A 57,671-nucleotide genomic window follows, 5' to 3' on the forward strand; every position below is an offset into this window, starting at 1 on the left:
ATAATCATTGCCGTAGATGCCGGCGATGGCGGAACGGAACGCATCCACCGCGTGCGTGGCCGGCAGGAACGGATGCACGTTCTGGAAGAACTCCGGCAGCATGGCCACCGGGAACGCGCCGCCCGCACCGGTGATCTGCATCACCATGATCAGCACGCACAACGCCTTGCCCGGATTGCCGAACGACACGACCAGCGTGTACACGATGAACGCGAACACCAGCGACGTGGTCCAGCCGGTCAGCATGAACAGCATCGGATGCTCGCACTGGATCCGCAGATACGCCAGCTCGCCAAGACAGGTGACGGTGCTCTGCAGCAGCGCCACGAACGCGAACACGCCGAACCTGCCCAGATACAGCTCATGCGGGCGCGGCCGGTCAAGCGTATCCATCCGCTCACGCGACACCTGCGTGAGAATGGCCAGCGACATGAGCAGCGCGCCGAGCCACATGGACAGCGCCGTATACATCGGCGCCATGGCCGAACCGAAGTTCTCCACCGTGAACACAGCATGACGGTTCACTCCCGTGGGAGACACCATCGACGCGGCCAGCGCCGCCGGATCGTCGCCAAGCGCCGTCTTCACGGCCTGCATGTCATCGCTGTCCAACGCCTTCTGAATCTTGTCGTGCAGCGTCGTCATCTTGTCGGCCGAATCGCGCAGCGTCTGCGCGGCGGCCGTGATCTTGCCATGCGCGGCGGTCATGTTCGACGCGATCGAATCAGCCGAACCAGACAGGTCGTCCACCGTGGACTGCAGTCGCGTGGCCGCCTCGGTGCCGTCGCTGTACGCCGAGGACACCGACGCGGCCATGCCGTCCAGCTTCTTCTTCAGTCCGGAATCGAAGTTACGGCTCGCCTGATCCATGGCGGCGCTCGCGGCCTGCGCCTTGGCCTTGGCGTCGGCGCGCGCCTGATCGGCGTTCGCCATGCCCTTGTCCACGTTGTCGGCGGTGCCGTTGAGTGCATCACGCACGGACTGCTGCTTGGCGATCGAATCGTCCAGATCGGCGAGCGTGCGCTCCAGCGCCTGCTTGCCGGCGTCGGTCTGCGGTTCGAGGGCGGCCAGATTGCCGCGTAACGTCTGATACGAACTGATCTGCCCGTCGAGCTTGCCGGCGAGCGCGCGCAGCTGCTTGGACGTGTCCGTGCCCTGCGTGCCGATGGCGGCCATGGCGTTGTCGATGTCGGTGGCGGCGGTCGTGTAGCTGTCCGCGCTCTGACCGAGTGCGTCGGATACGCTCTGCGCCGACGAGTTGAGCGCGTCCGAAACGCTGGCCACGCCCTGCTTCGCCTGATCGGTGGCGGTCTGCGCGGCCTTGGCGCTGTCCGATGCCTTGCCCACCAGGTCGGACGACGAGTCGATCAGCGACTGTGCCGAGGCGATGACATCTCCGTACTGGTCGAGGTTGTCGGCGGTGGCGTTGAGTCGTCCGGCGGTCTGCGCGATGTTCGTGTTGAGGTTGCCCACGAGCGTGGTGGCTGAGTCGCTGTCGAGTGCGTCCACGAGTTCGGAGGCGATGGTCAGTCCCACCGTGGAGATCGTGGTGTCGAACACCTCGTTGACCTGCGCCTGCACGGCGTCGGCGCCCTGACTGGTCACCTTGGGGGCGAGCGGGTTCTTCTTCTCGTTCGAATAGTAGGTGAGGCTGGCGTGTTTCACGTCGGGGGAGAACACGGTCATCATGTCGCGGCTGAACGATTTGGGGATCACCACGGCCGCATAGTATTCGCCCGACTTGGTGCCTTCGATGGCCTCCTCGCGGCTGGTGAACACCCAGTCGAGCTGGTCGTTGGCGCGCAGTGCGGAGATCACGTTTTCGCCCACGTTCACCTTCACGGGCACCAGGTCGCTGCGGTAGCCTTCGTCGTCGTTCGCCACGGCGAACTTGAGATTGCCGGTGCTGCCGAACGGATCCCAGTTGGCCGACACGTTGAACCATGCGAACAGCGAGGGGATGGCCACCAGTCCGATCACCATGGTGACGGCGGTGATGTTGCCGAACAGTCGGCGCAGATCGCCGACGATGATGCGGCCGATGTTCTTCAGGGAGCGTATGGGCGAGTAGGCGGGTTTGGCGGGGCCTCGCCTGCCGCGGGTCGTGCGGTCCGTGCCGGTCGTGCGGTCCGTGCCGGTCGTGCGGGTCGCGCCGGTCGTGCGGTTTCGGGTCATCGTCAGTTCTCCTTGGAAGCGGTATGGGCACCGGCATGGGCGCCGGCGTGCGCGCTGAACGCGCCGAGGTCGGGAAGGCCGAGCGGTTTCTTGTGCAGGCGCTGCTCGCGGTAGATGTTGCGCAGCGCGTCGTCGTCCATGTCGCCGAGCGCCTTCTGCCGCTGGATGCTGTCGTTGATGAATTCGATGGCCATCAGGAAGCCGATGATCAGCACGATCCAGATGATCCACGCCATCAGGATGGCGATCTTCTCGTTCGTGGACAGCGAGAAGACGGTCAGGCAGACGGGCAGGATCACGCCGGCGATCAGCGCGCCGAGCTTGAGGCGGGGGTATGCGCGCTCGAATCGTGCGGCCCTGCGCAGGATTCCGGCGCGGAACTCCGCCGAATCGCTCAGCGCGCGCATCACCTGATTGAGCGAGTAGCGGTTGCGCACGGCGATGGGCTTGTCGCCGTTCAGCAGGTCGGTCTCCCTGAGCTGGTGCGCGAGCAGCGTGTTGAGATTGTTCAGGTACGGGCGCACGGCCATGCCGATGAGGAACGCGACGGCCGCGAACAGCGCCAGCACGCCGAGATTGCTCCAGTACTGGTGGTCGTAGAATCCGCCGATGGTTTCACGGATCGCGTTGTTGCCGTACGTGATCGGCAGCCACGGGTAGATGCGCTGGAATTCGCTTGGCATCATTTCGATCGGATACATGCCGGACGATCCGGGTATCTGCAGCACGGTGAGCACCACGCACAGTCCGCGGCCCACATGGGCGAGTGACACGCACAGCGAGTAGATGATCGCGCTGTACACCAACGCGATGAGTATCGACGTGCCGACGTAGGCGAGCGGGTCCACCGTCTGGATGCCGATGACAAGATTGCCGACCGTGGTCACGACGGCCTGCAGGCAGGCGATCAGCCCCAGCAGCATCCAGCGGCCCATGTACTTCTGGTTCGCCTTCAGTCCGCGGATGCCCTCGTCGTCCACCTCCAGGTGGAAGAGCATGGCGAGTGAGAACGCGCCGATCCATAGGGACAGGTTGGTGAACATCGGCGCCACGGCGGAACCGTACGAGTTGAGCGGGTAGATGGTCTTCGTCGTCAGCGTGGTGGGGGAGGCGACGAACTTCGCCACGTCCTCGTCCGAGGCGCCGAACATGCTTTTGATCCGGCCGGTCGCGTCGGCGGCGGAGACCGCGTCGAGATCGGTGCCGATGGTCTTCAGCGAATCCTTGGTGCTGCCGAGCGCATCCTTGGTGGTGGTCAGTGCCTTCGCCGTCTTGTCGAGTGTGGTCTGCAATTGGTCGAGCGCCACGGTGGCCTCGTCGATGGCGGGGCTCACGCCGGCGAGCGCTCCGGAAAGCGTGGTGGCGCTGGCGGAGAACGATCCGATCGCGCTGTTGAGCCCGGTGGAGGCGTTGCCGTTGATGGCGTTCTGCGTGTTCTGCAGCGAGGTGAGCGTGTTCTGCGTGGCGGTGTTGACGCTGTTCGACGCGTTGGCGATGGCGGTGGCGCTGTTGCCCGCGTTGGTGGAGGCGGTGCCGATGGCGTCGAGTGCGCTCTGGCTGTCCTTGTTGCGCTGTTCGAGTTCGCCGATGAGCTGTTTGCCGGCGTCGGTCTGCGCGAATTCCGAGGCCTTGAGGGTTTCGATGATGTCGCGGTTCGTGTCCACGGCGGTCTGCGCGGTGCTCACCGCGGAGTCGAGGCGCTGTTGGGCGCCGAGCATGGTGCCGCTGGCCTGGCCGATGAAGGTGTTCGCGGTCTGTGCGCCTTGGGAGAGTGACTGCGACGCGTTGGCGGATGCGGCGGCGAGTCCGGTGTTGAGCGTGGTCAGACCGTTCTGCGCGTCGGAGAGCGAGGCGATGCCATTGTCGAGCGTGGTGCGCGCGTTGGCGGCCTTGGCGTCGATGGCGTTGAGTCCTGCTTTGGCCTGCTGCACCTTGGCGCTGCCTTGGTTCACCGAGTCGATGAGTTCGGTGATCTGCTGTTGCGCGTCGTCCACGCCGGCGCTGGCCTTGCTGATGCCCTCGGAGGCTTTGTCATGGGCTTCGCCGGCGTGCGCGTCCACCTGATCGGCGGCGTTCGACAGCGTGGAGACGGCCACGCGGCTCACCGTGGAAACGAACTGGCTGTTGATCTGCCGTTCGAGCGTGGTGGCGCCGGTGTCGGTGACTCGGGGTGCGGTGGCGTTGATCTTCTCGTTGACGTAGTACTCGAGCTTCGGCTGTGTGAAGTCACCGCTGGTGATGGTGAGCAGGTCGGTGGAGAAGTCCTTGGGGATGATGATGGCCGCGTAGCTGGTGCCGCTGCGCACCTCGTCGAGTGCCTGATCGCGGTCCATGAACGTCCAGCCGAGCTGGTGGTTGCTCTTGAGCGACGTCTCCACCTGATCACCGATGTCGATGCGGCCGGTGGCGTCGCTGGTCGCGCCGCGGTCCTCGTTCACCACGGCCACGCGCAGATTGCCGGTGTTGTCGTACGGATTCCAGAACGCGGCCACGTTGAACCACGAATACAGGGCGGGGATCACGCACAGGCCGGCCACGGTGACCACGGCCATGGGGATGGCGATGATGCGCCTGATGTCTCTGACCAGTACTTGGAATGCTTGCTTCATGCCGTCCTCATGCTGTTCTCGAAAATGGGTTGGCGGTGTCGGCCGGCGCGGGTCTGGTCGACGATGTTCTTAACATCTGTTAGTTTTACTACAGTTATATGTTATACTACAACTGTAGTCTAACAAACAAGCGTGTATGATGACACGATGTCGTCGAGATGGGCATGACGTTGCGGAGATAACGCGATCTCATTGCGATGACGTGATGTCGTTGATCAGAGGAAAGCGAGAACAAGCATGACGGAACATCGTCGTTCGTCGGAGAATGGCGGAACCGAGGACCGTCGAGTACGTCGCACCCGTGCCCGGCTGACCGAGGCGCTGCTCGAGCTCATGAAGGACAAGCCCATCGACCGCATCACCGTGACCGAGCTGACCGAGCGCGCCGACGTGAACCGCGTGACCTTCTACTCGCACTACGGCAACGTGCGCGCCCTGCTCGACACCGTCATGGACGATGCGATGCGCTCCTGCCGGCACCTGATCGACGTTCATGCCGAACGAATCATTGCCGGGGACTATCTGCCGTTCGCCATCGACATCCTCACGTACTTCGACGAGCATGAGGACGAATTCTCCGTAATCGCGTCATCCGAGGGCGGTGCCCTGTTCAATCGGCTCTCAGATGACATTCGGGACGTGTGCAACCGGGTGATCGATCCGGTCTCGTTGGCGATCGGCGACGGCGGGACGATGGGGGAGTCCGAGCGCCGCCGTGCCGAGGCGATCCGCGACTACCAGTTCGACTACATCATGGGCGGCATCATGAACGTGGCGCGTAACTGGTTCGCCGGCGGGCGCAAGGAGTCGATCGCGTTCATGGCGTCGATCATCGCCTCCACCACCCACGCCGCCGGTCCCGAATCCCTGCGCCGAAACCTTCCCCTCGCCCAGACGAGGGTGGGCGAGGGCGAGGCTTAGCGGCGCGCCCTCCCTCTGTCGTGGCTTCGCCCCGACATCTCCCTCCCGCGGAGGGAGAACGCCCGTATCTTTGTGCTCCCTCCGGGGGAGGGAGCTGGCGGCCGTAGGCCGTCTGAGGGAGGGCCTTGCGGGGCTTGTGGGGGTAAGTGATCTTTGCGCTCGTGTTCCCTCCCTCTGTCGTGGCTTCGCCCCGACATCTCCCTCCCTAGGAGGGAGCACGAAGGAGTGAGATTCTCTCTCCCCGTAAGAGGGGAGAACGAAGGAGTGTCGGTGCTATGGTCGAAACCATGGCAGACATGAACGATGCGCGGGCCGCGCTCAGGCAATACTTCGGCTACGACGGGTTCCGCCCCGGCCAGGAGCCGCTGATCGACGCGATCCTGCAGGGCCGTGACGCGCTCGGCGTCATGCCCACCGGCGCCGGCAAGTCCATCTGCTATCAGATCCCCGCCGTCCTCATGCACGGCGTCACCATCGTCATCTCCCCACTCGTCTCGCTCATGGCCGACCAGGTCGCCGGCCTTGAGGGCAACGGCATCCACGCCGTCTGCGTCAACTCTACACAGACCCCCGAGGAACAGTCGCTCGCGCTCGCCGAAGCCCGGTCCGGCCGCTGCAAGGTCATGTACGTGGCCCCCGAACGACTCGACACCCAACGATTCGTCGAATTCGCGTCTTCACTCGACATCGCACTTGTCGCCATCGACGAGGCGCACTGCGTATCTCAATGGGGTCAGGACTTCCGCCCCGCCTATCTCGGCATCGGAGACTTCCTGAACCGGCTGCCCGACCGTCCCGTCGTCGCCGCGTTCACCGCCACCGCCACCGAACGCGTGCGCCGCGACATCGTGAACCTCGTGGGCCTTCACGACCCGCAGATCAGCGTCACCGGATTTGATCGCACCAACCTGTACTTCGACGTGATCAAGGCCGTGCCCACCGTCAAACGTCAGTGGATCGAACGCTACGTGACCGCCCGCCCCGACGAATCCGGCATCATCTACTGCGCCACCCGCAAGGAAACCGAATCGCTCGCCGCCGACCTGCGCGCACACGGGGTGAAGGCCGTCTGCTACCACGCCGGTATGCCGCCCGAGGAGCGTCACGCCGCCCAGCGTGCGTTCGTCAACGACGAGGCGCCCGTGGTGGTGGCCACCAACGCGTTCGGCATGGGCATCGACAAGTCCAACGTGCGCTACGTGATCCACCACAACATGCCCGACAGCATCGAGGCCTACTATCAGGAGGCCGGCCGCGCCGGACGAGACGGACTCGCCTCGCGCTGCACGCTCCTGTGGAGCGACGGCGACATCGCCACCCGACGCCGGTTCATCGAAATGGAGAACGGCAACGAACGACTCACCGACGAGGAGGCGCAGGCCGTGCGCAACCGCCGTCGCGTGCTGCTCGACGGCATGATCGGTTACTGCCGCACCACCAGCTGCCTGCACCAGTACATCACGTCGTACTTCGGCGAAACCGGTACGGTAAAGTGCTCCGGCTGCTCCAACTGCGACGGCGAATTCGAGACGATCGACGTGACCGACATCGCGCGCGCCGTGAGCCGATGCGTGCACGACGTGAATCAGCGTCTCGGTGCCGGCAAGATCGTGCAGGTGCTGCGCGGATCCGACGCTCAGGAGATGCACGACTGGCGGCATCTGGACTCCGTGCCGACCTACGGCATGCTGCGCGACGTGCCCGCCGCGCGCGTCCGCGACGTGATCTCGCAGATGACGTCCGACGGCTATCTGGCTGTGGCCGAAGGCAAGTACGCGGTGGTGGTCTTCGGGCCGCGTGCGGCCGAAACCGTGGCGCCGGACTTCACCATGACGATCAAGCAGGTGAGCCGTCCGGTTGCCGAAAACGACGGCGGCGACGGCGCGACGTATGGCGGCTCCGGAAACGGTTCGGGTGCCGCGGGCTCAAGACGTTCGCGCGGCTCGGTGCCCGCCGAACTCGACGGGGAGGACGCCGATCTGTTCGTACGGCTGCGCGAGCTGCGCACGGAGATCGCGCGAGCGGCCGGCGTGCCGCCGTACATCGTGTTCGGCGACAAGACGCTACGCGACATGTGCGTGCGCCGTCCGCACACCGACGACGATTTCCTCGAGGTCAACGGCGTGGGCCAGAAGAAGCTCGACCAGTACGGCGAGCGCTTCCTCGCCGTGATCCGCGATTTCGAAGAAGGGGAGTGAGAGCACCCAATATCTTCGTTCTCTCTCCCAGGGAGGGAGCTGGCGGCCGTAGGCCGTCTGAGGGAGGGGTTCGGGGGCTTTCTGCTTTCGTTCCCTCCCTCTGTCGTGGCGTTCGCCCCGACATCTCCCTCCCAAGGAGGGAGAACCCCCAAAAAATGTCTTCGTGCTCCCTCCTGGGGAGGGAGCTGGCCGGCGTAGCCGGACTGAGGGAGGGGTTCGGGGGCTATCCGCTCGTGTTCCCTCCCTCTGTCGCGGCTTCGCCCCGACATCTCCCTCCCCGGGAGGGAGAACGAAGGGAGTACGCTATTCGACGTGGGTCAGGATGAAGGAGACTGTATGACCGGAAACGACAAGCGCAGCGTGCGCGTGGCCACGATGGACGATTTCGACGCGATCCGCGCGATGTATGCGCGTGCCCGCGAGCTCATGGCGGCGAACGGCAATCCCACGCAGTGGGCCGATCGGTTCCCGCTCGATTCCACGGTGCGCAACGACATCGAGGAGGGGCGTGCCCGTCTGCTGGTCGATCATGCGGGGGCTGACGGTGCTGATACGGTCGCTGGACACGGTGCGATCGACGGCGAGGATATATACGCCGGAACCGATGCGCCCGCCGGAGCCGAGCGTATCCTCGCCGTGTTCGTGCTGTGCCCCGGCCCGGACCCGTCGTATGCGACGATCGACGGCGCGTGGCTGGATGACGACGACTACATGGCCGTGCATCGCGTAGCCGCCTCCGGTCTCGGCCCGCACGCCGGCCGCGACTGCCTGGACTGGGCCGTCGCGCACTACGGCAATGTGCGCATGGACACGCATCGCAACAATCGCGCCATGCAGCACGTGATGGAATCCAGCGGATTCACCCGCTGCGGCGTGATCGAACTTGTGAACCGTGAGGGCGACGCCGAACGCTTGGCCTACCAGCGTCACGATCGCTGACGGGTCGTGCATCTGCCGGGCCGGCCGTGAACCCCGTGGAACTATAGCCGTCGATAACCGACATGCATGACGGGGTGGTTGACTTGGCGGCCTTGGCGGACCACAGTAGGGGATGGGTTTCGTATATTCCATCGGTATTCCGCCCATCGGGAATAGAAAAAGGAGTCATCATGGCAGACGAGAAGTCCGAGAAGCCGGTCGTCGAAAGCTTCCAGTTGGACCACACCAAGGTCAAGGCGCCGTACGTGCGCTACATCGACACGGAGACCGGCCCCCACGGCGATGTGATCTCCAACTACGACCTGCGTCTGGTGCAGCCGAACGAGAACGCCATCCCGACTGGCGGCCTGCACACCATTGAACACACCATCGCCGTGCTGCTGCGTGAACGCATTCCGGGCTACATCGACTGCTCGCCGTTCGGCTGCCGTACCGGCTTCCATCTGCTCACGTGGGGCGAGCACTCCACCGAGGACGTGGCGAAGGCGCTCAAGGAGTCGCTCGAGTTCATCGCCTACAAGGCCACGTGGGACGATGTGCCGGCCACCACGATCGAAAGCTGCGGCAACTACCGCGACCACAGCCTGTTCACGGCCAAGGAATGGTGCAAGGACATCCTGGCCAAGGGCATCAGCTCCGACCCGTTCGAGCGCAAGATCGTCTGAGCCTGTCTGAGCCGTCTGAGTGCCGGAATCACCGGCCGAAATAGTCGAAATCCGCGATTCGCAGCGTCAAACGGAAGTCTTCCACCATCGGAAACTTCCGAAAGGCGCTGTGAATCGCGGATTTTTCGTTGTGGGACCGCCTTGTGGCGTCTACCGCGTGGCGATGACGGTGCTGACCTCGTCGACGATGTCGTGCATGCCCTTGCGGGCGCGTTCGGCGTCGCCCTTCCACACGGCGTCGGCCACGGCGTCGTGCGCGTCGAGGGCGCTCGCCGACGGGCGGCTCGGATACATGTTGATCTCCACGCGTCCGCGCAGGATGGTCGCCACGATCGGCGCGAGCGAGGCGAACAGCTCGTTGCCGCTGTTGCGTAGCAGCATGGAGTGGAATTCGATGTCGAGTTCGTGGAACGGCTCGAGGTCGCCGGCCTCGCCGTGTCTGCGCATCTCCATGGCGAGCACGGGCATCTTGGCGCGCACGTCGAGCGATGCGCGGGTGGCGGCTCCTGCCGCGGCCGCCGGTTCGATGGCGAGTCGCAGCTCGGTGAGCGACATGAGCTCCCGTTTGCGCTGGCTGGAGTGCAGTTTCCACTGGATCACCTGCGGGTTGAGCGCGGCCCATGTGGCGGGATCCTGTGCCACGAGTCCCACGCGTCGGCGGATCGTCACCGCGTCGGCGGCCTCGAGGTAGCGTGCGGCGTCGCGCGCCACGGTGCGGGATACGCCGAACCGGTTCTGGATGTCCTCCAATGTGATGTTGCCGTTCACGGGCCAGTGCCCGTCGAGGATGTCGAGGGCCAGCCGGTCGGCGATCGGCAGATGCATGAGCTTGGCGTCGGTGGCTGCGGGGCCGGTCGATGATCCATGCGATGGGGATCGCAGTGCCGTCGGTTGTGCTGTTGGCGCGGCTGGTGATTTCGACGTATCTGTCATAGGAAAAAGACTACCAATTCCGCGTATGGAATGCGATTCCATCGTGGCGATCGCGATTTTTTCATAAAAGTACTCTTTTTGAATTGACAAAGATTATTTAATGTGACTATAGTAATCATTAACAACGGCGCATCGATCAGGCAAAGGAGCAGACAATGAACGTGCATGTGGTGGTCATGGGAGTCGCGGGATGCGGCAAATCCACCGTGGCCGAGGCCATTCGTGACCGACTTGGCTACGTGATGGCCGAAGGCGACGATTTTCACCCGCAGGCCAACGTCGACAAGATGGCGGCCGGCATTCCTCTGACCGACGAGGATCGCTGGCCGTGGCTCGGGCTCATCAACCGGTGGATGCGCGACCATGACGCGAAGGGCGAATCCACCGTCGTCTCCTGCTCGGCGCTCAAGCGGTCCTATCGCGACGTGCTGCGCGAAGGGGTCCCCGTGTTCTTCGTGCATATGGCCGGTAGCGAATCGCTGATCGGCGAACGCATCGCGGCGCGCAAAGGGCACTTCATGCCGCCGGCGCTGCTGCCCAGCCAGTTCGCCGCGCTCGAACCGCTGCAGCCGGACGAACCTGGCATCGCGCTCTCCGTTGAGGGGGATATGGAAGAGATGATCGAACGGGCCGTAGCCGCGGTGAAGGCGCACGCCGCCAAGGAGGAGCGTGCGCTCGCTGAATAGCGGACCGGATCGGCGTGGCGCATCCCCGACGTATTTCAACCCGTTCTCATGCCAGTCATTTCATGGCAATTCTGAAATCCGCAGACGGCACAGCCAATACAGACGACGTAAATAACACAAGCAACACAAAACAACACAGAAAGAAGGACATCATGCAAATCGGAATGATCGGACTCGGCCGCATGGGCGGCAACATGGTCAAGCGCCTGCGTGGCGGCGGTCACACCGTCGTCGGCTTCGACATGAACCCGGACTCCGCCCGCGACGTCAGCAGCCTCGAGGAGCTGGTCGCCGCGCTCGACGCCCCGCGCGTCGTATGGGTCATGGTCCCGGCCGGCAAGCCCACCGAATCCACCATCGAAAGCCTCAAGGGCCTGCTCGAACCGGGCGATGTGGTGATCGACGGCGGCAACTCCAAATACACCGAGGACCGCGAGCATGCCGCGTCGCTCGCCGAAAAGGGCATCCGCTTCCTCGACTGCGGCGTCTCCGGCGGCGTGTGGGGTGCCGAACGCGGCTATGCGCTCATGCTCGGCGGCGAGCGCGAGACCTTCGAATACGTGCGCCCGCTGCTTGAAACGCTCAAGCCGGAAGGCGAGCACGGTCTGGTTCTCGCCGGCCCGGTGGGCGGCGGCCACTTCGCCAAGATGGTGCACAACGGCATCGAATACGGCATGATGCAGGCGTTCGGCGAGGGCTTCGCCACCATGATGAAGAGCGAGTACATCGACGACCCGGCCAAGACCATGGACTCGTGGCGCGAGGGCTCCGTGGTGGCTTCCTGGCTGCTCGACCTGTTCGACAACGCCACCGAGCATGATCCCGAACTGCAGGACGTGCCGGCCGTGGCGAACGAGTCCGGCGAGGCCCGTTGGATGATCGAGGCCGCGCTCGAGCTCGGCGTGCCCACCCCGGCTACCGCTGCCGCCCTGTGGCAGCGTCAGACCTCGCGCGGCGGCGCCGACGACATCCTGCGCGTGGTCACCGCCATGCGCGCCCAGTTCGGCGGCCACGTCACCAAGGTCGACGAGATCGCCACCTGGTGACGCATCGCTGACACGTCGCCGGTGCGACGCTACCGGATCGGTGGCGGGACCGTCGCCGCGCTTGCGGACTTACCCTTCCCTTCCTTCCTCCGGCCCGTACCCACAAGGTGCGGGCCGTTTACGTTGTGATGCGCATCCGAAACGGAACGTACTCGTATCGGGCTCCACGATTACGTTCCGTTTGCGTCGTGCGGCGGAACGTACTCGTGCCGGACTCTACGATTACGTTGCGTCATCGTCGTATGTCGGAACGTAACCGAGGCTGTGCGCTCGGTTACGTTCCGTATGGGATGGGAGAAGGAACGTACCCGGGGGACGAGGCGATCGTGTTTCGGTAGAGACGGAGTGATCGTGCTTCGGCGGGGCGGGGGATGCACTTGGCAACGATATAGATCAGACGTCTGATGTCATGATAGACTGGGTTGGTCACAGTCGGACCGTGCGCGCACGCTCCGACGATTGCCAGATGCTACGAGGATTCAACGATGAATCACGCAACGGTGAACCAAGGAGGAATGATGATCCAGCCCACCTTCGTGGTCGGCGCGTACGCGTCGCTTCCACAGAACAGGGACGATCAGCGAAAGTACTACGATCTGCTCGGCGACCAACCGTGGGTCGACGCCACCGAGATCCCATACCCCGGCAACATCGCCGACCCTGCCGACCGCGACTGGCTCGCCGACGCGCTGCCCACCCTCTGGTGTCGCAACGTGATCACCGCCATCCCCGGCACCATGCAGACCCTCGGCCGCAACCCGAACTTCGGCCTCGCCAGTCCCGACGACGCCGGCCGCCATGCCGCACTTGACTTCTTCGACTCCATCCGCGAGGCCATATCCGCCATGGCCGACCGTCGCGGCGCCAACGACGTGGCCTTCGTGGAACTCCACTCCGCGCCCACCGGGCATGCCGATGCCGACGCCATGCGTCGCTCCCTCGACGAACTGACGGGACGGGACTGGTTCGGCACGCGACTGGTGATCGAACACTGCGACCGCTTCATCGACGGCCAGAAGCCGGAAAAGGGCTTCCTGCCGATCGAATCCGAAATCGACATCTGCCGTCAGACCGGCGTGGGCCTCACCGTGAACTGGGGACGCAGCTGCGTGGAGGGCCGCGACGCCGGACTGTCGCTCGAACATGTCGCCGCCGCGGCCCAGGCCGGCGTGCTCACCGGACTCATGTTCTCCGGCGCCGGCCCCGAGGCCACGCAGTACGGATACGAGTGGATCGACGGCCACCTGCCCATGAACCCCGACGAGCCCACGTCGCTGATGGATGCCGAGCGCATGCGCGCATGCATGGGCGTGGCGATGGACTGCGAATCGCTGGAGTACGTTGGCGCCAAGGTGTGCGTGCCGGCCGACAGCAGTCTGAGCGAGCGGGTGGGCTACCTCGAGCGCATCCACCACGCTGTGATGGCGCGATGAACGGGGGAGTCATGACACGCATGCATGACGATCGAACCGGTGTTGGCGGGCAGGCCGCCGACCGACGATACCTGGCCTTCGACATCGGCGGCACTAAGATCGCGTCCGGCGTGGTGTCGCTGCCGCCCGCCGACTCGCTCGCGACGCCCCTGGTCGAGGACGTGACGGAGATTCCCACGCTCGCCGACCGTGGCGGCGACGACGTGCGCGAACGACTGGTGGAATTCGCCGCGCGACGTCTGGAACAATGCGTGGCGGCCGGGGTCGACATCGCCGGAGTGGGCATCGGCTCGGCTGGCGTGGTCGACTCCGAGACGGGCGTGATCCTCTCCGCCACCGATCTGATGCCCGGATGGGCCGGACAGCACATCGCCGCGGCGGTGGGCGAGGCCACCGGACTGCCCGTGCACATGGTCGGCGACGTCGGCGCGCACGGGCTTGGCGAGGCGACATACGGCGCCGGCCGGGAATATCCGACCATGCTGTCGGTGGGCGTTGGCACCGGCATCGGCGGCGCCTACATAGATCACGGGCGACTGGTCACCGGCGCGCACGGCGTGGCCGGGCACGTGGGGCACATGCCGCACGGTCTGGGCGCGGGCATGCGATGCTCGTGCGGCACGACCAGTGGGCACATCGAACCCGTGGCGTCCGGCACCGGCATCGCCGACCTGTTCGAGGCACGACGGCCCGACAGCGTGCCCCCGGCCGCGAATGCCGCCGAAATCTCCCGACGCGCGGCGGCGGGGGAGGAGTATGCGATCGAGATCCTGTCGACGAGCGCTCGCGCCCTCGGCGAATGCCTGGCCGGCATGGGCAATCTCATCGACCCGGCCGTGATCGTGCTGTCCGGATCGGTGGTCAACGCCGGCGAGGTGTGGTGGAAGGCCCTGCGCGAGGGATTTGCCGACGGCGCGCTGCCGCGCGTGCGCGCCACACCGCTGCTGCGCGGCCAGCTCGGCGGATCGGCTCCGCTGATCGGCGCCGCCGTGGGCTTCGTTACGGCCCAATGACATCAACCATGCAAAGGAGCATCATATGAATCCGATCATCGAACAGATCAAGGGCGGACTGGTCGTCAGCTGCCAGGCGTACCCCGGCGAGCCGCTGCGCCACCCCGAAACGATGGCGCAGATGGCCATGGCCGCGGAGATCGGCGGCGCGGTCGCCATCCGATGCCAGGGGCTGGCCGACATCGCCGCGATCAAGGGACAGGTGAAGGTGCCGGTCATCGGCATCTGGAAGGAGGGCGACGAAGGCGTGTACATCACGCCCACGCTGCGTCACGCCCGCTGCTGCGCCGCAGCCGGCGCCGACATCGTGGCCATCGACGCCACGCGCAGGCCTCGTCCGGATGGACTGACCTACGCGCAGACCGTGGAGGCGCTGCACCGGGACGGCGTGACCGTGATGGCCGACTGCGGCAGCTTCGCCGACGCGCAGCAGGCCGTGGACGCCGGCACCGACATCATCTCCACCACGCTGTCCGGTTACACCGGCGAGCGTGAGAAGACCGACGGACCGGACTTCGAGCTGCTGGAACAGATGATCGCCGCGTTCCCTGACGTGCCGGTACTGTGCGAGGGGCGCATCCACACGCCCGACCAGCTGGCCGCGGTGATGGAGCGCGGAGCGTGGGCGGCGGTCGTCGGCACGGCGATCACGCATCCGACGAGTATTACCCGTTGGTTCAAGGCGCGATTGAACGGCTGAGTACAGCCGGTAAGCGGGGTGGGCCCTCCCTCAGTCCGCCCTGCGGGCGGCCAGCTCCCTCCCCGGGAGGGAGCACGAAAGATATGCGCGTGCTTCCCGCGGCAGGGGCGCGCGCTTTTTTCTTTGTGCTCCCTCCTGGGGAGGGAGCTGTCGGGCGCAGTCTGACTGAGGGAGGGACCACGCTCCAGCCACTTTCCGTATATGTCCATCCATCTCACCGTCAAGACATCAGACGTCTTACGACACTCCCAAATTGCGATAAGACATCAGACGTCTTATGATTAAACCCAAGTTCGAGGCACACCGAAGCGTCTCGCACTTTCAAGGAAGTAGGAAATCAAAGGAGAGAACTACGATGTCGTTCTTCAAAAACCGACTGATCAAGGCAACCGCCCTGGTCGTCGCCGGCGCCATGACGCTCAGTCTCGGCGCATGTGGCGGAGGCGGAGACTCCGCCAAGACCGCGGCCACCGGCACCTCCGTGGCCGACACCATCACCGCCCAGGTGGCATACGCCAGCCGCGACTTCGCCCCGTCCACCACGTCCAGCGCCCTCGCCATGGCCGGCAACTGGCACGTGACCGAGCCGCTCTACGCGCTCAACTACTCGGACTTCTCCGTCTACAACGCCCTGGCCAAGGGTGAGCCGGAGCAGGTGTCCGACACCGAATACGTGGTCACCCTGCGCGACGGCGCCAAGTTCTCCGACGGCACCGCCGTCACCCCCGAGGACGTGGTCAGCTCCTGGAAGCGCACCACCGCCGAAGGCAGCCTCTACGTCTCCATGCTGGACTTCATCCAGAACGTCGAGGCCAAGGGCGACAACCAGGTGACCTTCACGCTCAAGCAGGCCTTCCCGATGTTCAAGCAGCGTCTGGCCCTCATCCAGATCGTGCCGACCTCCATGAGCGACGCCGACCTCAAGGCCCAGCCCGTCGGCTCCGGCCCGTGGAAGTACACCGAGATCACCGACCAGCAGGTCAAGTTCGACAAGAACGACAACTACAACGGCGACCACCCGGCCCAGACCAAGCACATGGTGTGGAACGTGGCAGTGGACGACACCTCCCGCGTCACCGCCATGCAGGCCGGCAAGACCGACATCATGGAAATGGTGCCCGCCAACGCGTTCAAGACCCTCGAATCCTCCGGATCCGAGCTCGAGACCGTGCAGGGCTTCAACCAGCCGTTCCTGATGTTCAACACCAAGAAGGCCCCGTTCGACAAGGCCGAGGTCCGTCAGGCCGTGTTCTACGCCATCGACACGCAGAAGCTCATCGACAACCAGATGAACGGCCAGGCCACCGCCGCCACCAGCTTCCTGCCGGAGAACTTCCCCAACTACCACAAGGCCAGCACCGTCTACAAGAAGGACCTGAACAAGGCCAAGAAGCTGCTCAAGGAAGCCGGCGTGACCGGTGAGATCAACTTCACCCTGTACACCACCGACCAGTCCTGGATCACCCAGCTGGCCCCGCAGATCAAGAACGATCTGGCCGAGATCGGCATGAACGTGGACATCCAGTCCATGGCCTCCTCCGCCCTCTACCCGAACGTGACCGACAAGGCCGACGCCGACTACTCGATGGTCCTCGCCCCCGGCGACCCGTCCGTGTTCGGCAACGACCCCGACCTGCTCATGAACTGGTGGTACGGCGACAACGCCTGGACCAAGACCCGCACCTTCTGGAAGGACTCCGACGGCTACAACCAGCTCCATGAGCTGATGAACAAGGCCATCTCCGCCACCAGCGAGAAGGAACGCCAGGAGTACTGGAACCAGTGCTTCGACCTGCTCAGCGAGCAGGTGCCGCTCTACCCGCTGTTCCACCGCAAGACAACCACCGCGGTCAAGAAGGGCGTGTTCGAGAAGTTCCAGCCCATCGGATCCACCGGCATCAACCTGGTGGAGGCCAAGCTCAGCAAGTAGCAGACGTCCGGCCCGTGGAACGGATCGCGAACGATTCCACATCCACACAGGCGACCCGTTCCGCGGGCCGGGCCCTCATCCGACAACTCACCCATCCGATCAGACCGATCATTCGAGCGTCCGATCAGTCCGAATGACCGCACGATCACCCGATCGCCGAATCGCCCATGACGTCGACCGACGATCACAACCGCATCGACCGCACGCCGAAAGAAGGCGACGGACGGCCGACGCAACCGATCCGACGAAGGCACGGGAGCCTTCCGACAGGGATCATCCTTTTTCTTTCCTTTCGCACACGGACCCGGCGACAGCCATGCCGTTTTCCGGAAAACACACGCCGGAAACGACCCGCGCATGACCGCCGCCGGCCCGCCACGCCCGGCCGGAACGCCCGGCCGACCCCATTCATGTTCACCATTCGTTGGGAGACACAGACGTGAATAACCTCTTACGACTTCTCGGCAGGCGACTGATCGCCCTGCCGTTCATGGCATTCGGAGTGACGCTGCTCGTCTACTTCCTCATGTCGTTCTCGCAGTACGATCCCGCGGTCGCCGCGCTCGGCGAAAACGCCACCCCCGAGGCGCTCGCCGCCTACCGTCACGAAATGGGCTTCGACCGCCCCTGGTGGGAGCAGTTCTTCTCCTACCTCGGCGGCCTGCTGCACGGCGATCTCGGCGTGTACGGCGTCAACAAGGACTCCGTGGGCGCCCGCATCGCCGACGCGTTCCCGATCACGCTGCAGCTGACGTTCATCGGCCTGCTCATCGCCGTGGTCCTCGCCGTGATCTTCGGCGTGCTCGCCGCCCTCTACCGCGACACCTGGGTCGACCAGGCCATCCGCGTCGTGTCCATCATCGCCATCGCCACCCCGTCGTTCTGGCTCGGCGTGCTGCTCATCTACCTGCTGCAGATCCAGCTGTCCTGGCTGCCCGGCGCCGGCGAACTGCCCGCGTTCACGCAGGACCCGACCGGCTACCTCGCCCGCATGGCCATGCCCAGCTTCGCGCTCGGCCTGCCCGTCGCCGGCTCGCTGACCCGCATCATCCGCACGTCCATGGTCGAGGAGCTCGACAAGGACTACGTGCGCACCGCCATCGGCGCCGGCGTGCCCAAGCGTGTGGTCGTGGCCCGCAACGTGTTCCGCAACGCGCTGATCACCCCGGTCACCGTGCTCGGCATGAAGATCGGCTACCTCATGGGCGGCGCCATCGTCATCGAGGTCATCTTCTCCCTGCCTGGCATGGGCACGGCCATGTTCGACGGCATCAACAACAACCAGCCGATGCTGGTGCAGGGCGTGGTGCTCGTCGTGGCGCTCGCGTTCATGGTGGTCAACGTGATCGTCGACCTGCTGTACGTGCTCATCAACCCGCGAATCAGGACGGTGTGACATGTTCGGAAGCAACAACGCAACCAAGGAATTCAGCAAACCCGGCACCAAGGTGAAGGTGCGCCGCTGGTCGAGCATGACCATCGGCACCCGCATCTCCGTGATCGTGATCGCCGTGCTGGCCCTGGCCGCCATTCTGGCGCCCGTCGTCACCCCGCACGACCCCACCGAGATCACCATGAGCTACGATTCGCCGAGCGGCGACCACTGGTTCGGCACCGACAACCTCGGCCGTGACGTGTTTTCCCGCGTGATCTACGGCGCCCGCTACTCGCTGGTCATCGGCCTGACGTCGATCGCGTTCGCCCTCGTCGTGGGCGCGATCATCGGCGCGATCGCCGCCGTCTCGCGCACGTGGATCTCCGAGATCATCATGCGACTGATCGACGTGGTCATGTCCGTGCCGACGATCGCCCTGGCGGCCGTGTTCGTGTCGATCCTCGGCCAGTCCATGATCGGCATCATCATCTCCATCGGCGTGCTCTACGTGCCGCAGATCGCACGAATCGTGCGAGCGAACATCATCAGCGAATACGGCAAGGACTACGTGCGTGCCGTGATCGTCTCCGGCGCACGTGCCCCGTGGATCCTGTTCAAGCACGTGACGCGCAACATCGCCGCCCCCGTCATGGTGTTCACCACGCTGTCGGTGGCCGACGCGATCGTGTTCGAGGCCTCGCTGAGCTTCATCAACGCCGGCATCCCCGAGCCCACGCCCACGTGGGGCAACATCCTGTCGTCCGCCAAGGCCGGCGTGCTGTACGGCTACTGGTGGCAGGCCATGTTCCCCGGTCTGGCGATCATGATCACCGTGCTGTGCCTCAACATCCTGTCCGAAGGCATCACCGACGCCATGGTGGCCGCCCCGACCGCGCCGATCAAGCAGACCGCCGACGAGGCCGAGCTCAAGCGCAAGGAAGACCAGCTGCTCATCGACCCGGTGGCCGCCTACAAGGCCCAGCACGACAGCCTGGAGCTGCGACTTGCCCAGCTGCGCGAGGCCGAGCTCAAGCGCAAGGACCGCTTCATCCCGCTCTCGCAGGAGAAGCCCGTCATCGAGGTCAAGGACCTGTGCATCAAGTTCCCGCGTCACGGCGACGTGAACGTGGTGGACCACCTGTCGTTCTCCGTACGCCCCGGCGAGACCATGGGCCTGGTCGGCGAGTCCGGCTGCGGCAAGTCCATCACCTCGCTGGCCATCATGGGACTGCTGGACCCCAAGGCCCAGATCAGCGGCGAGATCCTGTTCGACGGCAAGAACCTCGTGGGCATGGATCCCAAGGAGCACAACGCCCTGCGCGGCCACGAGATCGCCATGGTCTACCAGGACGCGCTCTCCAGCCTCAACCCGTCCATGCTCATCAAGGCACAGATGAAGCAGCTCACCTCCCGCGGCGGCACCCGCAGCGCCGAGGAACTGCTCGAACTCGTGGGCCTGGATCCCAAGCGCACGCTGGAATCCTACCCGCACGAGCTTTCCGGCGGCCAGCGCCAGCGCGTGCTCATCGCCATGGCCCTGACCCGCGACCCGAAGCTCATCATCGCCGACGAGCCCACCACCGCGCTCGACGTGACCGTGCAGAAGCAGGTGATCGACCTGCTCAACGAGCTGCGCGAGAAGCTCGGCTTCGCCATGATCTTCGTCTCGCACGACCTGGCGCTCGTGGCCAAGGTTGCCCACTCCGTGACCGTCATGTACGCCGGCCAGGTGGTCGAGCAGGCCTCCATCAAGGAGATCCTCACCGACCCCCGCCACGAGTACACGCGCGGCCTGCTCGGATCCGTCACCTCCATCGAGGCCGGCCAGGGACGCCTCCATCAGGTGCCCGGCACCGTGCCGAGCCCCGCCGACTTCCCCAAGGGCAACCGCTTCGCACCGCGCTCCTCTCGCCCCGACCACGGTCTCAACGAGAAGCCCGTGATGAAGGTCGTGCCCGGCACCCAGCACTACGTGGCCTGCCAGCCCGACGATCCCGAGCCGGGGCCGGCGCCCGACTTCACCTACGACTGGTTCGCGCCAACCCCAGAAGTGGCGGCCCGTGAGGCGGCCGAGGCGCTGAAAGGAGCACAGCGATGAGCGAGACGAACAGCAAGCGCATCGACGGCGTGCATGCCGATGACAAGACCACGCCCATCATCGAGCTCAAGGACATCGAGGTCGTGTTCACCACCCGTGCTGGCTCGCTCTTCCACCCCAAGAAGATCACCGCCGTCAACAAGGTGAACCTCCGGCTCATGCCCGGCCGCACGGTCGGCATCGTGGGCGAGTCCGGCTGCGGCAAGTCCACCACCGCGAACGTGATGTGCGGACTGCAGAGCGTGACCGGCGGCAAGGTGTTCTTCAAGGGCCAGGACGTCACCCGCCGCACCGCCAAGGAGCGCATGGACATCGGCCGCGTGGTCTCCGTGGTCTTCCAGGACCCGGCCACCGCGCTCAACGCCCGCATGAGCGTGCAGGACCAGCTCATGGACCCGCTGATCGTGCACAGCCTCGGCGACGATGCGGCCCGCCGCAAGCGCGCCTACGAGCTGATCGACATGGTGGGCCTGCCCAAGTCCGCGCTCAACGCCCTGCCCGGACAGCTCTCCGGCGGCCAGCGACAGCGTGTGGCCATCGCCCGCGCCCTGTCGCTCAACCCGGACGCGATCATCGCCGACGAGCCCACCTCCGCGCTCGACGTGTCGGTGCGCGCGCAGATCCTCAACCTGCTGAGCGACCTCAAGAAATCGCTCGGACTGTCGATGGTGTTCATCAGTCACGACATTCAGACTGTGCGATACGTGTCCGACGAGATCGTGGTGATGAACCACGGCACCATCGTCGAGCACGGCGAGGCGCACGACGTGCTCAACAACCCGCAGGATCCGTACACGCAGATGCTGCTCGGCGCCGCGCCGTCGCTGCTGCACCCCACCCCCGACGAGTGCATCTGAGCGGACGGTCCCTCGTCCGCCGCGCCGGCATCGCCGGCGAGCATCACCATCCAATCACCTTTCCACCAATACACACCAAAAGGAAACCAACCATCATGACCACCACATTCCGCGGCGTCATCCCGCCCGTCGTCACTCCGCTCACCGCCGACCGCGAGCTCGACCGCGCCAGCTTCAAGCGTTCGATCGACCGACTGATCGACGCCGGCGTCAACGGACTGTTCTTCCTCGGCTCCTCCGGCGAAGTCGCGTTCAGCACCGACGAACGTCGCCGCGAGATCATCGAGGCCGCCATCGAGTTCGTGGCCGGACGCGTGCCCGTGCTCGTCGGCTGCATCGACACCGAGACCAACCGCGTGATCGAACACGCCAAGGTCGCCAAGGAACTGGGCGCCGACGCCATCGTCGCCACCGCGCCGTTCTACGCGCTCGGCGGCCTGCCGGAGATCGAGAACCACTTCCGTCTGATTCACGAGGCCGTGGACCTGCCGCTGTTCGCCTACGACATCCCCGTGTGCGTGCACGTCAAACTGCCCGGCGACCTGCTCGTGCGCCTCGGCCTCGACGGCGTTCTCGCCGGCGTGAAGGACTCGTCGAACGACGACGTGGCCTTCCGCTTCCTCGTGGACGACAACAACAAGGCCGGCCACCCGCTCACCCTGCTCACCGGACAGGAGGTCGTGGTCGACGGCGCGTACATGGCCGGCGCCGACGGCAGCGTGCCGGGCCTGGGCAACGTGGAATGCACCGGATACGTGCGCATGTGGCAGGCGTACGAGGCCGGCGACTGGGCCACCGTGCGCGCCGAACAGGACAAGCTCGCCGCACTCATGCGCATCGTCACCGTCACATCCGGAGTCTCCGGATTCGGCGCCGGCGTGGGTGCGTTCAAGACCGCCATGGCGCTGCTCGGCGTGTTCGACACCAACCAAATGCCCAACCCGGTGCAGGCGCTGCAGGGCGAGAACGTGGAGGCCGTGGCCGCCGTGCTGCGCGAATGCGGACTCGAACCCGTGCACACCCCCGAGGAAGTCACCAACTCCACTCACTGAAGCTTCAAAGGAACCCGCGAAAGGAACACCCATGGCGGAAGTCATCATCGTCAAGAACCAGGATGAGGCCGGCGCGCTGTACGCCAAGTCCGTGGCCGATCTCATCGAACGCAAGCCGTTCGCCGTGCTCGGTCTAGCCACCGGATCCACGCCGCTGGTCGCCTACGAGCATCTGGCGCTCGAGGTGCGCGACCGCGGCCTCGACGTCTCCCACGTGCGCGGCTTCGCGCTCGACGAGTACGCCGGCCTGCCGGTCGAACACCCCGAATCCTACCGCAGCGTGATCACGCGCACCGTGGTGGAGCCGCTCGGCCTCGACCCGAAGCACGTGCACGTGCCCAACGGCGCGCTCGAGACCATCGCCACCGCCGGCGCCGACTACGATCGCGCCATCGAGGAGGCCGGCGGCATCGACGTGCAGATCCTCGGCGTGGGCACCGACGGCCACATCGGATTCAACGAGCCCGGCAGCTCGCTGGCGTCCGGCACGCGCATCAAGACGCTCACCCAGCAGACCCGCGTCGACAACGCCCGCTTCTTCGACGGCGACATGAACCAGGTACCCACGCACTGCATCACGCAGGGCATCGGCACGATCATGAAGGCCCGTCATCTGGTGCTGCTCGCGTTCGGCGAGAACAAGGCCGACGCCGTGGCCGCCAGCGTGGAGGGCGGCGTCTCGGCCATGTGTCCGGCATCCGCGCTGCAGTTGCACCCGCACGCCACGTTCATCGTGGACGAGGCGGCGGCCAGCAAGCTCAAGCTCGCCGACTACTACCGCTGGGTCTACGCGAACAAGCCCGCCTGGCAGGGCATCTGACCGGTCGGGGGAGTCCCACGGAACCTGCCATAGCCGCGTGACTCCTCTCGACCGCATGCCGGAGGCGGATCGGGTTTTCCCGGTCCGCCTCCGGCGTACGCGCCTTCATCCATGTCGCGTATACCGCCCCCATCGCCGAGCGCCCCCGTCGAAGCCCACCATCCAGCGTCGTATGGTTCCGCTTTCGGTCGTTAAAGCGGTTCGATGTGAGTGCGGTGTTATAAAATAAACACCTGTGGTTGTCGTTGACGATATCCCGGTGCAGTTTGGAGGGGCACGACTCCAATTACGTAGTCGAACTTGAACCACATGTTCATGTCGACGCTGCTGTGACCGCACACGTTCTGGAAAGGAACACAGAGATGTCATCCACGCCTTCGGCCAGTGATTTCGTGGCCGCCGTACCGTCGTTGGCCTACCTGGACCGTTCGCCGATCGACACGGACACCCCCCAGCAGCCCAGCCGCTGCGATATCACCATGGACGCGATCAAGTCGTACATCATCAATCACAAGCTCGTGCCGGGCGACAGCCTGCCCACCGAAACCGAACTGTGCCAGGCCGTCAAGGCGTCACGATCCTCCGTACGCGAGGCCGTGCGCAAGCTCGAGGCCCTGCACATCGTCAAGGTGGTTCACGGCCGGGGCACGTTCGTGGGCGACCTGTCGCTGGAACCGCTCGTCGAGACGCTGGCCTTCCGTGCCATGGTCAAGGCCACCAGCAAACAGGACTTCAGCGAACTGCGCAACGTGGTGCAGGTCCGCCGTTCGCTCGACAAAGGCGTGGCCGAATCGATCGTCGCCGCGCTGAAGGGCACCGAACAGCCCGAACTCATGGAGATCACCGACCGCATGGTCGAACGCGCCGAACATGGCGACAGCTTCCTCGACGAGGACATCGCATTCCACTCCCGACTGCTCGCCTACGCGAACAACACCGTGCTCACCCAGCTGTCCGACAGCCTGTGGATGGTGCACATGGCCGTGCTGCCCAGCCTCGGACTGCAGGTGTCCGCACAGCTCAAGGACAGTGCCGAAGCACATCGCGCGATGCTCGACGCCGCGCTCGCCGGAGACGCCGACGCCTACCGCAGGGCCGTGGACGACCACTACCGTCCCATCGACGCCATCCTCGCCGCCGCGCTGGATCGCTAGATATACGTAGGCTCCCCTCAGCGAGGGGAGCCATTGTATTTGAGGCGTAAGCCGAACTATTCCTTCGCCTCGGCCTCCTTGACCGCGGTTTCGGCCTTGACCTCGGCGGCCTCGGTGGCGGCGGCAACGGCCACGTCATTCTTGCCCTGCTGCTTGGCGACGGCCTCATTGATGGCCTTGCGGGCCTTCTTCTGCGCCTCCTGGCCGAGCTTGGAGTTCTTACGGCTGAAGCCGAAGTACACGGCCAGGCCGATGGCCATCCAGATGGCGAAACGCAGCCAGGTCTCCCAGTTCAGACCGGCGATGAACACCAGGCAGAAGATGATGGACAGGATCGGCGTGAACGGCACGCCGGGCGCCTTGAATCCACGGTGTGCGTTCGGCTGGGTTTTGCGCATCCACAGCACGCCGGCCGACACGATCATGAACGCGGACAGCGTACCGATGTTCACCAGCTCGAACAGGATGTTGATGTTGATGAAGCCGCCGGCGATGGCGGTGAGAATGCCGAAGAACCAGGTGCCCTTGAACGGGGTCAGGTACTTCTTGTGCACCTCGCCGAACAGCTTGGGGAACAGGCCGTCGCGGGCCATGGCGTAGCAGATGCGGGACTGGCCGTACAGCTGCACCAGCATCACGGTGGTCATGCCCACGAGCGCGCCGATGTTCACGATCACGGCCAGCCAGTTCAGGCCGGTCGCCAGGATCACGCCGGCCACCGGGGCGTCGATGAACTTCGCGAACTCCTTGTAGGGCACCACGCCGGTCATCACCAGCGTCATGATGATGTAGATCACCGTGGAGACGGCCAGCGACAGCAGGATGCCGCGCGGCAGCGTCTTGTTCGGATTCACGGTCTCCTCGGCGGAGGAGGACACGGCGTCGAATCCGATGAAGCTGAAGAACACGATCGACGCGGCCGGAATGATGCCGTACGGCTGCGTCGAACCGGGCTGGAACGTGTAGATGCCGTACGGGGAGAACGGCTTCCAGTTCGCCGGGTTCACGTACCAGACGGTGCAGATGACGAACAGCACGATGATGGCGAGCTTGATCATCACCATGATGTCGTTGGCGCGCTTGGTCTGGTTGATGCCGATCGACAGCACCCACGTGATGATCAGCACGATCACGAAGCCCGGCAGGTTGAAGTACGTGGTCACGCCCGGCGTGGTGCCGTACGCGGCGGTCAGCTCAACGGGCAGATGCAGGCCGAAGCCCTCGAGCAGCTTGTTGAAGTAGCCCGCCCAGCCGGCTGACACCGTGGCCGCCTGCAGTGCGTATTCGAGGATCAGGTTCCATCCGATGACGAACGCCACGAGTTCGCCGAACGCCAGATAGGCGTAGGAGTATGCGGAACCGGAAACAGGGGCCATGGAAGCGAACTCCGCATAGCACAGACCGGCGAAGCCGCAGCAGATGGCGGCCAGCAGGAACGACACCGCCAGAGCGGGGCCGGCGGTGAGTGCGCCCTTGCCGGTGAGCACGAAGATGCCGGTGCCGATGATCGCACCGATGCCCAGCATCGTCAGATCGAAGGTTTTCATCGTACGTTTCAACGGGGTGGACTCGGCGACGATGCTCGCCACGTCCTTTTTGCGCAGAAGGCTGCTGCTCATGATTCCCTCTCGTATTCGACAGTTCACAATTACGAAACTCTCACATCATACGGGGAGAACATGAGCGTTTATGTTTCGGATGCCTGAAAACAGAGAAAAATCCCAAATTATAGGACGAAAAACACTGATCTTCACCATAACGACACGCCGAAGCCCATTTATAGCGTGTTCAAAATTCCCTGTGCGGTCGCGTTCCATGGCTCCCCTCAGTCCGCTTCGCGGCCAGCTCCCCTCAAAGAGGGGAGCCGAGAGTAGAAGATAGTATGGAAACGGCTTCCGGAGTCGATTCAGAATCGACGGGCCGGACCCGGACGAGGAGGAATCATGGGATTGCTGGACATGTTCTCACGCGGCAGGCAGATCGACACGCGCGCACGATCGCTGTCGTTCGTGCTGAACGATACAGGAGCCACATACGAGGACGGCCGCATCGGTCTCGAACCCACCACGCTGACCATCTCCGAAAAACGCGTCGCCGTGATCGGCCTCAACGGTGCCGGCAAATCCACGCTGCTCAAACTCATCGACGGGGCGATGAAGCCCACGGCCGGCACCGTAAGCGTGGTCCGCCACGTGCTCGACGACGACGGCAATCCCGAACCCGGTCAGGACACCGCCTACAATCCCTCACGCAAATCCGACGCCAAGGCGCTCAAGGATCTGATCGGCATCGTGCGTCGCGAGGAGATCCCCAACAGCTACTACATGGCGGACAACATCTCGGACGCCGTGGCCGCCCCGCTCAAGAAGCGCAAACTGCCCGAAGCCTACTGCAACGAGACTATCGGCATGCTGTTCGCCCACTTCGGCCTGACCGCCTACGCCCGGCAGAAGGCCGACGCGCTCGACAGCGAGAAGCGCCACCTGCTCGCCATCGTCAGCGCGCTCGCCATCAATCCGGCCGCCATCGTGGCCGACGAGCCGACCAAGGGACTCGACGAACACGCCACCCGCAACGTGGCGCGAGCCCTATTCGGCTACGACAAGCAGGTCGTGTTCGCCACGCACGACCTGAGCCTGGTGACCGACCCCATCTACGCGATCGACCGCGTGCTGCTGCTCGACGAACACCGCGTGGCCTTCGACGGCGCTCCCGCCGAGGCCGTCGATCATTACAACGAACTGATCCGCAAGCGCTACGAGGCGATGAAAGCAGGAAAGTAGGCAATCCGCATTCGATCTCCGCATTCGAACGGAACGAATGTCAAGAAAATCGAAGGAAAATGACACGCGCCGCCCGTCCGTCGCATAGCCGGGCCACAATAGGGCACATGACATTGAGTGCAGCGCCCGAATGGGCTTTCTCATCGGAAACCGGACGAAACAACTATGCGCGGGCATGCGAACAGTATCCGGCGCAGTGCATCGTCGATCTCAAGGCATTGCGTGACAACATGCGCCATCTGGTCGACGTGGTCGGCGGACCGGAATCCAAGACCGCGGTGATGGGCGTGGTCAAGGCCGACGCCTACGGACACGGACTGATCCCCGCCGCGCTCGCCGCGCTCGCCGGCGGCGCCACATGGCTCGGCACCGCGCAGTCGCACGAGGCGCTGCTGCTGCGCCAGGCCGGCATTGGACCGGACCGCTGCCATATTCTCACGTGGGTGTACAACGGCCGCAACGTGCCGTTCGACAAGCTCATCGAAAACGACATCGACATCTCCATCGGTTCCAAGGCCGGCATCGAAGCCGCCGCCGAGGCCGCGCGCAAGGTGGGCAAGACCGCACGCGTGCACGTGAAGGTCGACTCCGGATTCGGCCGCAACGGCTTCACCGAGGAGACGTTCGACGCGGCGCTCAAGCGCTTCGTGGAGCTCTCGCACGAGGGCGTGTTCCACATCGTGGGCCAGTGGAGCCACCTCGCCGTGGCCGACTCGCCCGACGTTCCCGAATTCGTGGCGTCCACCGACCGTCAGATCGAGCATTTCAACGCGTTCACCGCACGCATGGAAAAGGCCGGCATCGCCCCCGAGATCCGTCACCTCGCCAACACGGCGGCCACGCTCGACCGTCCCGAGATCCACTTCGAGCTCACCCGTCCGGGCATCGGCCTGTACGGCTACGAGCCCGACCCGGCCATGGGCACCCCCTCCACGTGGGATCTCAAGCCCGCCATGACGCTGCAGGCGCAGCTCGGCACCGTCAAGCACGTTGAGGCCGGCCACGGCATCTCCTACGGCCGCACCTACCTGACCCCCGACGACACGTCCACCGCCATCGTGCCGATCGGCTACGCGGACGGCATCCACCGCTCCGCCTCCGGATTCGACATGCAGGGCGCCAAGCACGTGCAGAAGACCGGCGGTCCGGTGCGCGTGATGACGAACGAGGGCCCCAAGGTCTACCACGTGTCCGGCCGCGTGTGCATGGACCAGTTCATGATCGACCTGCACGGCAAGTGCGAGGACCTCAACGTGCACGAGGGCGACACCGTGGTGCTGTTCGGCCCCGGACGCGGTGAGGATCACGCCGAGCCGACCGCCGACGACTGGGCCCGCGCCGCCGGTACGATCAGCTACGAGATCTTCACCTGCCTGCGCAACCGCATTCCGCGCCTCTACCTGCACGCGGCCGAGGTGCTGCCGCCCGAGGATCTGGCCAAGCTCGACCCGGCGTCGCTGCTGTAGGACTCGGCATGGGCATCGGGGGAGTGGACGACCTTACGAAAGCGTGTGCCGCCCGGACTTTTGACGACGGCTACACCGCGTTCGACCGGGAACGCTGGGCGGTCGAGCCGCCGAAGACCAGCACGCGCACCGCGTTCCAGCGCGATCGCGCCCGCGTCATCCACTCCTCGGCGTTCCGCCGTCTCGGCGCGAAAACCCAAGTGCTGGTGGCCGGCAGCGACGACTTCGCCCGCACCCGGCTCACCCACACGCTTGAGGTGGCGCAGATCGGCCGTCAGATCGCCGAATCCCTAGGCTCCAACCCCGACGTGGTCGACTGCGCCTGCCTGGCGCACGATCTGGGCCATCCGCCGTTCGGCCACAACGGCGAGCGCGCGCTGGCCTCGCTGGCCGGCGGCATCGGCGGGTTCGAGGGCAACGCGCAGACCCTGCGTCTGCTCACCCGGCTTGAACCGAAGTTCTTCTTGCCGGATGGCCGCTCCGCCGGGGTGAATCTGACCCGCACGTCACTCGATGCCGCAGTGAAATACCCGTGGACGGCGGCCGACGCACCCCTGCGCGCGGACGGCACGCGCAGCCCGAAGTTCTGCGTGTACCCGGACGATCTGCCGATGTTCCAATGGCTCAAACGGGACAATCCCCACTGCGTGAAACCGACGACGACGGCGAAGCCGGTGGAATGCCAGATCATGGATCTGTCCGACGACATCGCGTACAGCGTGCACGACGTGGAGGACGGCATCGTCTGCGGTTCGATCAATCCCACACTGCTGCACGACGGTCACGTGATCGACGCGATCGTGGAATCCGCGCGGCAGTGGTACGGCGAGACGTGGGACGGCGACGGGCTGGTCCGCGCGTTCGACCGTCTTCGTGCGGCGGGCATGCTGCCCGAACGATTCGACGGTTCACGCCGATCGCTGGCCGTGCTCAAGAACCTCACCAGCGCGCAGATCGGCCGGTTCGCCGACTCGGTGGAGCGCGCCACGCGCGAACGGCATGGCAGCGGTCCGCTCACGCGGTATCACGCGTCGCTGGTCATTCCCGAAGAGACGGCGTACGAGATCACGGCGCTCAAGGGCGTGGCCGTGCACTTCGTGATGGCGCCGCACGAGAACGACGCCATGCATCGGCGGCAACGGCGGATCATCGAGGAACTGGTCGATGCGCTGATGGACGGCACGACCACCGCGGACGGCGGTCGCAGCCCGTCGCCGCTGCTCGAACCCGTGTTCCTCGACGACTGGCGCCGCGCGTCCGACGACAATGAACGACTGCGCGTGGCCATCGACCAGGTGGCCAGCCTCACCGACACCTCCGCCATGACCCTGCACCGTCGGCTGCACGGGATGGAACGCGGGTAGACTGGAGCGTTATGCCGGGATTGATTCTGAAAGAAGACATTGAGAAAGTACGCGCCGCAGCCGACCTGTACGACATCGTCTCCGCCGACGTCACATTGAAGCCGTCGGGTTCCGGCACCTACATGGGCCTGTGCCCGTTCCATGACGAGAAGACGCCAAGCTTCTCCGTACGCCCCGGACTCGGCGCATGGCACTGCTTCGGCTGCGGTCTCGGCGGCGACGTGTTCAAATACGTGGAACAGTCCGAAAACGTCGGATTCGCCGACGCCGTGGAGATCCTCGCCGACAAATACCACATCGAACTGCGCTACGACTCCAACCAGCCGCAGCAGCGTCAAGGCTCCAAACGTTCCCGACTGCTCGAGGCCAACGAGGTCGCGCAGAAGTTCTTCGTCTCCCAGATCATGAGCAAGGAGGCGCTCGCCGCGCGCAAGCTGCTCGCCGGCCGCAACTTCTCACAGGCCGACTGCGAACGCTTCGGCTGCGGGTACGCGCCGCAGGGCTGGGACAATCTGGTCCGTCATCTCGCGTCGAAGGGCTTCACACAGCAGGAGATGCTCGACGCCGGTCTCGCCCGTCAGGGTCAGCGCGGCGTGTACGACTATTTTCGCGGCCGCGTGACGTGGCCGATCCGCGACGCCACCGGCCGTACGCTCGGCTTCGGCGCGCGCAAGCTGTTCGACGACGACACGATCCAGGCGAAGTACATCAATACGCCCGACACCACGCTCTATCACAAGAACCAGGTGCTGTACGGCCTTGATCTGGCCAAGGCGAACATCGTGAAGAAGCGTCAGGTGGTGATCGTCGAGGGGTACACCGACGTGATGGCCTGCCATCTGGCCGGCGTGGACACGGCCGTCGCCACGTGCGGTACGGCGTTCGGCAACGAGCATGCGAAGATCGTGCGCCGTCTGATCTCCGACGACAAGCTCGGCGCGTTGCAGCTGATCGGTCCGGGCAAGAACCATACGTCGCGCGTGGTGTTCACGTTCGACGGCGACGCGGCCGGGCAGAAGGCCGCGCTGCATGCGTTCGGCCTCGATGGCGCGTTCCTGTCGCAGACGTTCGTGGCCGTGGCCGACAACAATCTCGACCCGTGCGATCTGCGCATCCAGCAGGGGGATACGGCCGTGCGTCGTCTGGTGGAGAACGCGTCGCCGTTGTATGACTTCGTGATCAACGCGGCGATCGACCAGTTCGGCACCGAGTATACGACCGGGCAGATGGGGGCGGTGAAGGCCGTGGCGCCGATCATCGCGCAAATTCGCGACCGTTCGCTGGTCGACATGTATGCGCGCAAGGCGGCCCGTCGCATCGGCGTGGATTTGGACGTGATGATTCGCGAGGTGCAGACGGCTCGGCGTCGTCTGCGTGTGCGCGACGAGGACGCGTATGCTCCGCGTGGCAACCGGTACGGCAATAATGGCGGCGGCGATCGGTTCGGCGATCGTTTTGGTGATGGGTATGGCGACGAGCGTGGCACGGTCAGTCCGGCCAGGCGTCGTCAGATCGAGCATCAGGACGCGCTCATGCAGGGCTACTACCGGGTGGATGACGCGGTGTTCATCTGCGAACAGCAGTTCATGGGGATTCTGATTCAGGTGCCGCGCGCGGTGAACCGCGATCTGTTCTCGCGTTTGGACGAGGAGAGTTTTACTACGCCGGTGTTCCGGTCGCTGTATCAGGCGTTGGAGGCGGCCGGTGGATTGCCTCCGGACGAGACGCCGCAGGGACTGTGGCTGCATAACCTGTCGAAGGCGGCCGGTCCAATGCTTGAGCAGGTGATCAACGAGCTTGCCGTGATGCCGCTGCCGTTGCCGAACTTGGACAAGGGGGTCGCCGGTTCCGGCTCGGGTTCGGGGGCTAACGGGATGGTGCCCGGCCCCGATGGGCCGATCGACCCGCAGGCCAACGGCGCCGCGAACCCGATGCGCCCGGCCAGCGAGGCCGAACGACAGTACGCGTCGGAACTGCTGGTGCGTCTGCTCGACATGGCGTGCATGCGCAGGATCGCCATGTGGAAGCGGCGCATGAACCTGTTGCCGGAGGGGGAGGAGAAGTTCCGTCTGCTCGGCGAGATCACCAAGCAGGAGGCCGCCCGCAAGAACCTTCAGGCCGAAATCTACGGCAACACGGTCGGCTGAGTTTTCATTCCTAGGCTTCCCCTTGAGGGGAAGCTGGCAGCCGAAGGCTGACTGATGAGGTGACCGCCGTCGAAGATGGCAAGCACGTGTCGGCGTAGCCGATTCCATATTGAGTCGGCTACGCCGACACGTTACTTCGCCTACGGCGATTCACCTCATCAGTCTGCTGTGCAGACAGCTTCCCCTCAAGGGGAAGCCTGCGGGCATCTACCGTGCGAGGACCGAATCGGCCTCGACCACGGTTACGGGGAGGGTGATCTGACGGCTCCTGGCATACGGGTCGCCGGTACGGTCCTCGCCGCGCGCCCCGATCTGGTCGAGCAGGTTCCTCGCCGCCTCACGGCCCAGCGCCTGCGGATCCTGCTCCAGCAGATAGATGCCGTCCTGCACGTACTGCGACCAGCGCCAGTCGTCGAAGCTCACCAGACCGACGTCATTCGGGAATCGAATCCCCAATGTTTTCAACGCGGCGAGGATATCGAACAGCAGCGGTCCCATCAGGGACACGAGCACCGTCCGTCCGCTGAGATGATCGAGCGTGGTGCGGATCCGCCGCTCCAGCCAGTCCTGATCGTGCGAATCGGCCTCGACCGGCACCATGAGCACATGCCGTTCCTCGGCGGCACTGGCGAATCCGGCCACACGCGCCGCCTGTGCGGAGATCTCGCTGCGCGTGCGGCTGAGCACAACGATGTTGTCGTACCCCATGTCGGCCAGCGTCAGTCCCATGCGATGGCACGACTCCTCGTTGTCGGCCACCACCTTGGCCACGCCGTCCGGCTGGTCGGCGCATTCGCGGTCGACCATGACCAGCGGCGTGCGCGACGAGACGATTGGCTCGTAGGCGGCGAACTCGCGCGCATTCGGCTGGATGATCAGTCCGTCGACCTCCTGAGAGAGCAGACGGTTGATCTCGTCGTGCTCCTGCGTGGTGGAATTGTTGGCGTTCATGAGCATCACGTCGTATCCGGCCGGCTGCAGTTGGGCGTAGATGCCGCTGAACAGCAGCGACGAGAACACGTTGGAGATGTCGGCCACGATCACGCCCACCACGTGCGTGGACTGCTGCCGCATGCGTCGGGCGGACGCGCTGGGCCGGTATTCGAGCCGGTCGACGGTCTCCTGGATGCGCGTACGCGTGGCTTGGCTCATCTTGCCGTAGTTGCCGTTAATGAATCGCGAGACCGTGGTCACCGAAACCTGCGCCTCGCGTGCGATGTCGGCAATGGTTACCTTGGCCATGATGCTCCTTCTTTGCGGGCGTTCGGGGGTCTCTAGTGCGAGTCTAATGCGTTTCCGACGGCCGGCCGGGGTGTGTTTTCGAAAAACGGTGACAAATTGCGGCAACACGCCGTATTGACATGATTTATGACTCGGGTATATCTTTAGGGTATCGATACACCACAACGAATGCAAAGAAGTTTATCAACGTTAGGGTATCGATAACCTAAGTTTTGACCGGTCGACGACAGTGCGGTGACGCAGCAGAATCGTCCGGCCGGACCAGATACGACAACCAACGGGACACCAAACCGACCGACCATCAAAGGAGAGCATCATGGCCGAGTTTTCCATCAAGAGCTTCGATCTGACCGACAAGGTCGTCCTCATCACCGGCGGCGCCAGCGGACTGGGCCAGTACTATACGCAGGCCGTCAGCAAGGTCGGCGCCGACGTGTTCATCGTCTCCTACGACCAGCAGGGCTGGGAGGAGACCCGCGCCGCCGTCGAGGCCAACGGGCGCAAGGCCGTCTTCATGCTGCAGGACATCACCGAACCCGGCGCCGCCAAGAAGATCGTCGACCGCGCCATGGAGGAGTTCGGCCGCATCGACGTGCTCATCAACAACGCCGGCATGCAGCGCCGCCACGATCTCGTCGACTTCCCCGACTCCGACTGGAAGGCCGTGATCGAACTCAACCTCAACGCGCTGTACTACCTCTCGCACGAGGTCGCCAAGATCATGATCAAGCAGAACAGCGGCAAGATCGTGAACATCGGATCCATGCAGTCCTACCGCGCCGGCAAGTTCATCTACCCGTACGCCGCCAGCAAGCACGCCGTCATGGGCCTCACCCGCGCCTACGCCGACGCGCTCGCGCCGCACAACATCCAGGTCAACGGCCTGGCGCCCGGCTACATCAACACCCCCATGACCAAGGCCCTGCAGGAGGACCCGGTGCGCAGCGTGGAGATCCGCGAGCACATTCCCGCCGGACACTGGGGCGAGCCCAAGGAGCTCATGGGCGCCATGGTGTTCCTTTGCTCCGCCGCCTCCGACTACATCAACGGCGTGATGCTCCCCGTCGACGGCGGCTACCTGCTGCGCTAGTTGTTCCCGCACGCGGGCTCCTCTCGGCTTCCCCTTGAGGGGAAGCTGTCTGCGCAGCAGACTGATGAGGTGAATCGCCGTCGAAGACGGCACAAGCACGGATCGGCGTAGCCGATTCCATATTGAGTCGGCTACGCCGACATATGCTTCGCCTACGGCGGTCACCTCATCAGTCAACCTTCGGCTGCCAGCTTCCCCTCAAGGGGAAGCCGGGAACCATATTCGTTCATCTATCCATCACCCAGAGCTAGCAAAGGAGCTGACTCATGCCTCTGGTCATCGTGGCCTGCGCCGTCGCGGTCCTCATCTTCCTTATCGTCAAACTCAAGCTCAACACGTTCGTCTCGCTGGTCATCGTCTCGTTCCTCACCGCGCTCGTACTGCAGATCCCGGTGGACAAGATCCCCACCACCATCGAGACCGGCATCGGCGGCCAGCTCGGCCACCTCGCCGTGATCTTCGGCTTCGGCTCCATGCTCGGTAAGCTCGTCTCCGACTCCGGCGGCGGCCACCGCATCGCCATGACGCTGATCAAGCGCTTCGGCCGCAAGCACATCCAGATCGCCGTGGTGCTCGCCTCGTTCATCGTGGGCATCGCCCTGTTCTTCGAGGTCGGCCTCGTGGTGCTGCTGCCGATCATCTTCGTGATCGCCCGCGAGCTCGACATGCCGCTCATGTTCCTCGGCATCCCCATGGCCATCACACTCAACGTGGCGCACGCGTTCCTGCCGCCGCACCCCGCGCCCACCGCCATCACTTCCACGCTCGGCGCCAACATGGGCCACGTGCTGCTCTACGGCATCATCGTCTCCATCCCCACCATCATCGTGGCCGGACCGCTGTTCAACTTGCTGCTGCACAAGTTCAGGCCCGACCTGTACCACACCGACGTCGAAGTGACCGCGCTCGGCGAGTTCAAGGAGTTCAAGGAGGAGGACACCCCCGGCTTCGGCATCTCCGTCGTCACCTCCATGATGCCGGTCATCCTCATCGCCGTGGCCACCATCTGCTCGTTCGTGCTGCCCGAAGGCAACGTCGTCAACGAGGTGATCCAGTTCGTGGGTGCACCCGACGCCGCCATGCTGCTGTCCATGCTGTTCGCCGTGTGGACCATGGGCCTGGCCCGCAAGCGCACCATGGCCGACATCGCCGGTAGCATGACCGAATCCGTCAAGCAGATCGCCATGATGCTGCTCATCATCGGCGGTGGCGGTGCCTTCAAGCAGGTGCTCGTCGACGGCGGCATCTCCGACTACATCTCCACCATGTTCTCCAACATCAACATGCCGCCGCTGATCGCCGCCTGGCTCGTGGCCGCCGTGCTGCGCGTGTGCCTCGGCTCCGCCACGGTCGCCTCGCTCACCGCCGCCGGCCTGGTGGCTCCGATGGTCGCCATGTCCGGCGTGAATCCGGCGCTCATGGTGCTGGCCGTCGGTGCGGGCTCCGTGATCGCCGACCATGTGAACGACGCCGGCTTCTGGATGATCAAGGAGTACTTCGGCCTCTCGCTCAAGGAGACGTTCATGTCGTGGACGGCCGCCACCACCGTGATGTCGGTGATGGGCCTGATCTCCGTGCTCACGCTCTCCCTGTTCGTGTGATCGCTTCGACGACCACCTGATATGCGGCTGTCAGATCTGGCAGCCGCATTCTTGCGTTCGCAGGGCTCGTGGACGGCAGGGGAGTCATGGGAACGTCGATGCCCGCGCTCGCAAGATGCGGCGCGCAAAGTCTTCGATACAGCTGTGCCGCCTTGCCTCCGGTCGTGAATACATGTGCGATGCGCGACGCTCGGATGATCGGTGCAAGATCGTTCGGCACGGCGTTGCGAATCGACGAATCACTGGCGCCCACGATGTCGCATTCGGCGATCACGTCCCACAACGCGAACCGATGATCCAATGCGAACTCACGTCGTGCCTCCGGTTCGGCGGCGGGCGTCGGCTCGTCGAACAGCGCGGCCATCACCGGCCAGAACCGGTTCTGCGGATGCATGTAGTAGAACGACGCCTCGCGCGACTTCGGACTCGGCATCGAACCGAGGATCAGCACGCGCGAATCCGCATCCCACACCGGGCCGAACCCGTGGGTCACGTGGAGAAGGGGAGAACTTGGGTGCATGGCCATGGTGTCTAGCGTAATTGCGGTTCACAAATCGAAGAAACCTCGGGATGGGTGTTGAAAATCCGCGGCACGATTTCCATATCTTCGATTTGTGAACCGCTTCTTCTGAGGCGTCGTCCGCAAACGTTCCCTATTGGTGCTTTTTATTCGGATTCTTTCAAAAATTCCGAGGATATGTTCGATTCTGTGCGTGTTGTGGTTCTTGAATCTGAAGAATGGTGGAATTGCGGTTCACAAATCGAAGAAACCCGTAAAACGTGGTGATATTTCAACGGGATTGGTTGTATATCTTCGATTTGTGAACCGCTAATGGCGTTTATGAGGCTTGGCATGAATCTTCGCGGTGAATCGCGTCGACTCGATCTTCCATACCGCAACGCTCGCCGCCTGCTGCGGGGTGAACGGAATGTTCGCGGTGCCCATCTGCTGCTCCATGAGCAGCTGCAGACCGCGGATCTTCTCATCCACGTCGGTCACGATGCTCGCCGTACCGTTGCCGATCACCGATTTGAACGCCTCGCCCCAATTGCACCAAGCGCGTCCCTCGATGATTTCCCGATCCGTGTTCATCTCGAACGCCACCGGCAGCGCATTGCCTGCCGCCGTGATCGCATCATACTTGCGGCCCTCCGGCGCGGAATGCATATACAGGGTCAGCGTGCCGGCGAGGTCGCCGGTATCTGCGGCGCCATCGGTATTGTCGGTGTCTCCGGCGTCGTATGCGAATCCGAAGTTCATCGGCACGATCGTCAGCCCCTCGGCGTCCACATACGACACGTGCACCACATCACAGTGCCGCACGATATCAAGCATCTGCTGGATATCGGTCACTTCACGGTCGGCGCGACGCATACGCCGATGCGCGCCGGCGATGGTCTTCTCATCATGGCGTTTGGCTGGCTTGTGCAGAGCCGCAAGATCCTCGGGACGTTCATCGGTCATGATCGCCACTGTAGTCGCCGCGCGTAAAGGATGATGGCATGATTCCGGGTGCCGGGCGATGGCCGATTCGACGGGCGACGCCTCGGAAGCGATTGGGCATATGGGGGCGTGGCCGTGACGCTGAACACGTACGCGGCCCTGTTCCCGAGCAGGCTGGATGATGTGGCGGACGCCTTGGAACGCAACCGCGCCGCCGCCATCGTGTCCCATCGTGTCCCGAAGCAGTCGTAGCGGATATGACGAAGCCCTTGGATCCTAATGTTTCCAAGGGCTGTGTGGTGACCCCGGCCGGGTTCGAACCGGCGACCTACAGATTAGATTCAAACCGTGTTGGCAGATGCCGACTGACTGTAAAAGGTTGCAGCAGAAGGGGTATTTGCCTATTGAAGGGTATCGATTGGTTGCAACCTGGACTAGCTGATTACGGCAAAATGAGTAGTTCAGTGCGTCCCAATTGCGTCCAGCAGGGCAGCGGATCCGTGCCCGATGCCGGCGCTATCAAGATTGGCCGGCACCCTCTCACATAAAGTGTCCAAAGTGGCCGACATGGCCGAAGTGTCCAATGGCAGTGGATCCACAGCAGGTGCCTGCGCTACCGACATCAGCCAACCTCCGGTCCGACAGCGCTGCGGAACTGTATGATGAAAGCAATGAAGCGCCCTAGATTGACACCTCCTTTCAACACATGCGGTGACGCATGTGGGTGACATTCTAGGGCGCTTCATTGCTTTCACGGGAATGGTGATCCCCGAAAAGAGCAAAGGCGCTCAACTGGGATACTCTCCGTACCCCGATCGTCGGGGTGACGCAACGGTGACGGTAACCGTAACGCTTATAAGGCTGGAAGCCAAGCGCGACAACGGTCTTAGCCGTGACATGTCACGGATACGAATCCTCGGGGAGATATCGGCCCTATGCCGGTGGTGGCCTTGAAGGCTAGGGGAGGGTGTATCCCCCTACCCCTATGCCACGTCCACGACGCGGTTGCCCTTCACGGTGTCGTACAGCAGCTGCGCCGGTGTCGGGGAATGTTCTCCTGCGCCGAAGAAGCTGCCGGTGTACAGGCCGAATGCCGAATCGTCCGCCAGTCTTTCGGCGATCTCCGTGTCCACGGTGGAGTCAGGCAGTCGGTCGGTCGTGCTGGCCATCGGAGTCGTCCTTGTCGTCGAGAAGGTGGTTGAGAGCTACCGCGCACAGGCAGTCCGAGATACGGCAGAGCGCTTCAAGGCGAATGAGTTCGCCTTCCGTGGCCAAGGTGTTGAACGCCTTGGCCCTGTTGAGCTTGGCGGTCATGTTGTCGCCCTGCATGGACTGGGGGAGGGCGAAGTCGTTTTCCGCAATGTTCATGATTGGTCCTTTCACTCGTTGTCGGTGGTGTCGGTGGTGGTGATGATGGAGAGTCGGTTGGGGTGGACGACGCCGAAGCCGAAGCGGAACGTGCTGCGCATGAGCGTGATGTCACGCTCGAAGTACCTGTCCCTGCTGGCGTCGCCGGACACGCCGCCTGCGGCTGCGATGATCTCCCCCTTGTCGGTGATGATGATCTTGTCGGCGGGGGCCTGCGCGTTGAGGGTTACGGGGATGCCGAACAGGACGGGGACGGGCGCGTTGGCGACGTCCGGGCTGATCTGCGGGGTGCCGTCCGCCAAGCGGAGTTTCAGCAGCTTGGCCCATGTGCCGTACCCCATGATGATGTGGGTCGGGGTGCCGCCGTTCTCGCTGATCTGGGTGATGCCGTCGATGATCGGGTTAAGTCCGTCGTTGCTGTCGGCGATGTTGCCGGCAACGGGGATGCCGGGATAGTTGAACAGTCCCGTCACGCCGGACGCGCCTTCGGCGGGCGCGGGATTCTGGAGGAACACGGCGTCGGCCTTGGCGATGATGCTACGTGCCATGCCTTTCCCGAGCATGGTTTTCACGCCTGCAGCGTAGTTGGCCTCATTGGTGATCGGGTTGATTACGGCGACCTTCTGCGTATGAATGGTCAGAACGCTGACAGCGGCGTTGCCTTCGGGGATTTCCTCGCCTTCCTTGACGATCTGCGCTGCGGGGAGGGTTTCGACGTAGGGGACGTTGAGTACCGGAGTGTCGCCCTCGACCTGTCCGCCTGCGGTGGCGTGGGTGAGGATGAGCGCGTCCGGGATGATCGATTCGGCCTGAAAGTAGTTCGCGCTGTATACGCTTGGCGCGTTTCCTGTGGTGACTTCCGCCATGTTTTTTCTTCTTTCCGCGCCCTCACGGGCTGCGAAAAAAGAGGAACGCAGTCGTCGGGCGCAATAGTCGTGTTGCGCCGTCCGGCTGCGTTCCGTATAACCTTCAAACGAGACCGATCATTTGAATGGCTTACAGGGGTTATTCTACACCCTGTCGTGTTTCCTCCCCTGATTGCTGTTGCTGTGCGAGGGTTTTCCAGTAGCGTTTCTCACGTCGGCGTCTGGCGGATTCCAAGGTGAGGGACTGGATTTGTCGTATGAGCTGCGCGCGGCTCATGTGCCGGTAGGGTTCCGGCTCATTGGCCCTGTCCGTGTCCATTCGGGGTGTCCTCCGTGAGTCTGTCGCCTATGCGGGTGAGCTGGTCGGCTATCCGGCACAATGCGTGCAGCATGTCGTCTCGCTGTCCGCCCTGTCCGAGTTCCGATAGGTATCGGTCCTCGAGGGACTTGTGTTTGGTGCGTGTTCGTCGTCTCGGCACTGGCTGTCTCCTTGCTGTTGTTGCTTGGCCTTCTGGTAGGCGCGTATGAATGGCGTGGGGTGCTTCCATGGCTTGCCGTGGTGGGCTGCCTGTCGTTGGCTGAGTGCCTGCTCGGCCGGGGGGATCCGTACCACGCTCATTCGGCCCCCGTCGTGGACATGGTGGGCTGCTGGATCCGCGCGCCGGGGTAGCGGCGGCGTATGGTGCGGACGACGGACGCCATGTCCAGAAGCCATGAATGCAGTCCCATGACGTTCCCGGCCAAGCGTTCCAGATCATCGGGGGATGTCACCTGAATGTCGTCCGTCTCCAGAGTGAAGTCGATCAGCTGGTCGTCCCTCCCGTCAGTGGCGATGCTTGCGACGAAGCCGAGTCCGAAGAGAGGGGCCTTCCCCGTGTACAGCAGGGTGTACGAGTTGTCCATGTCGTCCGGCCTGCCGTCCGTCCATTCCTCGAGCCTGCCGGGCCTGTATTCCGGTATGGGTTCCCGTTCGCATTCTGCGACGAACTCGGCGAACGGCATGTTGAACGCCTTGGCGAACCGGTCCATGTCCTCGATGTTGACGGAACAGTTCGCGTCGAGGATCCGGTCAAGCAGTTCGGGGTGGATCCCCGAATGGTCGGCCAGATCATCGCGTGTCCAGTCGCGCTCGTTGGCGAGTCGGGCCACGACGTCCAGAATGGCGTCGTCCCCGGCGTTGCTGCTGCGTGGTGGCATGTTGTGTTCGACGGTGAGCGTCGGCGTGGCTGCGGTGGGCGTGGCCTGCACGCCTTCTGCGGCGTCGGACGGTTCGGACTGTTTGGCCGGTTTGGACGCTTGGTGTGTGAGGGTCATTTCGTGTACTCCTTGGGGTTGTTGCTGGTTGCGATGATGTGGGCGAGTCTGGTGAGGCTGGCGCCGGTCACTGCCGCGTCGTCGGGCATGGCGGGCAGTTGCAGGGTGATGGTGTTTGGATTCCCGGTCATGATCGCCTGCGCGCACTCCGCGAGGATCCGCGCTGCCAAGAGTCGGGCTTGCAGGCGTGGCGCGTCGAGGTCCGGTTGGGCGCGGATGTCCAGAGTCGGCGGGTAGGTCTTCGGTGCGCTCACGTCGTCTCCATTCCCTCGAGTGGCGGTTGGATCCAATGGCGTGGCCGGCGTGGCGGGGGAGTGTCGGGCAGTTGCAGTGAGTCCAAGAGAAGCGCCGTCTCGCACAGGGGGCAGCTCTCCCACGGTCCCGACTGCTTGGCCTGCCGTGTGGCGGTGTGGTCCGAGTACATGGTCAGTCCGCACAGGGTACGGACGGTCACATGATCGGACATGGTGTAGGTGCGGTGGATGATGCATGTCATGGTGTCGTCTCGCTTCGTTTTCTCCGATGTATTGCGTCTATCTGGTGCCTACACTGCCTACACGTTGGAATCATTGGGTTCCGGGTACCTACATTGCGGTGCCTACTGGTGCCTGCAACTGCCTACATCGTGGCGTCGTGTAGGCAGTCGTAGGCAGTTGTGGGCAGTCCCGTGTAGGCAGTCGAAAGCGTTGCGGCAGTAGGTGTAGGCACTGTAGGCACCTATTTTCCGCGTTCCCTTTCGGGGGAGAGTGAGTAGAACGTGCCGCCTGTCGGTCTTCCCGAGGAAGGGGTGTAACTTGTGTAACTGTGTAACTATCCCCGACTGAGGCAAAGTTACAGAGTTACACAAGTTACACGGTTCCGGAAAGCGGGAGTGATACTTTCGACCACTCCGGAAAGTTACAGAGTTACACAAGTTACACGGTTCCAGAAGGGGGGCTGTCACTCTGCCGGTATCGGCTCATAGACACCCCGTTTCCGCTGGCGGATCCGTCCCGCATCCAAGGCCCTGCGCAGGTAAAGACGCGCCTTGCCGTCATCGATGCCGAGCGTGGCGGCGACATCCTTGGGCGAAACGCCCTCGGAGTGATCGTTCACGACGCGGATCACTTCGGCCATCATGTCGCCCACTGGCGAGGTCTGCCGGTACTCCCTAGCAGCCTCCGCGGCCTTCTCGAGACTGTCGCCGCACAGGGTCCATAAGCCGTTCTCCCCGAATTCCAGCAGGTAGTCACCCTCCGCGCCGTCCCTCGAGGTCACCTGAAGCGTTCCCTTGGACTCGCCACGCTTGCGGTCAAGCTTCAGGATCGCGTCGGCGGCGCCGGCCACGCCGTTCGTTCCCGACACGCTGTCGAGGAAGTCGCCCGACTCCGCCTTGCGGGTATGATGCACCACTATCATGGTCGCGCCGTCACAGTCGGCCACCATCTCCTGAAGATCGCCCAGAAGCCGGTAGTCGCGCTCGTAGTCGGTCTCCCCTCCGCGCTTGGGGGAGAGCACCTTGTATTTGCCGAGCGTGTCCAGAATTATCAGTGGCTGCTTGTCGCGGTTGCTGCGGAGGAACTGGCCCACCACTTCGGTCAGGCTCATGTTTTCCGGGATCCTCACAGTGAACTCGAGGTTGTCCGGAACTCCCTTGTCTGTCACTCCCAGTGAGTGAAGACGATTCTGCAAGCGTCGGAAACCGTCCTCGAGTGCCAAGTACAGTACCGGCCGTTCGTCCACCTTGATGGCGCCGAACGCATATCCTCCGATCGCTGCCGTGTACGCCAAGTGCAGCGACAGCCATGACTTGCCGATCTTGGGTGCTGCCACGAGCAGCACAAGGCCTGTCTGGATCACACCTGTCACCAATTCCTTTACCGGGGGAAATTTCATCATCATCAGTTCCGAAGCCTTGCATGACTCCTGCTTGAGGAAGTCCCTGATATCCTTCTGGGTCATTGCGTTCTCCGCCACGTCAGACGTGGTGAAGATATTTTCCGATGGTTCATCGCGTTGCTTCTGATCCGTCATCATCCTGTGGTCGAATGTCACTGTCATAGCGTGGTCCTTACGTTCAGTGGCTCATAGGGGTGTCCCGCTGCGGTGCGGGGGATGCCGTCTCCCCGGTACCAACCGCGTAGTGGGGGTGCGCCGTGCAGCAGCTCGGCTTCGTACTGGCGGCGCGCGTTCAAATATTCGTGGAAGTGGATGGCGCCGGGCGTTTCGTAGAGCGCCCTGAGCGCCTGCGTGATGTCCGTCATGGGTCTAGCCTTCGTCGGCCTTCATCTGCCTGTGGTCGGCGTTGTGGACTAGCCACGCGCACCACATGGCGGTCGCCTGTTCGGGGTCCAAGCGGATCTCGCCTGCGGTCAGTCCCTCGCCCTGAGTGATGAGCATTCCCCCGTCATCGAGCATGGTGACGTGCAGGGGACGCCATGGGCGGGCGTGGTTCACGAGGTCGAGCGTGTCCGTGTAGACTGGATCCTGATTCAGGGCTTGAGTATGTACCGAATCATTCTTATTGGGCGTCTGGGGTGCTGCAACACTCCGGGCGCCGTTCTTCTTCCTGTTCATCACTGGTTGCCCTCCTTGGCTTCGGCGGTGCTGGTGTAGGTGTTCCTAGAGATGAAGTCCAAGACGTCGGACTTCTTGTAGCGGACCACGCGGCCCATCTTCACGAACGGGATACCACGGCCCTCGCTGCGCCAGAACGCGAGCGTGCTGGTCGGGATCCCCGTCGTGTTGAACACCTGCTGCGGACTGTTCAACGGATCCAGCTGCGCGGCGATGGCGTCCAAGTCAGACGACGGGGTGACGGTCGGCATAGACATAACAACTCCTTTGGCTGTCCTTATGTTGACTACTTAGTCAACATTGCAATACTGAATATATTCTTATGTTGACATATGTGTCAACATAAGAGTGTCGAGTTGTTTATAGTTCAGTCGAGATTTCGACATACGCTTTCCATATGAATGAAGATCTGACGATAGGTCAAAACGTCAAACGCTTGCGTGGTGGAGTCTCCCAAGAGGAACTAGCGAAAAGGATGCGGGAGAAGGGATTCGACTTCACGAAAATGACTGTCTACAACATCGAACGCGGTAGACGGCAACTCCGGTTGTCAGAAGCAAGGGCAATGCTCGATATCCTCGGATACAACAAGCAGCAGGACATGGACGAACTGTTTGTGGATGGAGTTGACTCAAAAGTTCATGAAGCTATCAGAGATTTAAAAGTTGCCGTGAGCGATGCAGCGTCATCATGCCGGGATGTTTATACCTGCCGGATGGCGGCGGAATATCTTTTGGCCCCCTCTACCTATTCGTACGTTGATCCAGACGGGAATGTCGTAGAAGAGCCTGCGCCATCTGATGAAGCTATCGCGTTGTTGAAAAAAGTCGTTGCGGAGACCGAAGTAAATGCGTTATCCCGTAAGTTATCAACAATTTTGGCGACTGGCGATGATGCCTTTTCAGAAGAAGAAAAATGAGTGGCTGCTCGAGCACTGGTGAATGGTGATGTGTGATGGCTAAGGCGTGGATAGTTGACCGATGGCTGAGGAAGGACGCGCCGGCAAGCGTGAAACGCCGGCTCAACGCCAGTCGTGATCCCCTCAAGGCCAAGATTCCCGACCAATACAAGAGCGCCCGATACGGGCAGGGCAGTCGATGGTCTGTCCAATGGTTCGAAACCGACGCGAACGGCAAACGCAGGAAGGCAGGCAGAAGCGTCGAAACCAGAGCAGAGGCCGAACAGCTCGTAACGCGGATCTCCGCCGACCAACTCACCGGGCAGTACGTCACGGTCGAGAACCGCAACCGGCCCTATGGCGACGTCTGGCGGGAATGGTTCAACGCCCAACACCATGTGAAGGATCGGACGGGCAACCGGTACGAAGACGACTACGACAGGTACGTGAAACCACGATGGGCGAACGTCCGGATAGGATCCATCGACGCCGTGGCGATAAACGCATGGGTGGGGCAGCTGCGCGACGGTACCGCCGTGCACGACTTCAAGACCAAGCATTCCAAGAAGCCGAGGAAGCCGAAACCACTGTCCGCAAGCTCTATCAAGGGCATAGTCACGGTCGCGTTCGGCGCCACGCTCGGCTACGCGGCCAAACGACGAATCATCCCCTTCAATCCCATGGACGGGGTGAGCCTGCCCAAGGACAACGAGCCGGACGACCCCGTGTACCTGCGCTACGAGGAAGTCGAGGACTTGGCCGGCGTATGCGACTCCCGGAACGCCCTGATAATCCGAATGCTGGCGTACACGGGGCTGAGGCCCAACGAGCTGTTTTCCCTGCATATCGACGCCTTGGACTTCGAACGCCGGCGTATCCGAGTGGTGCGTAACTTCACCGAAGACAGGAAGGGGCACATAGTCGAGGGGTCGCCGAAGACGTGGGAGACTCGCACGGTCGCCATGCCCGAATTCCTGATCGACGATCTACGCGCCCAGTGCGACGGCCGGCCACTGGAAGCCTACGTGTTCACGTCGCCCAGAGGCAGGGCGGTGAATCTGGCGAACTGGCGCAACCGGGAGTGGAAGAAGATCGTTCTCGGATCCGGCGTGGAAGTCGAGGGACTGACCATCTACTCGCTGCGTCACACGTACGCGAGTCTGGCGATAGCGGCCGGCTGCGACGTGAAGACGCTGCAGAAGGCCATGGGCCACAAGGACGCGGCTGTGACGCTGAACACGTATGCGGCCCTGTTCCCGGATCGCATGGATGATGTGGCGGACGCGTTGGCGAAGGCGAGGGCATTGGCGTTGAGTGCGTCCGATGGCGTCCATATGGTCGAATACCCGGTACGGTAAGGCCCTTGGATCCTAATGTTTCCAAGGGCTGTGTGGTGACCCCGGCCGGGTTCGAACCGGCGACCTACAGATTAGAAGTCAGTTGCTCTATCCAACTGAGCTACGGGGCCGAAAAGCAACGAGAAGCCATTGTAGCAACCTCATGCCATTTTCGCCATGACGTGAGTCACACAGATCGCGGGATTTTGCAAAACCCGGGCAACAGGATTCCTTCAGGCTCGTTCCGTCCTACGATGATGGATGCGTATCCAACCCCCTCATCGCTCGGAGGACGCCTGTTAGCGTAGGCCAATTAACGCAGGCCAATCGGCACAGGGGGTGTGAGCGATGCGCGGGAAGTGGATAGTATTGTAGGTTGGCGTCGCGAGCCGGGTCGGCCACGACGACGTAGAGGGAAGGGTGATGATATGCAGCTGAACATGCTGGCCAGCTTGACCACGGAGCCGGCGGGAACTCCCGTCGAGCCTGTCACCGGACAGATCGTGCCGCAGAACGGCGTGACCAGCGACATCGTCTACGTGATGTTCCACGGTTACGGCAACGACGAGCATGAGATGGTCCGCATCATCACCGCAGTGGACCCCGGCTGCGACTACATCTCCGTGCAGGGCCCCATCCATCGCCAGTATCTCGGCGGTCACGCCTGGTACAACAGCACCGACTGGGATGATGCGCAGATCCAGTCGCAGTGCTCCGCCATCGGCGATCAGGTCGTTGGCATGCTCGACTCGTCGGCGCTCAAGGGCCGTCGCAAGGTACTCGTCGGTTTCTCTCAGGGCGGATACCTCGCATACCGAATTCTCGCCGACCATCCCGATATGTTCGCCGCGGCCGTGCTGTTCGCCCCGTCGTTCCACGACGCGCAGGTGCGATTCGTTGAACCGACCCGTCGCCCCAAGGTGTTCCTCGGCTACGGCAGCCTCGACCAGCAGATCCCCGAGGAGCAGAAGTCCTCGATCCGCGCGTCGCTCGCCACGTTCGCCAACGTGGAGGAGCGTGCCTACCTCGGCATGCGTCACGACGTGTGCGATGCCGAACTCACCGACGTCTACCGTTTCCTCCAGTCGCTGCCGCGTATCTGACCGTCGCGTATCCCGTCACTCGTGGCGTATGCCACCGTCGTATGCCACCGTCGCCCATCGTTCGCGACACGTCGGCGTCAGCGGCACCGATATGGTCGGGTTGATATGGTCGGGAGGGATGGGACGAACTGACCGGAGGACGCGCATATGAACTGGCGATCGGACGTATACGGACGTGGTGCCGGCGGCTCCGGCAGTTTCGGCAGTTTCGGCGGCAGTCTGAGTGACGATGACGGATACTACGACGACGGATACGACGATTACGCCGCGAACATCGACGGTATGAATGCCGCCGCCGACGCGGATTCCCCCGCCTACGGCCATCAGGCCGACGCCATTCCCGAATACGAGCTGCGCAGCCTCGGCGGCACCGCCTTCTACCGCGCCTACGACGTCATCACCAGCGGGCGCATGCACAGCCTCCGCTGCGAAGTTGACGCCGACGGCGACACCGTGATCTCCGCCCTCGTCCACAGCAACGCCAGCGGTCGCGACGACTACGCCACGCACGCCACCATCGACGAAACCACTCACGAACTGGTCGACTCCTTCTGCACGTGCCCCGCCTACGGCGTCTACAGCACAACATGCAAGCACGTGATCGCGCTGATCATGCAATACAACGACCATCCCCAGGCGTTCGCGCAGATCGGCGACCCCACGCAGGCGAAAACGCATCACACCTCGCGCCTGCTGCAGCTCTACATGCGCCAACGAGAACACGAAACGGCGATGCACGCGCATGAACAGCGACTGAACCTGCTCAAACAGGTCAGCGCGCTCGCCGAATCCAACGGGGACATGGCGGGAACGGACGATTCGGCGGGCACTACCGACATGTCCGGCGTCAGCCGTCGCATGCCCATCGGCAGCGTGAGCCTGACCCCGTGTCTGCACCCGTCCAACGACGGATGGCGGCTGAAACTGCGGATCCGCGTGCCCCGCAACGGCATCGAATACACGGTGAAGAACATCCGTGCCACATTGAACGCCATCCAGAACGGCGACTACTTCTACTACGGTAAGAGACTCGGATTCGTGCACACGCGCGACTCGTTCGACGAACGCTCCCGGCGACTGATCGACGTGCTCACGCAGGCGCTTGCCATTCGTGCCGCGTTGGGCGTCCACGAATCGTATGACGGCTATTATCGGCGCAAGCCCGTGCTGAACGAGATGGAACTGATCGCCGACGAGGTCGTCGAACTGTTGGACGTCTATCTCGATTCGGGGGAGTGCATCGACTACGTTCCCGTCGGGTCGCCCTCCGCGACGTCCACTTCCGCGTCCGTCGTCTCTTCGTCGTTCCGCGAGGCGGTTCCAGTCGCAGTGATCGACGGCGATCCCGACCCGGGCATCACCGTGCGTGAGGATGACTCCGGCGACGGCTACGTGATCGACCACACCACGTATTTCGATCTGCTGGTCGAAGGGCGAAACACTGCCTACGTCGTTGTGCGGCAGACCGCCGAAACCCGTCGCCCGGTGTTCCGCAAGTGCAGCGCGCAGTTCGTCAAGGATTTCGACATGCTGTCGATCCTGTGCAATGACGCCGATCGCGGACTGTTCCTCAACCGCGACGATCTGGACATGTTCAGCCGAACCATCCTGCCGTATCTGGGCACGAACGTGACCGTGAACGAGGACGGCACGACCTCCACGCACGGCATTCCCGCCGAGCTGCCGAGCGATCTGCTGCGACGCAAACGTCTGCCCTGCGTGATCGAAACCTATCTGGACCGTGACCGCGACGGCATCAGCTGCGACGTGCAGGCTCGGTACGGCGACCAGCGGTTCCACGTGTTCGCCGGCATCGCGCCCGGCGACGTGACGCGTGACCCCGACGTTGAACGGCTGGCCGTGGAGGCCATACGGCACTACTTCCCGCAGCCCGACGACGTGGTGGCGCGCATCCCCGAATCCGACGATGACGCCATCTACCGGCTGCTTACCGAGGGGCTGCCGGTGCTGCGCGGGCTCGGCGAGGTGTTCTCCACGCCCGCGTTCGACGGCCTTACCGACGCGCCGCGGCCGACGATCCGCGTCGGCCTGTCCGTTGCATCCGATCTGGTGCGCATATCGCCCATTGCCGACGAGATCGATCCCAAGGACGTGCCGGCGCTGCTGAACAGCTATCGGTGCAAACAGCGTTTCCACCGTCTGTCCAACGGTGCGTTCGTAGACATGCGCGATGTGGACGCCAGCGCGATCGACGAAGTCGCCGCCGATCTGGGGGTGTCCGCCGCGAGCCTGGACGCCGGAACATTGGAGGTGCCCGCCTACGAGGCGTATTACCTCGATCATCAGGTCGACGACGCCGACAAGAGCGCGAGCTTCACGGCGTATCTGGACGGTCTGCGCGTGATCGACCCGGCCATGTATACGGTTCCCGCGTCGCTCGCCGACGTGCTGCGGCCGTATCAGGTGGAAGGGTTCCGATGGCTGAACGCGGTGTGCGACAAGGGATTCGGCGGGATTCTCGCCGACGAGATGGGTCTGGGCAAGACCGTGCAGATGCTGTCGCTGCTCGTGGCGCGACGGGAGCGGGGGAGTGCCGGCGAGGCCGATGATGCCGGTGCGGGGACTGGCGACGCGGGTGATGCCGGCTTCGGCAATGCCGCCGCCGGCAACGCCAATACCCATCCCAGTCTGATCGTCTGCCCGGCGTCACTGGTCTACAACTGGCTTGCCGAATGCGGCAAATTCGCGCCCGGACTGCGTGCGGCGGCGGTCGCAGGTACCAAGGCCGCGCGCCGGTCGATGATCGAGGCGGCCAAACGCGGCGACTACGACGTGATCATCACGTCGTACGATCTGCTGCGCCGTGACGTCGCCGACTACGACGGGCTCGACTTCGACGTCATGGCGCTCGACGAGGCGCAGTACGTGAAAAACCACGCCACCAAGGCGTCTCGCGCGGTACGGTCGATCCACGCGCGGCATCGGTTCGCGCTCACCGGCACGCCGATCGAGAACCGGCTGAGCGAACTGTGGAGCATCTTCGACTTCCTCATGCCCGGCATGCTCGGCTCGTACGCGCACTTCCGCGAACGGTTCGAAATGCCCATCCTTGCGGGCGACGAGAACGCGCAGGCCAAGCTGCAGGCGTTCGTCGGACCGTTCATTCTGCGCAGGCTCAAGGCCGACGTGCTCGCGGACCTGCCCGACAAGATAGAGAACGTGATCACCGTGCAGCTTGCCGGCGAGCAGCGACGGCTGTATGCGGCGCTCGAACAGCGGCTGCGTGACACGCTTACCCGGCAGAAGGACAAGGATTTCAACGAGTCCAAGATCCAGGTGCTCGCGCAGTTGACCCGGCTGCGGCAGGTGTGCTGCGACCCCAGGCTCGCGTTTGGCGAGCGGAACGAGGCTGTGGAATCCGTTTCGGAGTCTACGGTTGGTGGTCGAACCTCGAGTTTTGTGGTCGATGCTAACGACACGGCGACCACAGAGCCTGCGGCATCCAAGCCGGAGAAGGGCTCCCGGTCCACAGCCGGGGCTGTGAAGCCAAGAAAGACCACAAAACTCGGCTCCGCGAAGCTCGATGCCATCGAGGAGCTGGTGTCGAACTGCCGCGACGCCGGCCGCAAGATGCTGATCTTCTCGCAGTTCACCAGCTACCTCGACCTCATCGCCGAACGGCTGCGCGCCAACGGCGTCGACTACGACGTGATCACCGGCGCCACGCCCAAACGCACGCGCCTCGAGCTCGTCGACGCGTTCAACAGCGACAGCACCCCCGTGTTCCTCATCTCCCTCAAAGCCGGCAACACTGGACTCAACCTCACCGGCGCCTGCGTGGTGGTGCACGCCGACCCCTGGTGGAACGCCGCCGCGCAGAATCAGGCCACCGACCGCGCGCATAGGATCGGTCAGACACAGGACGTGAACGTGTACCAGATCGTGGCCAAGGACACGATCGAGGAACGCATCCTGAACCTGCAGCGCACCAAGACCGATCTCGCCGCACGGTTCGTCGACGCGGCATCCACCGGCGGCAATGCCATCGGCGCCCTCACCAAGGACGACCTGCTTCGACTGCTCGGATGAAGTTGACATATTCGCGGTTATTCGCGTGTATTCGCATCTGGTTATAAACGTGATCTGGATAACAATAACCGGGATTTGAAGGATCCAAACGTGACCTGCGTAACGTTTGTTATGGAATTCGTGTGCAACACATGGAAAATTGTTGCCGCGTAACAATCAGGTTCTTATAGTCGCAGATGTCAGTTGGAAATCAACGCCAACGACAACAACCATATACAACGTATAAGGAGCAGAAAAAATGAAGTTCGGTAAGATGATGTCTCTTGGTCTGGCAATGTCCGATTTCGCCGCCAGCGACTACGTGAACGGTGAGACCCTGAAGACCATGGCCTACGTTGCTCGCCAGCTCGAAGAGGAGAAGTGATTCGTCGATTCGCTGACTGCGGATCGTGATAATCGCTTCGGAATCATAGCGATTCCAAATATTTTAATATTGCAACTCATTTCCAATCAGTGAAAAGATGCGGCCAATGGCGTCCGTATTCTGTTCATTTTTCTTCTATTCTTTGTGTTTTTCTGTGTGCTGGTGGATTGAATATCCCAACGGTATTCCAGAGGAAGAGCAATCTTCGAGTTCTGAAGTTATCAGGGCGCATTGCAGACACCAATCTTCAAGTTCTGAAGTAGCAATGGCGGGTATTCGTTGAATGCGGAGCGCGGCAGAATTCCGGGGCAACGCTCCGGCTCACTCGTACTTCGGATCAGCCTTGGCATTGTCGAAGACGAGGTTGCGGTCGAAGGGATTCTGGTCGTTGCCCCAGTAGGTGAGCAGCAGATGACGCCCCTCCTGCCCCGACTGCCGTTCGATCGTGGGTCGCTGGTCCCAGTCGGTGGTGATGGTGAGGGTCTTCCCATTGTCGGTCTGGAAGTGGAAGTCGGCGTAGATGGTGGTGGAATCGTCGTCGGTTTCCTCGCGACGTTCCACTCCCTGATAGGTGACGGACACGGTCTGCGGCCCGGCCATCGCCGTCTGTATGGGGCCGATCAGCGTAAGCGCGGTGAGCGCGGCCACGATGATCGCACCGATCGTATGCGATACCAGGTTGGAATGCAGCTCGCCGTCGATCTCCTTCTGCGGCAGATGGACGCGCTCCCCAACGGTGCGGTCCCAGAACGTCACCTGCCTTCCGACGCGACGCAACAGTATGCGCTTGCCGATCATGTGCACCAGTATCCACACGACACAGCAACTGCATATCAATCCCATCGACATGTTCTTGTACACGCCTTGAATGCCGAACGATGAGAGACTGCCCGCCCATGTCAGCATCGTGACGATGATGATGAGCATGATGGCCATGAGTGTGCGGCTGAATCGCTTGAACGGTGCGGGGTTCTGCTCCTTGATCGGCGGCTTGGAGGACGCGGAGCTGCCGTTGCCGTTTCCACTGCTCGTGCCACCGGCACCGCCCGCGTTGCTCGTGTCTTCGGTGCTTCCCGCGTAGCTCATGCGACTCGTGCCGTCGGGGTTGGCGTCGGTCCCCGCCGATGCGAACGCCCGATCCATCGTCTCGTCCAGCTTCCGATCCAGCTCCGGATTCCAATCCGGGTTGGCGATCCGATGCCGTTCGTCGGCGGTGGCCGGCACGGGATGCTCGGGGTCGGGCCGCAGCGCCACGCAGACGAACGGCTTCTCATACCATGTCATGATCACGTATGTGCCCGGCGTGATGAACTTGTCCCACATCATGCCGTCGCGGAACGCTGACTGCGGGATCTGGTCGATGCCATGCAGAATCTCACCGTCGTCCAGACGCATGGTATGCGTGACGCTCGTGACCGTATCGCCGTCGGAGTCCGTGGTCTCCGTCTTCTTGTACTCCCAGATCATGCCGTGCGTAGTGCGCGGGCCTTCCCTCAGCAGCAGGATGTACGTGGCGATCTTGTAGAGGCAGAAGCACAGCAATGGCAGAAGCACGATGATTCCGATGACGTCACTGCCGGTGCTCTTCATCCACTGATAGGCCACCGGCTTCAGCAGATCGTAGACCGCTCCCCACAGATTCTGCAGCGAGATCAGGATTCCGAATCCGGCCAGCGCCATTCGTATGATCAGTCGGTGCATCCCCTACGACTCCTCTCGGCGACATTGACGCTCGACGTGCCGGACTCGTCCACGACGGCACACCCGGCATGCGACGTGTCAGACATGCATCTGACACGTGCCTGACACGCTTCCGATTCCAGTATTTCGCGGGACCGCAGGGCGGGGGAGTGCCTTCGCGGGGGATTCGTCCATTGTTCACCGGCGGGATTCGCTCCGTTCACCGATTTTCGGTGCGGGATTGCCGGATTGCCGTGTCGACGTGTTGCGTGATGTTCAAGTACGTTCGGTTGTCGATCCATGACGGACCGTATCCGGGCGACGTCGTTCGGATACGGTCCGCAGCACGACAAAAACCAATCGTATCCGAAGCACGATTTTCGGATACGATTCATTGGGGATTCGTGATGAAACGTACCCGAAGAGGACCATGCGAGTACGTTCCGCAACGATCGCAGAACAAAACGTATCGGAGCCGGGCTCCTCGAAGTCAGACTCCGGATCCGTCGCCGCCCCGACCGCCGAGCATCTTCAGACGGTACGTCTGCCAGATTTCGCTGAGCTTCTGCCCGTTCGACTGCCGCCGCCACACGTCCAGCCCCGCGCCGGACGCCTTGCCGCTCGCCGCGCGCGCCGCCGCCGTGGGCGTGGCATGCTTCGACCCGTCCTCCAACTGCAGCCTGCCGTCGCGCGTCACCGTGGCGATCCACTCCTGGCCGAGCCGCGGCCGCTTCCACACCAGCGTCTCGCCGGGCACCAGCAGTCCCGCATCGATCACCTGACCGATCGTGATGCGCTTCGACCCGTTCGTCGCCCGTCTGCCGCCGCGCGTCAGATGATCCTCGCTGAGCGTGGTCAGATCCACCTTGTCCGCGTCGAACCGGATCCGCCAGTATTCGGCGATCAGATGCACGATCTCCTCCTGCCGGCGTTCCAGCACGTCCGGCGTGAGCTCACGCACCGATTCGAGCTCAGCGGTCAGCGGATACTTCAGCGACTTGTGCTGCGCCAGAATCCGTTCGGCACGCGGCGCGTAACTGTCGAGCTTGGCGATCATCTGCTCGTTCGTGGACGTGAGCACCAGATTGCCGATCCGATCCACCCAATGATCGCGTGTCGCCTCCGGCCATGCCGCGAACGACGAGTTCGGGCCGATCCGCTCCGGCAGAATCCGCACCACGTTGATGCTGCGCGGCCGTACGATGCGCATGCCGGCCCGCTGATCGTTGGCACGCAGCAACAGTAGCTTCTTGAGCGTGCCTGTGGCCTGCAGTTCGCCGCGCAGTCGGGCGAGCGCGGTCTTGCGTTCGTCGTCGCCGATCGCGAATCCGGTGGACTTGTCGAGATCCTTGCTCTTCCTGAGATCCTTGAGGATCTGTACCACGCGCGTGCGCCGCATGGACGACGACTGCCGGGCCAGATTATCCACGCCGGTCACGCGTTCCAGAGCGGTCAGCAGCTTCACCAGCTTGCGCTGCCGTTTCTCCGACAGTCCGATCAGACCGTTGGCTCCCGTCGCGTCGTCGTCGGCCGCGGTCACGGCTTCCGCGAGCCCGCCCACGTTCGTCAGCGCCCACATGGCCACGGGTCTCCATTCGCCGGTGGGGAAGTCGTTCAATGCCACCAGCCAGTCCGACACCTCGGCCGGCAGATCGAACGCGTGCGGCCGGTTCACCATCAGCCACGCCCTGGAATACGGCACGAGTACGGTGTTGATGAAGTCGGTGGCCGTGCTCTTCTTCAGATAGTCGTCGAACACCTTGATGCGGAATCCGTCGACCGGTCCGCGCGCACCGGACTTGGGCGATGTGACCAGCAGCAGATCGTTGAAGAACGCCTCCACGTCATCGCCCAGCGGGTCGATCGCATCGTCCCAGCGTCTGCCGTAGATGTCGCGGTCGACCAGCGGAATCGACGATATCGCCTTGGCCTTGAACACGTCGGACGCGGTGAGCGGCAGTCCGCGCATGTTCATCACGTCGAAGATGCGGTGCGCTCCCGCCAGATCGTCGGTGACCACGATGATCAGGAACACGTTGCTCACCAGATACGTGGCCAGCGCCCGGCGTTCGTCGTCGGTCAGTGCCTCCAGCGCGTCGTACGCGGCCTTGGTGTTCTGCACGATGTTGCGCTGCGCGTTCGAGTCCATGTCACTGTCGCGCAGGTCGAACAGCGATTCGAGATTGCCCTCCTGCACGTAGTCGCGGAAGAACGCGGCGTCGCGCTCGCGCAGCGCCAGCCGCGGTTCGGCGTTGCGCCCGAACAGACGGTTGCCCTCCTCGAGGATCAGCGCGTTGAGGTTGGCGATCAGCTCCGGATCCTTTTCGAGGTCGCGCAGGATCGCGATGATGATGGTGAGCGAGGTGAGCCGTTGCTGCCCGTCGATCACCTGATACGCGCGTCCGGTGGAATCCGTGCCGCCCACGAGGATCAGCGAGCCGAGGAAGTACGGGTGGGCGGGGTCGTGTGCCGCGTCCTCGAGATCCTCCACCAGTTGCAGCATGTTGTCCACCTGCCATGAGTAGGCGCGCTGGAATGCGGGGATGACGAACCGGTAGTCGGTGGAGAACACCTTGCCTAGTGGCTGTTCGCTTGCGTTGATACCCATCCCGGCTCCCTTCGTTGGTTGGTTTTGACTATAGCCGTGCGCGCCGATCGATTGCGCCCGTCGCGGACGGTCGTCGCGCACGAGGTGGCGGTGCGTTCGTTGTGGGTTCGTCGTGACGCCGTTACGAACCTGCAACGAAAGTATCGGCCTCGGGGTAGCATCAATAAGTTTGCACAGGCCGGAGGAACCGGTCTGGATTGTGATGATCCGCGGCGTGACCCATCCGAATATGAATGCCTATGAATAATCGGAATATCGTTGCGGATTCATACCGATTGACTGTCTGCTGATTTTGTTTTGAAAGGCTGCCGTGCCGAAGCACACCACTGATTTTGACGATACCGTCGTGTCCGATGCCGTTGAATCCGATTCCATGACCGATATGAATGAGTCCGACGCCGATGCTGTGATCGACGACGCCGATACCGCCGGCGACGACGCTGCCGAAGTGGTCGCCGAGCCCGTCTCCTTCGCCGAACTCGGCGTGCCGAAGCCGCTCGTTCGCGTGCTGGCCGCCGAAGGCAAGACCGAGGCGTTCCCCATCCAGGCCGATACGCTGCCCGATTCGCTGGCCGGCCGCGATCTGCTCGGCCGCGGCAGAACCGGTTCGGGCAAGACGCTCGCCTTCTCCATTCCGCTGGTGGCCCGACTGGCCAAGCATGCCAGGGGCAAGGGATCCAACCGTCGCCATGAGAAGCGCGCCAACGGCAACGTGCCGCATCCGCTGGGCCTGGTGCTGGCCCCCACGCGCGAGCTGGTGAACCAGATCGACGAGGTGATCCAGCCGCTCGCCGCCATGATGGGCATGAGCACCGTGACGATCTACGGCGGTGTGAAGCAGGGCCGTCAGGTCGAGGGCCTCAACCGTGGCGCCGAGATCGTGGTCGCATGCCCGGGACGACTGGAGGATCTGCTCGGTCAGGGTCTGCTGTCGCTGGAATCCGTGGAGATCACTGTGCTCGACGAGGCCGACGAGATGGCCGACATGGGCTTCCTGCCGTCCGTGACCCGACTGCTCGAGAAGGTCGACCCCCGTGGCCAGCGCATGCTGTTCTCCGCCACGCTCGACCATGGTGTGGACGGTCTGGTCAAGCGATTCATGCACAACGCCAAGGTGCACGAGGTGGATGATGCCGACGCCCAGGTCGACACCATGACCCATCACCTGTTCGTCGTCTCGCAGGGCAACAAGGCCACGCTGGTGAACAAGCTCGCCGGCGGCAAGGGTAAGCGCATCCTGTTCACGCGCACCAAGTTCCAGGCGCAGAAGCTGGCCGCCAAGCTCGTCAAGTCCGGCATTCCGGCCGTGGACCTGCAGGGCAACCTCAACCAGAACCAGCGAGACCGCCATCTTGCCGCCTTCACGAGCGGCGACGTGAACGTGCTCGTGGCCACCGACGTGGCGGCTCGCGGCATCGACGTGAGCGACGTGACGCTGGTGGTGCAGGTGGATCCGCCGATGGACCCGAAGTCGTTCCTGCACCGTTCCGGTCGTACCGCGCGCGCCGGCGAGTCCGGCGACGTGGTGACGTTGGTGCTGCCGAGCCAGGAGCGTGGCGTGCGCGCCACGATGCGCCGCGCCGGCATCCAGGTGAAGTCCACGTGGGTCAAGCCCGAGGATCCGGCCGTCAAGGAGCTCGTGGGCGAGTACGCGCCGCTGGTGTTCGACTGGAAGCTCAAGGCTCCGGCCAAGCCGAAGACGGGCGCCAAGCACTCGCATCATGGCGGTCGCCGTGGTGCCGCCGAGCGTGGCGAGTCCAGGCGTGGCGCCGAAAACCGTGGTGGC

47 protein-coding genes and 1 tRNA gene (1 of these 48 running past the window's edge) are annotated in these 57,671 nt (G+C 63.4%); 28 read left to right on the plus strand and 20 right to left on the minus strand.

Annotated features, from left to right (window positions below; all coding sequences use genetic code 11):
• Together Tam10B_RS03620 and Tam10B_RS03625 are read right to left on the minus strand one after the other, a co-directional pair.
• A partial coding sequence (locus Tam10B_RS03620; RefSeq protein WP_093959910.1) for a YhgE/Pip domain-containing protein occupies positions 1-2,175 on the minus strand: 2,175 nt, incomplete at its 3' end.
• 2 nt (positions 2,176-2,177) lie between these two features.
• Positions 2,178-4,784 carry a YhgE/Pip domain-containing protein gene (locus tag Tam10B_RS03625; RefSeq protein ID WP_093959911.1) on the minus strand — a complete coding sequence of 869 codons (2,607 nt, stop codon included), beginning with the start codon at positions 4,782-4,784 and terminating at the stop codon, positions 2,178-2,180.
• A gap of 237 nt (positions 4,785-5,021) precedes the next feature.
• Between Tam10B_RS03625 and Tam10B_RS03630 the strand changes: the two genes are divergently transcribed.
• From Tam10B_RS03630 to Tam10B_RS03645, 4 genes are all read left to right on the plus strand, one after another.
• A complete protein-coding gene (locus tag Tam10B_RS03630; RefSeq protein ID WP_093959912.1) occupies positions 5,022-5,705 on the plus strand; it encodes a TetR/AcrR family transcriptional regulator in 684 nt (227 codons plus the stop codon).
• Between the two features lie 275 nt (positions 5,706-5,980).
• Complete coding sequence (gene recQ, locus Tam10B_RS03635) at positions 5,981-7,903, plus strand: DNA helicase RecQ (protein WP_233133570.1); 1,923 nt, start codon at positions 5,981-5,983, stop codon at positions 7,901-7,903.
• A gap of 336 nt (positions 7,904-8,239) precedes the next feature.
• A complete protein-coding gene (locus Tam10B_RS03640) occupies positions 8,240-8,842 on the plus strand; it encodes a GNAT family N-acetyltransferase (RefSeq protein ID WP_093959913.1) in 603 nt (200 codons plus the stop codon).
• A gap of 170 nt (positions 8,843-9,012) precedes the next feature.
• A complete protein-coding gene (locus Tam10B_RS03645; protein ID WP_093959914.1) occupies positions 9,013-9,507 on the plus strand; it encodes an S-ribosylhomocysteine lyase in 495 nt (164 codons plus the stop codon).
• Positions 9,508-9,657: 150 nt separating this feature from the next.
• On the opposite strand, the gene Tam10B_RS03650 is transcribed toward Tam10B_RS03645, so the two are convergent.
• Positions 9,658-10,440 carry a FadR/GntR family transcriptional regulator gene (locus Tam10B_RS03650; protein WP_233133571.1) on the minus strand — a complete coding sequence of 261 codons (783 nt, stop codon included), beginning with the start codon at positions 10,438-10,440 and terminating at the stop codon, positions 9,658-9,660.
• 155 nt (positions 10,441-10,595) lie between these two features.
• On the opposite strand from Tam10B_RS03650, the gene Tam10B_RS03655 reads away from it, so the two are divergent.
• The 12 genes from Tam10B_RS03655 (at position 10,596) to Tam10B_RS03710 (ending at position 24,604) form a co-directional block, all read left to right on the plus strand.
• Complete coding sequence (locus Tam10B_RS03655; protein WP_093959916.1) at positions 10,596-11,126, plus strand: gluconokinase; 531 nt, start codon at positions 10,596-10,598, stop codon at positions 11,124-11,126.
• A 62-nt stretch (positions 11,127-11,188) separates the two neighbouring features.
• Positions 11,189-12,172, plus strand: a complete 984-nt coding sequence (gene gnd / locus Tam10B_RS03660) for a phosphogluconate dehydrogenase (NAD(+)-dependent, decarboxylating) (RefSeq protein WP_143248525.1) — start codon at positions 11,189-11,191, stop codon at positions 12,170-12,172.
• Positions 12,173-12,690: 518 nt separating this feature from the next.
• On the plus strand, positions 12,691-13,605 hold the full coding sequence (locus Tam10B_RS03665) for a DUF4862 family protein (RefSeq protein ID WP_093960135.1): 915 nt from the start codon (positions 12,691-12,693) through the stop codon (positions 13,603-13,605).
• Positions 13,606-13,616: 11 nt separating this feature from the next.
• On the plus strand, positions 13,617-14,618 hold the full coding sequence (locus Tam10B_RS03670; protein ID WP_233133572.1) for an ROK family protein: 1,002 nt from the start codon (positions 13,617-13,619) through the stop codon (positions 14,616-14,618).
• Positions 14,619-14,643: 25 nt separating this feature from the next.
• Positions 14,644-15,318: an N-acetylmannosamine-6-phosphate 2-epimerase gene (locus Tam10B_RS03675; RefSeq protein WP_093959918.1), complete on the plus strand. Its 675-nt coding sequence runs from the start codon at positions 14,644-14,646 to the stop codon at positions 15,316-15,318.
• 355 nt (positions 15,319-15,673) lie between these two features.
• Entirely contained in the window at positions 15,674-17,248 is a 1,575-nt protein-coding gene (locus Tam10B_RS03680; RefSeq protein WP_093959919.1) for an ABC transporter substrate-binding protein, read from the plus strand.
• A 439-nt stretch (positions 17,249-17,687) separates the two neighbouring features.
• Entirely contained in the window at positions 17,688-18,644 is a 957-nt protein-coding gene (locus tag Tam10B_RS03685) for an ABC transporter permease (protein ID WP_093959920.1), read from the plus strand.
• 1 nt (position 18,645) lies between these two features.
• Positions 18,646-20,721 (plus strand): dipeptide/oligopeptide/nickel ABC transporter permease/ATP-binding protein, encoded by a 2,076-nt coding sequence (locus Tam10B_RS03690; protein ID WP_093959921.1) that lies wholly within the window; start codon positions 18,646-18,648, stop codon positions 20,719-20,721.
• On the plus strand, positions 20,718-21,578 hold the full coding sequence (locus Tam10B_RS03695) for an ABC transporter ATP-binding protein (RefSeq protein WP_093959922.1): 861 nt from the start codon (positions 20,718-20,720) through the stop codon (positions 21,576-21,578). The genes Tam10B_RS03690 and Tam10B_RS03695 overlap by 4 nt, the downstream gene beginning before the upstream one ends.
• Positions 21,579-21,673: 95 nt before the next feature.
• The gene (locus tag Tam10B_RS03700) at positions 21,674-22,630 is read left to right on the plus strand and encodes a dihydrodipicolinate synthase family protein (protein ID WP_093959923.1); all 957 of its coding nucleotides are present in this window, start codon (positions 21,674-21,676) and stop codon (positions 22,628-22,630) included.
• A gap of 31 nt (positions 22,631-22,661) precedes the next feature.
• Positions 22,662-23,450, plus strand: a complete 789-nt coding sequence (gene nagB, locus Tam10B_RS03705) for a glucosamine-6-phosphate deaminase (RefSeq protein WP_093959924.1) — start codon at positions 22,662-22,664, stop codon at positions 23,448-23,450.
• Between the two features lie 362 nt (positions 23,451-23,812).
• Entirely contained in the window at positions 23,813-24,604 is a 792-nt protein-coding gene (locus tag Tam10B_RS03710) for a FadR/GntR family transcriptional regulator (protein ID WP_233133573.1), read from the plus strand.
• 56 nt (positions 24,605-24,660) lie between these two features.
• Here Tam10B_RS03710 and Tam10B_RS03715 read toward each other — a convergent pair whose 3' ends face one another.
• Positions 24,661-26,223, minus strand: coding sequence for an APC family permease (locus Tam10B_RS03715; RefSeq protein ID WP_093959925.1), 1,563 nt, complete (start codon positions 26,221-26,223; stop codon positions 24,661-24,663).
• A 324-nt stretch (positions 26,224-26,547) separates the two neighbouring features.
• Here Tam10B_RS03715 and Tam10B_RS03720 point away from each other — a divergent pair, with 324 nt between their 5' ends.
• The 4 genes from Tam10B_RS03720 (at position 26,548) to dnaG (ending at position 32,364) form a co-directional block, all read left to right on the plus strand.
• A complete protein-coding gene (locus Tam10B_RS03720) occupies positions 26,548-27,387 on the plus strand; it encodes an ATP-binding cassette domain-containing protein (protein WP_093959926.1) in 840 nt (279 codons plus the stop codon).
• A gap of 107 nt (positions 27,388-27,494) precedes the next feature.
• The gene (alr, locus tag Tam10B_RS03725) at positions 27,495-28,853 is read left to right on the plus strand and encodes an alanine racemase (RefSeq protein WP_093959927.1); all 1,359 of its coding nucleotides are present in this window, start codon (positions 27,495-27,497) and stop codon (positions 28,851-28,853) included.
• A gap of 8 nt (positions 28,854-28,861) precedes the next feature.
• Positions 28,862-30,217: a deoxyguanosinetriphosphate triphosphohydrolase gene (locus tag Tam10B_RS03730; protein WP_093959928.1), complete on the plus strand. Its 1,356-nt coding sequence runs from the start codon at positions 28,862-28,864 to the stop codon at positions 30,215-30,217.
• A gap of 11 nt (positions 30,218-30,228) precedes the next feature.
• Positions 30,229-32,364, plus strand: coding sequence for a DNA primase (gene dnaG / locus Tam10B_RS03735; RefSeq protein ID WP_093959929.1), 2,136 nt, complete (start codon positions 30,229-30,231; stop codon positions 32,362-32,364).
• Positions 32,365-32,571: 207 nt separating this feature from the next.
• Here the strand turns inward: dnaG and Tam10B_RS03740 are convergent, their stop codons facing one another.
• Entirely contained in the window at positions 32,572-33,606 is a 1,035-nt protein-coding gene (locus tag Tam10B_RS03740; RefSeq protein WP_093959930.1) for a LacI family DNA-binding transcriptional regulator, read from the minus strand.
• Between the two features lie 316 nt (positions 33,607-33,922).
• Here Tam10B_RS03740 and Tam10B_RS03745 point away from each other — a divergent pair, with 316 nt between their 5' ends.
• A complete protein-coding gene (locus Tam10B_RS03745; protein ID WP_093959931.1) occupies positions 33,923-34,696 on the plus strand; it encodes a glucose 1-dehydrogenase in 774 nt (257 codons plus the stop codon).
• Between the two features lie 266 nt (positions 34,697-34,962).
• Positions 34,963-36,297, plus strand: a complete 1,335-nt coding sequence (locus Tam10B_RS03750; RefSeq protein WP_093959932.1) for a gluconate:H+ symporter — start codon at positions 34,963-34,965, stop codon at positions 36,295-36,297.
• Here Tam10B_RS03750 and Tam10B_RS03755 read toward each other — a convergent pair.
• The 12 genes from Tam10B_RS03755 to Tam10B_RS03820 all read right to left on the minus strand — a co-directional run bounded on the left by Tam10B_RS03755 (position 36,275) and on the right by Tam10B_RS03820 (position 44,102).
• Positions 36,275-36,823 (minus strand): DNA-deoxyinosine glycosylase, encoded by a 549-nt coding sequence (locus Tam10B_RS03755; protein WP_233133574.1) that lies wholly within the window; start codon positions 36,821-36,823, stop codon positions 36,275-36,277. The two genes, Tam10B_RS03750 and Tam10B_RS03755, sit on opposite strands and share 23 nt — an antisense overlap.
• A gap of 303 nt (positions 36,824-37,126) precedes the next feature.
• Positions 37,127-37,762: a pyridoxamine 5'-phosphate oxidase family protein gene (locus tag Tam10B_RS03760; protein WP_093959933.1), complete on the minus strand. Its 636-nt coding sequence runs from the start codon at positions 37,760-37,762 to the stop codon at positions 37,127-37,129.
• Between the two features lie 962 nt (positions 37,763-38,724).
• Entirely contained in the window at positions 38,725-38,910 is a 186-nt protein-coding gene (locus Tam10B_RS03770; protein WP_093959935.1) for a hypothetical protein, read from the minus strand.
• Positions 38,882-39,109: a hypothetical protein gene (locus Tam10B_RS03775; protein ID WP_093959936.1), complete on the minus strand. Its 228-nt coding sequence runs from the start codon at positions 39,107-39,109 to the stop codon at positions 38,882-38,884. The genes Tam10B_RS03770 and Tam10B_RS03775 overlap by 29 nt, the downstream gene beginning before the upstream one ends.
• A gap of 11 nt (positions 39,110-39,120) precedes the next feature.
• A complete protein-coding gene (locus Tam10B_RS03780; protein WP_093959937.1) occupies positions 39,121-39,975 on the minus strand; it encodes a phage major capsid protein in 855 nt (284 codons plus the stop codon).
• Between the two features lie 615 nt (positions 39,976-40,590).
• Positions 40,591-41,289, minus strand: a complete 699-nt coding sequence (locus tag Tam10B_RS03790) for a helix-turn-helix domain-containing protein (protein ID WP_093959939.1) — start codon at positions 41,287-41,289, stop codon at positions 40,591-40,593.
• Positions 41,286-41,543 (minus strand): hypothetical protein, encoded by a 258-nt coding sequence (locus Tam10B_RS03795; RefSeq protein ID WP_093959940.1) that lies wholly within the window; start codon positions 41,541-41,543, stop codon positions 41,286-41,288. Before Tam10B_RS03795 ends, Tam10B_RS03790 begins: the two co-directional genes overlap by 4 nt.
• Positions 41,540-41,785 (minus strand): hypothetical protein, encoded by a 246-nt coding sequence (locus Tam10B_RS03800; protein WP_093959941.1) that lies wholly within the window; start codon positions 41,783-41,785, stop codon positions 41,540-41,542. The genes Tam10B_RS03795 and Tam10B_RS03800 overlap by 4 nt, the downstream gene beginning before the upstream one ends.
• Positions 41,786-42,228: 443 nt before the next feature.
• On the minus strand, positions 42,229-43,230 hold the full coding sequence (locus tag Tam10B_RS03805) for an AAA family ATPase (RefSeq protein ID WP_158214121.1): 1,002 nt from the start codon (positions 43,228-43,230) through the stop codon (positions 42,229-42,231).
• Positions 43,231-43,325: 95 nt separating this feature from the next.
• Positions 43,326-43,532, minus strand: coding sequence for a hypothetical protein (locus Tam10B_RS03810; RefSeq protein ID WP_093959943.1), 207 nt, complete (start codon positions 43,530-43,532; stop codon positions 43,326-43,328).
• 4 nt (positions 43,533-43,536) lie between these two features.
• On the minus strand, positions 43,537-43,845 hold the full coding sequence (locus Tam10B_RS03815) for a hypothetical protein (RefSeq protein WP_093959944.1): 309 nt from the start codon (positions 43,843-43,845) through the stop codon (positions 43,537-43,539).
• Positions 43,845-44,102, minus strand: a complete 258-nt coding sequence (locus Tam10B_RS03820; protein WP_093959945.1) for a helix-turn-helix domain-containing protein — start codon at positions 44,100-44,102, stop codon at positions 43,845-43,847. The genes Tam10B_RS03815 and Tam10B_RS03820 overlap by 1 nt, the downstream gene beginning before the upstream one ends.
• A 140-nt stretch (positions 44,103-44,242) precedes the next feature.
• Between Tam10B_RS03820 and Tam10B_RS03825 the strand changes: the two genes are divergently transcribed.
• On the plus strand, positions 44,243-44,764 hold the full coding sequence (locus Tam10B_RS03825) for a helix-turn-helix transcriptional regulator (RefSeq protein ID WP_143248527.1): 522 nt from the start codon (positions 44,243-44,245) through the stop codon (positions 44,762-44,764).
• A 35-nt stretch (positions 44,765-44,799) separates the two neighbouring features.
• Positions 44,800-46,101, plus strand: a complete 1,302-nt coding sequence (locus Tam10B_RS03830; RefSeq protein WP_093959947.1) for a tyrosine-type recombinase/integrase — start codon at positions 44,800-44,802, stop codon at positions 46,099-46,101.
• A gap of 33 nt (positions 46,102-46,134) precedes the next feature.
• On the opposite strand, the gene Tam10B_RS03835 is transcribed toward Tam10B_RS03830, so the two are convergent.
• Positions 46,135-46,211: transfer RNA gene (locus Tam10B_RS03835), tRNA-Arg, on the minus strand.
• Positions 46,212-46,508: 297 nt separating this feature from the next.
• Between Tam10B_RS03835 and Tam10B_RS03840 the strand changes: the two genes are divergently transcribed.
• The 3 genes from Tam10B_RS03840 (at position 46,509) to Tam10B_RS13690 (ending at position 51,597) form a co-directional block, all read left to right on the plus strand.
• The gene (locus Tam10B_RS03840) at positions 46,509-47,183 is read left to right on the plus strand and encodes an alpha/beta hydrolase (protein WP_093959948.1); all 675 of its coding nucleotides are present in this window, start codon (positions 46,509-46,511) and stop codon (positions 47,181-47,183) included.
• A gap of 147 nt (positions 47,184-47,330) precedes the next feature.
• Positions 47,331-51,233 carry a DEAD/DEAH box helicase gene (locus tag Tam10B_RS03845; RefSeq protein ID WP_093959949.1) on the plus strand — a complete coding sequence of 1,301 codons (3,903 nt, stop codon included), beginning with the start codon at positions 47,331-47,333 and terminating at the stop codon, positions 51,231-51,233.
• Between the two features lie 238 nt (positions 51,234-51,471).
• Positions 51,472-51,597: a hypothetical protein gene (locus Tam10B_RS13690; protein ID WP_269843565.1), complete on the plus strand. Its 126-nt coding sequence runs from the start codon at positions 51,472-51,474 to the stop codon at positions 51,595-51,597.
• A gap of 321 nt (positions 51,598-51,918) precedes the next feature.
• Here the strand turns inward: Tam10B_RS13690 and Tam10B_RS03850 are convergent, their stop codons facing one another.
• Entirely contained in the window at positions 51,919-53,298 is a 1,380-nt protein-coding gene (locus Tam10B_RS03850; RefSeq protein WP_143248529.1) for a hypothetical protein, read from the minus strand.
• A 469-nt stretch (positions 53,299-53,767) separates the two neighbouring features.
• The gene (locus Tam10B_RS03855) at positions 53,768-55,885 is read right to left on the minus strand and encodes a GmrSD restriction endonuclease domain-containing protein (RefSeq protein ID WP_093959951.1); all 2,118 of its coding nucleotides are present in this window, start codon (positions 55,883-55,885) and stop codon (positions 53,768-53,770) included.
• 382 nt (positions 55,886-56,267) lie between these two features.
• Here Tam10B_RS03855 and Tam10B_RS03860 point away from each other — a divergent pair, with 382 nt between their 5' ends.
• A protein-coding gene (locus tag Tam10B_RS03860) for a DEAD/DEAH box helicase (RefSeq protein WP_093960139.1) crosses the window boundary here: on the plus strand, positions 56,268-57,671 show its 5' portion. Its footprint extends 261 nt past the window's final position; 1,404 of the gene's 1,665 nt are visible here — the first part of the coding sequence; its start codon is at positions 56,268-56,270; the stop codon falls past the right edge of the window.

The organism is Bifidobacterium vansinderenii, from assembly GCF_002234915.1.
Classification (GTDB): domain Bacteria; phylum Actinomycetota; class Actinomycetes; order Actinomycetales; family Bifidobacteriaceae; genus Galliscardovia; species Galliscardovia vansinderenii.

Bases quoted from the DNA above. Each gene is read 5' to 3' on its own strand.
- Tam10B_RS03625 (WP_093959911.1), bottom strand. From the start codon at position 4,784: ATGAAGCAAGCATTCCAAGTACTGGTCAGAGACATCAGGCGCATCATC.
- Tam10B_RS03630 (WP_093959912.1), top strand. From the start codon at position 5,022: ATGACGGAACATCGTCGTTCGTCGGAGAATGGCGGAACCGAGGACCGT.
- recQ (WP_233133570.1), top strand. From the start codon at position 5,981: ATGGTCGAAACCATGGCAGACATGAACGATGCGCGGGCCGCGCTCAGG.
- Tam10B_RS03640 (WP_093959913.1), top strand. From the start codon at position 8,240: ATGACCGGAAACGACAAGCGCAGCGTGCGCGTGGCCACGATGGACGAT.
- Tam10B_RS03645 (WP_093959914.1), top strand. From the start codon at position 9,013: ATGGCAGACGAGAAGTCCGAGAAGCCGGTCGTCGAAAGCTTCCAGTTG.
- Tam10B_RS03650 (WP_233133571.1), bottom strand. From the start codon at position 10,440: ATGACAGATACGTCGAAATCACCAGCCGCGCCAACAGCACAACCGACG.
- Tam10B_RS03655 (WP_093959916.1), top strand. From the start codon at position 10,596: ATGAACGTGCATGTGGTGGTCATGGGAGTCGCGGGATGCGGCAAATCC.
- gnd (WP_143248525.1), top strand. From the start codon at position 11,189: ATGGCAATTCTGAAATCCGCAGACGGCACAGCCAATACAGACGACGTA.
- Tam10B_RS03665 (WP_093960135.1), top strand. From the start codon at position 12,691: ATGATCCAGCCCACCTTCGTGGTCGGCGCGTACGCGTCGCTTCCACAG.
- Tam10B_RS03670 (WP_233133572.1), top strand. From the start codon at position 13,617: ATGACACGCATGCATGACGATCGAACCGGTGTTGGCGGGCAGGCCGCC.
- Tam10B_RS03675 (WP_093959918.1), top strand. From the start codon at position 14,644: ATGAATCCGATCATCGAACAGATCAAGGGCGGACTGGTCGTCAGCTGC.
- Tam10B_RS03680 (WP_093959919.1), top strand. From the start codon at position 15,674: ATGTCGTTCTTCAAAAACCGACTGATCAAGGCAACCGCCCTGGTCGTC.
- Tam10B_RS03690 (WP_093959921.1), top strand. From the start codon at position 18,646: ATGTTCGGAAGCAACAACGCAACCAAGGAATTCAGCAAACCCGGCACC.
- Tam10B_RS03695 (WP_093959922.1), top strand. From the start codon at position 20,718: ATGAGCGAGACGAACAGCAAGCGCATCGACGGCGTGCATGCCGATGAC.
- Tam10B_RS03700 (WP_093959923.1), top strand. From the start codon at position 21,674: ATGACCACCACATTCCGCGGCGTCATCCCGCCCGTCGTCACTCCGCTC.
- nagB (WP_093959924.1), top strand. From the start codon at position 22,662: ATGGCGGAAGTCATCATCGTCAAGAACCAGGATGAGGCCGGCGCGCTG.
- Tam10B_RS03710 (WP_233133573.1), top strand. From the start codon at position 23,813: ATGTCATCCACGCCTTCGGCCAGTGATTTCGTGGCCGCCGTACCGTCG.
- Tam10B_RS03715 (WP_093959925.1), bottom strand. From the start codon at position 26,223: ATGAGCAGCAGCCTTCTGCGCAAAAAGGACGTGGCGAGCATCGTCGCC.
- Tam10B_RS03720 (WP_093959926.1), top strand. From the start codon at position 26,548: ATGGGATTGCTGGACATGTTCTCACGCGGCAGGCAGATCGACACGCGC.
- alr (WP_093959927.1), top strand. From the start codon at position 27,495: ATGACATTGAGTGCAGCGCCCGAATGGGCTTTCTCATCGGAAACCGGA.
- Tam10B_RS03730 (WP_093959928.1), top strand. From the start codon at position 28,862: ATGGGCATCGGGGGAGTGGACGACCTTACGAAAGCGTGTGCCGCCCGG.
- dnaG (WP_093959929.1), top strand. From the start codon at position 30,229: ATGCCGGGATTGATTCTGAAAGAAGACATTGAGAAAGTACGCGCCGCA.
- Tam10B_RS03740 (WP_093959930.1), bottom strand. From the start codon at position 33,606: ATGGCCAAGGTAACCATTGCCGACATCGCACGCGAGGCGCAGGTTTCG.
- Tam10B_RS03745 (WP_093959931.1), top strand. From the start codon at position 33,923: ATGGCCGAGTTTTCCATCAAGAGCTTCGATCTGACCGACAAGGTCGTC.
- Tam10B_RS03750 (WP_093959932.1), top strand. From the start codon at position 34,963: ATGCCTCTGGTCATCGTGGCCTGCGCCGTCGCGGTCCTCATCTTCCTT.
- Tam10B_RS03755 (WP_233133574.1), bottom strand. From the start codon at position 36,823: ATGGCCATGCACCCAAGTTCTCCCCTTCTCCACGTGACCCACGGGTTC.
- Tam10B_RS03760 (WP_093959933.1), bottom strand. From the start codon at position 37,762: ATGACCGATGAACGTCCCGAGGATCTTGCGGCTCTGCACAAGCCAGCC.
- Tam10B_RS03770 (WP_093959935.1), bottom strand. From the start codon at position 38,910: ATGGCCAGCACGACCGACCGACTGCCTGACTCCACCGTGGACACGGAG.
- Tam10B_RS03775 (WP_093959936.1), bottom strand. From the start codon at position 39,109: ATGAACATTGCGGAAAACGACTTCGCCCTCCCCCAGTCCATGCAGGGC.
- Tam10B_RS03780 (WP_093959937.1), bottom strand. From the start codon at position 39,975: ATGGCGGAAGTCACCACAGGAAACGCGCCAAGCGTATACAGCGCGAAC.
- Tam10B_RS03790 (WP_093959939.1), bottom strand. From the start codon at position 41,289: ATGACCCTCACACACCAAGCGTCCAAACCGGCCAAACAGTCCGAACCG.
- Tam10B_RS03800 (WP_093959941.1), bottom strand. From the start codon at position 41,785: ATGACATGCATCATCCACCGCACCTACACCATGTCCGATCATGTGACC.
- Tam10B_RS03805 (WP_158214121.1), bottom strand. From the start codon at position 43,230: ATGACCCAGAAGGATATCAGGGACTTCCTCAAGCAGGAGTCATGCAAG.
- Tam10B_RS03810 (WP_093959943.1), bottom strand. From the start codon at position 43,532: ATGACGGACATCACGCAGGCGCTCAGGGCGCTCTACGAAACGCCCGGC.
- Tam10B_RS03815 (WP_093959944.1), bottom strand. From the start codon at position 43,845: ATGAACAGGAAGAAGAACGGCGCCCGGAGTGTTGCAGCACCCCAGACG.
- Tam10B_RS03820 (WP_093959945.1), bottom strand. From the start codon at position 44,102: ATGTCTATGCCGACCGTCACCCCGTCGTCTGACTTGGACGCCATCGCC.
- Tam10B_RS03825 (WP_143248527.1), top strand. From the start codon at position 44,243: ATGAATGAAGATCTGACGATAGGTCAAAACGTCAAACGCTTGCGTGGT.
- Tam10B_RS03830 (WP_093959947.1), top strand. From the start codon at position 44,800: ATGGCTAAGGCGTGGATAGTTGACCGATGGCTGAGGAAGGACGCGCCG.
- Tam10B_RS03840 (WP_093959948.1), top strand. From the start codon at position 46,509: ATGCAGCTGAACATGCTGGCCAGCTTGACCACGGAGCCGGCGGGAACT.
- Tam10B_RS03845 (WP_093959949.1), top strand. From the start codon at position 47,331: ATGAACTGGCGATCGGACGTATACGGACGTGGTGCCGGCGGCTCCGGC.
- Tam10B_RS13690 (WP_269843565.1), top strand. From the start codon at position 51,472: ATGAAGTTCGGTAAGATGATGTCTCTTGGTCTGGCAATGTCCGATTTC.
- Tam10B_RS03850 (WP_143248529.1), bottom strand. From the start codon at position 53,298: ATGCACCGACTGATCATACGAATGGCGCTGGCCGGATTCGGAATCCTG.
- Tam10B_RS03855 (WP_093959951.1), bottom strand. From the start codon at position 55,885: ATGGGTATCAACGCAAGCGAACAGCCACTAGGCAAGGTGTTCTCCACC.